The sequence below is a fragment of the Streptomyces sp. NPDC059875 genome, from assembly GCF_042731085.1.
In the GTDB taxonomy this organism is placed as follows: Bacteria; Actinomycetota; Actinomycetes; order Streptomycetales; family Streptomycetaceae; genus Streptomyces.
Genome location: NZ_JBHWJZ010000018.1, coordinates 109,889 through 165,658 on the forward strand (window position 1 = coordinate 109,889; position 55,770 = coordinate 165,658).

The window sequence follows — 55,770 nt, forward strand, 5'->3', positions numbered from 1 at the left end:
GGCTCCTCGGTCGGGCGAAGGGCCCGCAGGCGGTGTTCCTGCGGGCCCTTCCCAGCGTACAAACGGCGTGTGCCGTCGGTCGTCAGTCCTTGATCTCGCAGATCGCGGAGCCGGAGGAGATCGAGGCGCCGACCTCCGCCGACAGGCCCTTGACGGTGCCGGAGCGGTGCGCGTTGAGCGGCTGCTCCATCTTCATGGCCTCCAGGACGACGATCAGATCGCCCTCCTTGACCTCCTGGCCCTCCTCGACGGCCACCTTCACGATGGTGCCCTGCATCGGGGAGGCGAGGGTGTCGCCGGAGGCCGTCGGGCCGGACTTCTTCGCGGCGCGACGCTTCGGCTTGGCGCCGGCGGCCAGACCCGTACGGGCCAGGGTCATGCCGAGGCTGGACGGGAGCGAGACCTCGAGGCGCTTGCCGCCGACCTCGACGACGATCGTCTCGCGGCCGGACTCGTCCTCCTCGGCCTCGGCGCCCGCCGGAGCGAACGGCTTGATCTCGTTGACGAACTCGGTCTCGATCCACCGGGTGTGGACCTGGAACGGGTCCGCCGTGAAGGCGGGGTCGACGACCACGGCCTGGTGGAACGGGATGGCGGTGGCCATGCCCTCGACCTTGAACTCGGCCAGGGCGCGGGCGGCACGCTGGAGCGCCTGCTCGCGGGTGGCGCCGGTGACGATCAGCTTGGCCAGGAGCGAGTCCCAGGCCGGGCCGATGACCGAGCCGGACTCGACGCCGGCGTCCAGGCGGACACCGGGGCCGGTGGGGGCGTTGAAGGTGGTGACGGTGCCGGGGGCGGGCAGGAAGCCGCGGCCCGGGTCCTCGCCGTTGATACGGAACTCGAAGGAGTGACCGCGCACGGCCGGGTCGTCGTAGCCCAGCTCCTCGCCGTCGGCGATCCGGAACATCTCGCGGACCAGGTCGATGCCGGTGACCTCTTCGGTGACCGGGTGCTCGACCTGGAGACGGGTGTTGACCTCCAGGAAGGAGATCGTGCCGTCGGTGCCGACCAGGAACTCGACCGTGCCGGCGCCGACGTAGCCGGCCTCCTTCAGGATCGCCTTCGAGGCGGCGTACAGCTCGGCGTTCTGCGCCTCGGAGAGGAAGGGCGCGGGGGCCTCCTCGACGAGCTTCTGGTGGCGGCGCTGGAGCGAGCAGTCACGGGTGGAGACGACGACCACGTTGCCGTGGGAGTCGGCCAGGCACTGGGTCTCGACGTGCCGCGGCTTGTCGAGGTAGCGCTCGACGAAGCACTCGCCGCGGCCGAAGGCGGCGACGGCCTCGCGGACGGCGGAGTCGTAGAGCTCCGGGACCTCTTCGAGGGTGCGGGCGACCTTCAGACCGCGACCGCCGCCACCGAAGGCGGCCTTGATCGCGATCGGCAGCCCGTGCTCCTGGGCGAAGGCGACGACCTCGTCGGCGCCGGAGACCGGGTCGGGCGTGCCGGCGACGAGCGGGGCGCCCGCGCGCTGGGCGATGTGACGGGCCGCCACCTTGTCGCCGAGGTCACGGATGGCCTGCGGCGGCGGGCCGATCCAGGTGAGACCGGCGTCGATCACGGCCTGGGCGAAGTCGGCGTTCTCGGAAAGGAACCCGTAGCCGGGGTGGATCGCGTCCGCGCCCGAGTCCTTTGCAGCCTGCAGCACCTTGGCCATGTCCAGATAGCTGGCGGCCGGGGTGTCACCGCCCAGAGCGAACGCCTCGTCGGCCGCGCGGACGTGCAGAGCGTCCCGGTCCGGGTCGGCGTAGACGGCTACGCTGGCGATCCCGGCATCCCGGCAAGCACGGGCGACACGGACAGCGATTTCGCCACGGTTGGCGATGAGCACCTTGCGCACGATGGCTCCCTCCTTGAAACAAGCTGAGTTTAGGGACTGCCGACACGGCACTTCGACCCGTCCCCAGTGGTGAGCTTGCCCACACGGAGCGTGATACGAGGCTTGCTCGGGTCGTGAAATCCCTTGTCGTACCACGGTACGCAGGGATCCTTTACGGCACAGTAGCTCCGAGGTGTGGCACAGGTCTCTGTTCCGGCGACCAGTCGCCGATCGGGTTTCTTTGTGGAGTCCCTACGAATGGCGCAATGATTCTTTGCCGCCTCATCCGTCTGCACGGACCCTTGTCCGAAGGTTTACCCGGCAGTAGCCTTCGCGCTGTCATCCGTACTGCAGGTAACAGCCATAGCAGGCGTATACAGGGAGGCCCAGGTTGGCCCGCAGACCGATAGCTGTCGTGACGGCAGCGGTGCTCTTCCTGGAGGCACCCGGGATCGTCGCGCTCAACGCCGTCATGGCGCGCTTCGTCGAGATCCAGTCCATGTCCCTCGACGGCCTCGACCCGGACCACATGGTGACCGGCACGTGGGCGCTCGGCATCGTCTCCGGCCTGCTGCTCGCGCTGTGCGCCACCGTCGCCCTGATCGCCGGCATCCGCGACAAGCGCCCCGGGCGCGCCGGCCGGGCCCTGCTCATCGGCTGCGCCGTCGTGCACGGGGTGCTCGGCGCGGTGACGATCGGTCTGGTCGGCTGGGGCGCCTTCGTGTTCATGACCGTGGTGCTGGGCCTGATCGTGCTGACCCTGGTGGCGTACGGGAAGGAGGCCGACGCCCCGGAGGCGGCGCCGGCCGTGAACCCGGCCTGAGGTCACTCCCACGGGTGCCCGCCGGAGGGGGTCACTCCCACAGGTCGGTGATGGAGATCCCCAGCTTGCCGAGCAGGGTGCGCAGCAGGGGCAGCGACAGGCCGATCACATTGCCCGGGTCCCCGTCGATGCCGTCGATGAACGGCGCCGAGCGGCCGTCCAGCGTGAACGCGCCCGCCACGTGCAGCGGTTCGCCGCTCGCCACGTACGCGGCGATCTCGGCGTCCGTCGGCTCGCCGAAGCGGACGACGGTCGAGGCGGTCGCCGACTCGTAGCGCTTGGCCGCCGTGTCGTACACGCAGTGACCCGTCTGGAGGATGCCCACCCGGCCGCGCATGGCCTTCCAGCGCGCGGTGGCCTCCTCGGCGTCGGCCGGCTTGCCGAGGGCCTGCTTGTCGAGCTCCAGGACGGAGTCGCAGCCGATGACGAGCGCGCCGCTCGCCTCGGGGCGGGCGGCCACGTGGGCGGCCTTGGCCTCGGCGAGCGCGAGGGCGAGTTCGGCCGGGGTCGGCGCGTGCACCTTGTCCTCGTCGACGCCGCTCACGATCACCTCGGGGGCGAGTCCGGCCTGCCGAAGCAGTCCGAGACGGGCGGGCGAGGCGGAGGCGAGCACGACACGGCGGCGATCAGCAGTCATGGGGGAAGCGTAGCCAGTGCGGGGGCTTCCGGGTGTCAGTGGAGGCCGACCGCGAACATCGCCACCACCATCGCCAGGGCCAGCAGGATCGACGCGCGACGCAGCATGGCCTGCATGTCGCGCATCTCCTTCGGCGGCTCGTTCTTCGGGTCGGACCAGAGCATGTCCCGATCCTGCGGGTGGGACGGCCGGGGCGCCTGAGTACTCGTACTCAGGTACCCCGGTGCCAAAGAACTCATTACGGGGTGGTGAACACCCCGCGCTCCGCCGCCGTCAGCGCCGCCCGGACCGCACGCTCCGCGTCCTCGGGGCCGAGCGGCTCGCGCGTGATCATGAAGCGGTAGTAGAGCGGCGCCGAGACCGCGCGCAGCAGCTCCAGGCCGTCCGTCTCCGCCGGGATCTCGCCGCGCGCCGCGCCCCGCTTCACCACCGGGGCCCACTCCTCCAGACGGGCCCGGTAGAAGCCGTTCAGCGCCTCGGCGCACTCCTCGTCGCAGGCCCCCGCGGCGATGACCGCGCGGAAGACGGCGCCCATCCGGGGGTCGGTGAGGGTCTTGGTGACGAGCGCGGCGTTGGCCCGCAGGTCGCCGGCCAGGCTGCCGGTGTCGGAGGCGGGCAGGGACTGCTCCGCCATGTCGCGCAGGAGGTCGGCGACGAGGCCGACGGGGGACCCCCAGCGGCGGTAGACGGTCGTCTTGCCGACGCCCGCGCTGGCGGCGACGTGGTCCATGTTCAGCGCGTGGAAGCCCGCGTCGGCCAGGGCGTCCTCGGTCGCTTCGAGGACGGCCCGGCGCACCTTCGCGGTACGGCCCCCGGGGCGCACGGTGCCGGGCACGGCCGGCTGGCTCTCAGTCAAACGGGTCTCCTGTTCCATTAATACCTTCGAGTCTGCTACGGTACGGGACATCTTAACAGAACCAGAAACCCATTAAGGGGTCTCGCTCATGGTTGCCCTCGCCGTCCCCACCGCATCCGCCCCCGCCCGTATGGACGGACGGATGCGCCTCGTCCTCCTCGTCCTTCTCGTCGCCCAGTTCATGCTGGCCGTCGACTTCTCGATCCTGAACGTCGCGCTGCCCGTCATCGGCGAAGGACTCGGCTTCACCCTGGGCAACCTCCAGTGGATCGCCACCGCGTTCGCCCTCGCCGCCGCCGGATTCACCCTCCTCCTCGGGCGCGTCGCCGACATCATCGGACGCCGCCGCCTCTTCCTCGCCGGCATGGCGCTCCTGGGCGTCTCCTCCCTCGTCGGCGGCCTCGCCACCAGCCCCTGGATGCTGATGGCCGCCCGCGTCGCCCAGGGCCTCGCCACCGCCGCCGTCACTCCCGCGGGGCTCTCCCTGCTCACCTCCTCCTTCCCGGAGGGACCCCTGCGCGCCAAGGCCCTCGGCCTCAACGGCGCGCTCATGTCGGCCGGCTTCACCACCGGCGCCATCCTCGGCGGCGTCCTGACCGACCTGCTCTCCTGGCGCTGGGCGTTCTTCGTCAACGTGCCGGTCGCCCTCGCCGTCCTGCTCGTCGCGCCCGCCGTCCTGAAGGAGAGCCGCCCCGCCGTACGCCCCCGCCTCGACGTCCCCGGCGCGATCACCGTCACCGGCGGACTCCTCGCCCTCGTCTACGGCCTCACCACCGAGCCCCTCGCGCTCCCCGTCGGCGCCGTGCTCCTCGTCGCCTTCTGGTTCGTGGAGCGGCGGGCCGCCTCACCCCTCGTACCCGTACGGATCCTCACGCGCCGCACCGTCGTCCACGGCAACCTCGCCGGGCTCGTCGCCTTCGTCACCGAGACCTCGCTCGTCTTCCTGATGACGCTCTACCTCCAGGACGTCCTCGGCTTCTCGCCGCTCGCCGCCGGTCTGTCCTTCGGCGTCCTCGGCGCGGGCACGGTCCTCGGCGGCGTGTACGCGTCCCGGTTCATCGGCCGCCACGGCGCCCGCACCGCCCTCGTCGCCGGCGGGCTGCTCCAGGCCGCCGCCACCGCCTCCCTGTACGCCCTCGGCGACGACCGGAGTTGGCTCTGGCTGCTGCTCGCCGGCACCTTCGCCGGCGGCGTCGGCAACATGCTCGCCATCGTCGGCTTCATGGTCACCGCGACGTCCGGACTGCCCGACTCCGAGCAGGGAATGGCGACCGGGCTCGCCACCATGACCCAGCAGATCGGCATCACCATGGGCACGCCGATCATGAGCGCCGTCGTGGTCACCTCCACCACGGTCCTCGACGGCATCGGCCTCGCGGTCCTCGTCAACGCCGCGATCGTCCTCGCCGGAGCCCTCGCCGCGGGCCTCTTCCTGCGCCGCTCCTGAACCCTTCTGAAGCCCCGTCACGTACCCGATCCGTACCTGACCCCGTACTCGACCCGTACTCGACCCGTACCCGGAAGGCCACGCCATGAAGAAGCTCCTCGCCCCGCTGCTCGCCGCCGCCCTCGGCCTCACCCTCCTCTCCGGCACGCAGGCCGGCGCCACGCAGAGCGGCGCCACGCAGAGCGGCGCCACGCAGAGCGGCGCCACGCAGAGCGGCGCCACGCGGGCCGGCGCCCGTCCCGCATCCACCGCTCCGTGGCACGCCGCCTGGGGTGCCGCCCCGCAGCTCCCCTCCACCGGCTTCACCGCGAACTGGTCCCAGGAGGGCTTCTCGCGCCAGACCCTCCGGCAGGTCGTCCGCGTGACCGAGGACGGCGACCGGGTGCGGATCCGGCTCTCGAACGCCTACGGGACCTCGCCCCTGGCGGTCACCGGCGCCACCGTCGCCCGTACCGCCTCCGGCGCGGCCGTCGAACCGGGTTCCGTGCGCCACCTCACCTTCGGCGGCAAGCGCTCGGTCTCCGTCCCCGCCCACGGCGAACTGCGCAGCGACCCGGCCCGACTGGCCCTCGGGCGCCTGGAGTCGGTGACCGTCACCCTCTACCTGGCCGGCACGACCGGGCCCGCCACCTTCCACTCCCAGGCGTGGGCCGACAGCTACCGAGCCGAGGGCGACCACCGCGCCGACACCGGCGGCCACGCCTTCACCGCCCGCAGCCGGTCCTGGTACTACCTCAACGGCGTCGAGGTCAGCGGCGGGACCCCGCCCCGGAAGGGCGGAGTGGTGCTGTTCGGCGACTCCATCACCGACGGCTTCGGCTCCACCCCGAACGCGAACCGGCGCTACTCCGACGCGGTCGCCGAACGCATCGACCGCCCCGTCGTGAACTCCGGCATCGGCGGGAACCTCGTCCTCAACGACTCGGCCTGGTACGGCGAACGCTCCACCGCCCGCTTCCGCCGCGACGCCCTCGACCAGCCCGGTGTCGGCACCGTCGCCCTGCTCCAGGGGGTCAACGACATCGGCTTCAGCGAGGCCGCTCTGAAGCCCGCGCCGCAGCCCACGTACAAGCCCTCACCCGTCGTCACGTCTGCCGAACTCATCGCCGCCTACCGCCAGTTGATCGACGCCGCGCACGCCCGCGGGGTACGGGTCGTCGGCTCGACGCTGCTTCCCTTCAAGGGCACCAGCCACTGGGGCCCGACCGCCGAACGGACCAGCGCCGAGGTCAACCACTGGATCCGCACCTCGGGCGAGTTCGACGCGGTCGTGGACTTCGCGGGGCTCCTCGCCGACCCGAAGGATCCGAAGGCCCTGAACCCGGCGTACGCGGACGCGGACCGGCTGCACCCCAACGACGCCGGCTACCGGGTGATGGCCGAGGCGGTCGCCCCTCTCCTCTGACCCCGGACGCACGAAGGCCGGACCTCCCGCACAAGAGGTCCGGCCTTCGTGGTGTCCGGTGTCGGTGTCTGCCGTCCGGCGTCCGCTGTCCGGCGTCCGCTGTCCGTGCCGGCGGTTACGCGGGCCAGTAGGAGCGCGCCCAGGAGCGCGGCCCCGGCCTGCGCCGTACCTCGCGCGCGATCCGGGACGGGTCCGACCAGCCCTCGGGAACCGCCGGGCCGCCGGCGCCCGCGGACGCCGCCGCCGTCGCCGCGGCCCGGGCCTGGACCACCGCCAGTGCGGCGGCCAGCTCCTCCGGGGTCGGGTTTCCTCGTACGACCTTGATCATGTCGGTCCCCTGTGGCCTAGAGAGGGATGTTGCCGTGCTTCTTCGGAGGCAGGGATTCCCGCTTCGTGCGCAGCTGACGCAGCCCCTTCACGATCTGCGGGCGGGTGTCCGACGGCATGATGACACCGTCGATGTAGCCGCGCTCGGCCGCCGTGTACGGGTTGAGCAGGGTGTCCTCGTACTCCTGGATGAGCCGGGCCCGCTCGGCCTCCTGGTCCTCGGCCGCCGCGATCGTCCTGCGGTGCAGGATGTTCACCGCGCCCTGCGCGCCCATGACCGCGATCTGCGAGGTCGGCCAGGCGAGGTTGAGGTCGGCGCCCAGGTGCTTCGAGCCCATGACGTCGTACGCGCCGCCGAACGCCTTGCGGGTGATGACGGTGATCAGCGGGACGGTCGCCTCGGCGTACGCGTAGATCAGCTTCGCGCCGCGGCGGATGATGCCGCCGTACTCCTGGTCGACGCCCGGCAGGAAGCCCGGCACGTCGACGAAGGTGATGACCGGGATGTTGAACGCGTCGCAGGTGCGGACGAAGCGCGCGGCCTTCTCGCTCGCGTTGATGTCCAGGCAGCCGGCGAACTGCATCGGCTGGTTGGCGACGATGCCGACCGGGAAGCCCTCGACACGGCCGAAGCCGGTGAGGATGTTCGGTGCGAACAGCGCCTGGGTCTCCAGGAACTCGCCGTCGTCGAGGACGTGCTCGATGACGGTGTGCATGTCGTAGGGCTGGTTCGCGGAGTCCGGGATCAGGACGTCCAGCTCGCGGTCCTCGTCCGTGACCTCGGTGTCGGCGACCTCGGGGAACGCCGGCGGCTCGGAGAGGTTGTTCGACGGCAGGTACGACAGCAGGGACTTGACGTACTCGATCGCGTCCTTCTCGTCGCCCGCCATGTGGTGCGCGACACCGGAGGTGGTGTTGTGCGTCCGGGCGCCGCCCAGCTCCTCGAAGCCGACGTCCTCGCCGGTGACGGTCTTGATGACGTCGGGGCCGGTGATGAACATGTGCGAGGTCTGGTCCACCATCACCGTGAAGTCGGTGATCGCGGGGGAGTAGACCGCGCCGCCCGCGCAGGGGCCGACGACCAGGGAGATCTGCGGGATCACGCCGGAGGCGTGGGTGTTGCGGCGGAAGATCTCGCCGTACATGCCGAGGGCCATGACGCCCTCCTGGATGCGGGCGCCGCCGGAGTCGTTGATGCCGACGACCGGGCAGCCGGTCTTCAGCGCGAAGTCCATCACCTTCATGATCTTCTGGCCGAAGACCTCGCCCAGCGCGCCGCCGAAGACCGTGAAATCCTGCGAGAAGACGGCCACCGGGCGGCCGTCGACCGTGCCGTAGCCGGTGACGACACCGTCTCCGTACGGTCGGGTCTTCTCCAGGCCGAAGTTGGTCGACCGGTGCCGGGCCAGCTCGTCGAGCTCCACGAAGGAGCCCTCGTCGAGCAGCAGTGCGATCCGCTCGCGCGCGGTCAGCTTGCCCTTCGCGTGCTGCTTCTCCACGGCACGCTCGGAACCGGCGTGGGTCGCCTCGTCAATACGGCGCTGCAGATCCGCGATCTTGCCCGCGGTCGTGTGAATGTCGATCTCTTGCGGCTCTACCGACTCGGACATCGGGATGCGGCTCCCTGCCTGGTCACGGGGGTTCGTTGGCTACGAATGGGCTACTGCTCGGCTACTGACCCGTAGCGTATCGACGCCGATACGGTTCGGCACTGCGGTCTTTGCCACACCTAGTCTGGCTTGCATGACGTCCTCTCATGGCTCAGGAGGCCCCTGGTCCGACCTGGACCGGCCCCCGCTCAACGCCGCCGCGCTGCGCCGTGCTCTCGTACTCCCCGACGGTCTGTGGACCTCGCTCGACGTGGTCACCACCACCGGCTCCACCAACTCCGACCTGGCCGCCCGCGCCGACGAGCTGCCCGAGGGGGCGGTGCTCGTCGCCGAGGAGCAGACCTCGGGCCGCGGCCGCCTCGACCGCACCTGGACCGCGCCCGCCCGGTCCGGTCTCTTCCTCTCCGTCCTGCTCAAGCCCGACGTGCCGGTGCACCGCTGGGGATGGCTGCCGCTGCTCACCGGCGTCGCCGCGGCGAGCGGGCTCGCGAAGTCCGCCGGCGTCGACCTCTCCCTCAAGTGGCCGAACGACCTGCTGGTTTCGGTCGGGGGCGAGGAACGCAAGACCGGCGGCATCCTCGCCGAGCGGGCGGGCGAGGACGCGATCGTCGTCGGGCTCGGCATCAACGTCACCCTGCGCGAGGACGAGCTGCCGGTCCCCGCGGCGGGCTCGCTGCTCCTCGCGAACGCGATCTCGACGGACCGGGACACCCTGCTGCGGTCGGTCCTGCGGTCCCTGGAGCACTGGTACGGGGAGTGGGTGCGGGCGGACGGCAACCCCGCGGCCTCCGGCCTCCAGGAGGCGTACGCCGCGGGCTGCGCGACCCTGGGCCGCCGGGTCCGGGCGGACCTCCCGGGCGAGCGGATGCTGGAGGGCGACGCGGTGGCCCTTGACGGCGACGGCCGCCTGGTGGTGGCGACGGAGGGGGGCGGGACGGAGGCGATCGCAGCGGGCGACATCGTCCACGTCCGCGCCACGGACTGACCTGCCGGTCACCCTGAGGTGTGGGCCGCTCCCCAAATGGGCGGTGCCCACCCACCTCCATGGGCTGCAGGTGTGCCCCGACGGACGGTGCCCACTCAGCCCCCGGGGTTGTGGGCATCTGTTCCGCTGGGGCGGATGCCCACAACGGTGGTTGGGTGGGTTTCCGCCCGGTGAGGGGGCAGGCCACGACCTCGTCCGCGGACGTTACGGCGTGAGCTGGCACACACCTGTCGTATCGTGGAGCGCGATCCAGGCGACAGATCGGCAGGGCAGTGGGCAGGGAACGGGCAGGAGGCGGCCGGTGACCGTCGACGACGCGCACAACGGCGGCGAGGCCGAGCCACCGGCGTACCCGACCCCGCACCACCACGTCGACCACACGGCCGAGCCGACCGACGACCCCCTCGCGATCCGCCTCGAACAGCTCATCCTCGGCGCGGACCGCCGCTACACCCCCTTCCAGGCCGCCCGCACCGCCGGCGTCTCCATGGAGCTGGCGTCCCGCTTCTGGCGCGCGATGGGCTTCGCCGACATCGGGCAGGCCAAGGCGCTCACCGAGGCCGACGTGCTCGCCCTGCGCCGGCTCGCCGGTCTCGTCGAGGCGGGGCTGCTCAGCGAGCCGATGGCCGTGCAGGTCGCCCGGTCCACGGGACAGACGACCGCCCGGCTGGCCGAGTGGCAGATCGACTCGTTCCTGGAGGGCCTCACCGAGCCGCCCGAGCCCGGCATGACCCGTACCGAGGTCACGTACCCCCTGGTCGAGCTGCTCCTGCCCGAGCTGGAGGAGTTCCTGATCTACGTCTGGCGCCGCCAGCTCGCCGCCGCCACCGGCCGCGTCGTGCAGGCCGCCGACGACGAGGAGATGGTCGACCGGCGGCTCGCCGTCGGCTTCGCCGACCTCGTCGGCTTCACGCGGCTGACCCGCCGCCTGGAGGAGGAGGAGCTCGGCGAGCTGGTCGAGGCGTTCGAGACCACCTGCGCCGACCTGGTGGCCGCCCACGGCGGCCGGCTCATCAAGACCCTCGGCGACGAGGTCCTGTACGCGGCCGACGACGCCGGCACGGCCGCCGAGATCGCGCTGCGGCTCATCGAGACGCTCAGCCACGACGAGACGATGCCCGCCCTGCGCGTCGGCATCGCGTTCGGCACGGTGACGACCCGCATGGGTGACGTCTTCGGTACGACGGTGAACCTCGCGAGCCGGCTCACCTCGATAGCGCCCAAGGACACCGTCCTGGTCGACGGAGCGCTCGCCGAGGAGCTGACCCGGACCGGGGACGCGCCGGTCTCGGAGACGCAGGCGGCCGAGGAGGCGGCCCGCGCCGAGAAGGAGGGCGAGGAGCCCCCGACGTACCGCTTCGCGCTCCAGCCGATGTGGCAGCGCCCGGTGCGTGGCCTCGGTGTGGTGGAGCCCTGGCAGCTGAGCCGTCGCCCGACTTAGGATCCCGGTGAACAGTCGTTAACACACGTTAACCGGGAGGGTGTCGGTCATGTCCGAGCAATCCGAGCAGCGTTTTGGCGAGTTCGTCGTGGTCCGGAAGGACGGGCACGTGGCCGAGCTCGTCCTCGACCGGCCCAAGGCGATGAACGCCGTCTCCTCCGAGATGGCCCGCTCCATCGGCGCGGCCTGCGCTGCGCTCGGCGACGACGCCTCGGTACGGGTGACGGTGCTGACCTCCTCCAACGACCGGGCCTTCTGCGTCGGCGCCGACCTCAAGGAGCGCAACTCCTTCACCGACGCCGAGCTCGTCCGCCAGCGCCCGACCGCGCGCGGTGCGTACACCGGCGTCCTGGAGCTGCCGATGCCGACCGTCGCGGCCGTGCACGGCTTCGCGCTCGGCGGCGGCTTCGAGCTGGCGCTCGCCTGCGATGTGATCGTGGCCGACGCGACGGCCGTGGTCGGGCTGCCGGAGGTGTCCGTGGGCGTGATCCCCGGCGGCGGCGGTACGCAGCTGCTCCCGCGCCGGGTGGGCGCCGCCCGGGCGGCCGAGCTGGTCTTCACGGCGCGGCGCGTGGAGGCGGAGGAGGCCCGGGAGCTGGGTCTGGTCGACGTCCTGGCGGACGACGCGCGTACGGCCGCGCTGGAACTGGCCGGGCGGATCGCGGCGAACTCGCCGGTCGGACTGCGCGCCGCGAAGCGCGCGATGCGGCTCGGGCAGGGCCTCGACCTGCGGGCCGGCCTGGAGGTCGAGGACGCGGCGTGGCGGTCCGTGGCGTTCTCGGGGGACCGGGCGGAGGGCGTGGCGGCCTTCAACGAGAAGCGGAAGCCCGCGTGGCCCGGTGAGTGACCGCGCCGAGTGAGAAACAGGTGAGAAAACTCCTGGTTTCGCCGAGATGTCACTTTCTGTGACGCCTCACCAGTAAAAACGGATGAAACGTCCCTAAGCTGGAGGAATGGGAGAGGACGTGCGGCTGCGGGCCGTGGTGGCGCTGGCGCAGGCGATGGCGGCGGCGCACACCCCGCGCGAGTTCTGGCGGGCGGCGGCGCTCGGTGCCCGCGACGGGCTCGGCGGGCACTTCGCCGCACTGTCCGTCTGGGAACGGGACCACGGCCGGTTGAAGGTGCTGGTGAACGCCGGGGAGCGGGCCGTGGGGGAGGAGGAGTTCCCCGACGCGGAGACCTACCCGGTCCACCAGTTCCCCGAGATCACCGAGTTCCTGCACGCGCAGTGGGCGGGCGGCGGTGAGCCGGACGCCTGGGTGGAGACCGCGGGCGACCGGGTTTCGACGGGCCGCGTCACCGGGCTGCGCAGGCGCGGCCGCGGCTGCTGCGTGGTCGCGCCGATCGTGCTGCACGGCCGGGCCTGGGGCGAGCTGTACGTGGCGCGGCCGGCCGGGGCGCCGGTCTTCGACCGCGACGACGCCGACTTCGCGGCGGTGCTCGCGGCCGTGGTGGCGGCGGGCATCGCCCAGGCGGAGCGCCTGGAGGAGGTACGGAAGCTGGCGTTCACCGACCCGCTGACGGGCCTCGCGAACCGCCGCGCCGTCGACACCCGGCTGGACGAGGCGATCGAGCGGTACCGGACGGACGGGTCCGTGGTGAGCCTGGTGGTCTGCGACCTGAACGGCCTGAAGCGGGTGAACGACACCCACGGCCATGCCGTCGGCGACCGTCTACTGGAGCGGTTCGGTTCGGTGCTCTCGAGGTGCGGGGCGATGCTTCCGGGGGCGCTGTCGGCGCGGCTCGGAGGCGACGAGTTCTGTCTGCTGTCGGTCGGGCCGAGCGCGGACGAGGTGGTGGCGGTCGCGGACGAGCTGTGCGTACGGGCCGGGGAGCTGGAGCTCGGCGAGGGGGTCGCCTGCGGGGTCGCCTCGACGGGCGACCCGATCGGCCCGCTGAAGTCCGCGCGCCGCCTCTTCCGCCTCGCGGACGCGGCCCAGTACCAGGCGAAGGCGGCGCGCTCGGCGAAGCCGGTCGTGGCGGGCCGCGACGGCACGGTCATCGCCCTCGCCGACGCCCCACCCGGAGCCCGCGACCGCCGCCGCTTCCGCGACGCGCCGCCGGTGTAGGGGGGAGACCGCCACGGGCGACGACCGCCCAGCCGGTCTTGACGGAGAGTCACCTCCGACGGCCGGGCCCGTGCGTGGCTGGATGCGCCGGAGCGCGCGATCCGGTCGTGGGATGACGATGGCCGCTTGCGGTGGGGACGACCGAGGGGCGGTCGGGGCCGGACATCAGCTCCCGACCGCCCCTCGCGCATTCCGGGCGCTCGTGCTCCAGTCCTCATCTACCGTTGTCTGACGGCGTGTTCGTTGGCGAACGGGGTTGCGGGCGATGGCAGGGATGTCGGGCGCGGGAAAGATCGTGGTCGGGGTGGCCGTCGCCGTCTCGGTTGGGCTGATCGGGATCGCGGTACTCGTCGATCTGGATACCGGTGACCGCGTCGCAAGCATCGTCGGGGCGGTGGTCGGTCTGGCGGTGGCGGCCTATACCTTCGCGGGCTCCTCCTCCGGTACGGGCGCCGAGCTCCGGCTTCGGGTCAAGCGGGGCGGGACCGTGATCGACGGAGATGTGAGTGGCAGCGCCGTGGGCCATGGTTCCAAGGTCGTCGGGCCACGAAGGGCGCCTGCCGCAGGCACGCGACGGCGCAGGCGCCGCAGTAGCGATGTTCAAGCCGGGCGCGAGAGCAAGGTCGTACTCGGCGATGTGCAGGACAGCGCGATCGGCGACGAGAGCGAGCGGCAGTGACTCCTCTGTGGCCGCGCAAGAAGCCGCAGACTCCCGATCCCGCACGTATCGACGTCCGACGTGGCGTCGTGGCGCGGGATGCCGCCTACAGCGCGCTCGGCCCGAACAGCACCGTCATCGTCAACGAGGCGCCCGCGCAGGGGGCGGACGCCGTGGCATGGCCCCTGGAGTTGGGCGCCATGCCGACGCTGGCGTCGGCCTTCCAGCCGCGCGAGATCCTGCGGGAGCGGGTCGATGCCGCCCGTGCCGAGGGGGAAGCGGCGGTACTGACGCAGGTTCTGGCGGGTGGCGGAGGCGTGGGCAAGTCCCAACTCGCCGCGTCCTACGCCGCGCAGGCTGTTTCGGACGGCACGGATCTGGTCCTGTGGGTGACGGCGACCGAGATCCAGCAGGTCGTCACCCTCTACGCCCAGGCGGCGGTCCGGGTGGCGGCGCCAGGTGCGACCGGTGAGCGTCCCGAGAGCGATGCGAAGGCGTTTCTGTCCTGGCTGGCCACGACGCCGCGCCGGTGGCTCGTCGTCCTCGACGACATCACCGACCCGGCGGGGATGGAAGGCTGGTGGCCGACGAGCCGGACCGGCAGCGGGTGGGTGCTGGCGACGACCCGTCTGCACGACGCCGTACTGACCGGCGGTGGTCGCCGACGTATCAATATCGACGTGTACAGCGCGAGCGAGGCTGCCGCGTATCTGCGGGCCCGGCTGGCGGGGGACGATGCCGGGCGTCTTCTCGACGCCGCCGTGGACGAACTGGCCGCAGCGCTCGGGTATCTGCCCCTCGCACTTGGGCACGCCGCCGCATACATGATCAACCAGGGCTTGAGCTGCGCCGCGTACCTGGCTCGTTTCACCGACCGTACGAACCGGCTCGACCAACTCCTTCCCGCGACGGCCGACACCGAGGGCTACGGCCGGCAGATCGCCGCGACCCTCCTGCTCTCCCTGGACGCCGCCCAACGCGCCGAACCCGCAGGCCTCGCCCAGCCCGCTCTCCGCCTGGCTGCCCTTCTCGACCCCGCCGGCCACCCGAAGGCTCTGTGGGACACCCCCGCCGTACTCGACCATCTCACCGAGCGCGGACCCGTCACGCCGGAACAGGCCCACGCGGCCCTGCGTACCCTGCACCGCTACGCGCTGCTCACCTGCGACGCCGATTCCGTGCGCATCCACGCGCTTACGGCCCGCGCGGTCCGCGAAGCCACGCCGACGGAGGAGCTCTCCGCTCTGGTCACCACGGCCGCCGACGCGCTGGTGCACATCTGGCCCGACCCCGACCAGCCCCAGCGCGACCTTGCCGCCACGCTGCGTGCCAACACGGATGTTCTTGCCGCCCTCGCCGGAGACCTTCTCTGGCAATCGGAGGGCCACCTTGTCCTCTACCGCGCCGGAAGAAGCCTGCTTGATGCAGGCCTCGCGGCATCCGCCATGGATTACTGGCAGAACCTCGCTGCCGTCAGCGAGCGTGTTCTCGGGTCTGAGCACCCCGAGGCCCTTGCTGTCCGGGCCAGTCTTGCCTTCTCCTTCTGGCTGGCGGGGCGTGCGGACGAGTCCATCGTCCTGGAGGAGAGGGTGCTTGCCGTCAGTGAGCGTGTACTCGGGGCTGGGCACCCCGGCACTCTCGCCGTCCGGGCCAATCTCGCCTCCTCGTACTGGTTGGCGGGGCGCATTGACGAGGCCGTCGTCCTGCAGGAGGGGGTGCTTGCCGATCGCGAGCGTGTACTCGGGCCCGAGCACCCCGACACTCTCACCGCCCGGGCCAACCTCGCCTCCACCTACTCGCACGCGGGGCGCGTCGGCGAGGCCATCGTCCTGCAGGAGGGGGTGCTTGCCGATCGCGAGCGTGTACTCGGGCCCGAGCACCCCGACACTCTCACCGCCCGGGCCAACCTCGGCTCCTTCTACTGGCGGGTGGGGCGCGTCGGCGAGGCCGTCGTCCTGGAGCAGGGGGTGCTTGCCGATCGCGAGCGTGTACTCGGGCCTGAGCACCCCGACACTCTCACCGCCCGGGCCAACCTTTCCTACACCTACCGGCAGGCGGGGCTCACGACTGAAGCGACCGCTCTCATGGAACAGGCCCTCGCCGGTGCTGAGCGCGCTCTCGGGTCCGATCATCCCGACACGGTCGACTACCGAGCGGCGTTGCTGGAATTCCAACGCAAGCCCCGTCGTCTCCGTCGTCTCCGTCGCCTCTGGCGCCGCAACCGCCCCCGCTGACCCGATTCGCCCAGTCGTGCGCAGGTAAGGGGCCTTGGGGCAATCGACTAGTGACATGTTGGTCTTCAGTCCGTAGGCTGCTGAATATGGATATGCACACTGTCGTCCTTGGCACGTCCGGAACCACCCCCCAGGACGTCATCGACGTCGCCCGGCACGGTGCCCGCGTCGAGCTCTCGACCGAGGCCGTGCAGGCGCTCGCCGACGCTCGCGCCGTCGTCGACGCGCTCGCCGCGAAGCCCGAGCCCGTGTACGGCGTCTCGACCGGGTTCGGCGCGCTCGCCACCCGGCACATCAGTCCGGAGCTCCGGGCCCAGCTGCAGCGCAACATCGTCCGCTCGCACGCCGCCGGCATGGGCCCGCGCGTCGAGCGCGAGGTCGTGCGCGCGCTGATGTTCCTGCGGCTCAAGACCGTCGCCTCCGGGCACACCGGCGTCCGGCCCGAGGTCGCGCAGACCATGGCCGACGTCCTCAACGCCGGCATCACGCCGGTCGTGCACGAGTACGGTTCCCTCGGCTGCTCCGGCGACCTCGCGCCGCTCTCGCACTGCGCTCTCGCGCTGATGGGCGAGGGTGACGCGGAAGGTCCCGACGGCGCCGTGAAGCCCGCCGGCGAGCTGCTCGCCGCCGCCGGCATCCGGCCCGTCGAGCTCCGCGAGAAGGAGGGCCTCGCCCTCCTCAACGGCACCGACGGCATGCTCGGCATGCTGATCATGGCCCTCGCCGACCTCGACACTCTCTACAAGTCCGCCGACGTCACCGCGGCCCTCTCCCTCGAAGCCCTCCTCGGCACCGAGAAGGTCCTCGAGCCCGAGCTGCACGCCATCCGCCCCCACCCGGGCCAGGGCGCCTCCGCGGCCAACATGCTCGCCGTGCTCAAGGGCTCCGGGCTCACCGGCCACTTCCAGGAGGAGGAGGCCCCGCGGGTCCAGGACGCGTACTCCGTGCGCTGCGCCCCGCAGGTCGCCGGCGCCGGCCGCGACACCATGGCCCACGCCCGCCTGGTCGCCGAGCGCGAGCTCGCCTCGGCCGTGGACAACCCCGTGGTCCTCGCCGACGGCCAGGTCCGCTCCAACGGCAACTTCCACGGCGCCCCCGTCGCGTACGTCCTGGACTTCCTCGCCATCGCCGCCGCCGACCTCGGCTCCATCGCCGAGCGCCGCACCGACCGGCTCCTCGACAAGAACCGGTCCCACGGCCTGCCGCCCTTCCTCGCCGACGACGCCGGCGTCGACTCGGGCCTGATGATCGCCCAGTACACCCAGGCCGCCCTGGTCAGCGAGATGAAGCGGCTGGCCGTCCCGGCCTCCGCCGACTCCATCCCGTCCTCCGCGATGCAGGAGGACCACGTCTCGATGGGCTGGTCCGCCGCCCGCAAGCTGCGCACCGCGATCGGCAACCTCAACCGGATCATCGCCGTCGAGCTCTACGCCGCCACCCGCGGCATCGAGCTCCGCCGCGGCCTGACCCCCGCCCCCGCCTCGCAGGCCGCCATCGACGCCCTGCGCGCCGCCGGGGTCGAGGGTCCGGGACCGGACCGCTTCCTCGCGCCCGACCTGGCGGCCGCCGACACCTTCGTACGCGAGGGGAAGCTCGTCGCGGCCGTGGAGCCGGTCACCGGACCGCTCGCGTAACGAACGCGAACAGCGAAAAAGGGCCGCCTCCCCGCGCACGGGGAGGCGGCCCTCTTCGTCGTACAGCTCAGTGGATCCGGCCGCCGCGTCTCATCGCCAGCGTCACGAAACCCGCTCCAACAGCGAGGAATCCCGTCCCGCCGATCACATACGGCGTCGTGTCCGGGCCACCGGTCTCCGCGAGGCGGCTCTGGCCGGCCTCGCGCTCCTGCTGTGTCGAGGTGACCCGATTCTCATCGGTGGCGTTCGCGGACGGAACGAACCACAGGGCGAACAGCAGCGTCCCGGCCGCCGTGGCGGTCAGCAGCGGGCGTCGAGCGACGGACACGGAGATTCGATCCCCCTTGCGGAAACCGCGAATTGGTAGGTGCGCCGATGCTAATGAACACAGCGGGTCGCAGGAAAGTCGGGAGCCGGTGGAGCCTACGCTCCCTCGTATGAGCACTTCCGAGACATCACGTTATGTACGGCTTCGGGTGGAAGTCGTCCTGGAGATCGACGGCCCCGCCGAGCTGACCGAGGCGGCCGTCGGCCGGATCGACACCGACGAGTTCATGCCGGAGGACGAGCGCGTGCACGCCCGCTCCGCCGTCCGCGAGGACAGCGCGGAGGCTCTGGCGTACCTCATCGAGCCCTTCGACCTCGTCAGCCAGGTCCCCGGGATCGAGCTCGTCCAGGCCTCCTGGAGCAGCGAGGAGATCGACTACGACCCCGATGCCCAGGAGTGGGAGCTCGACGAGGAAGATGAGGTGGACGCAGACGACGAGGAACGGGTCTAGCAGGGGCGTGGCGCCCCCTGGGAGCCCCGGTACGGCCGTCCCGTGCCGGGGCTTCCCGCTGTACGGGAACCGGAAGCTCCGCGGCGACGTGTCGATCAGTGGTGTTCCCCACAAACCCTCCGGTTCCGGAACCGCGCAGGGTCTCATGGATGTTCTGACGAGTGTTGGCAGGGATTCGGCGACGATGGAGAAGCGTGTGATGACGGACAGCAAGCGCCGTAGGAGCATCGCGGCGGCGGCCGTGGTGCTCAGCGGCGTATTGGTGCTCTCGGCGTGCAGCGACGGCGACAAGGGTGGCGCCGCCGACAGTTCCTCGTCGCCCCAGTCACAGGCTCAGGTCGACGAGGCCGCGGCGCAGAAGACGTCGAAGGCCCAGATATCCATCGCGCCGAAGAACGGCGCGGACAACGTGTCGATCAACAACGGCACCGAGGTCAAGGTCACCGAGGGCACGCTCTCCCAGGTCACCATGACCACCGAGGACGGCGCGAGCGTCGAGGGCGAGATGTCCGCCGACAAGCTGAGCTGGAAGCCCAGCGAGCAGCTGAAGCGCGCCACCGTCTACAAGATCGCCGCGACGGCCAAGGACGCGGACGGCCTGGAGGCGCACGAGAACGCCTCCTTCACCACCGTCTCCCAGGCCAACAGCTTCATCGGCAGCTTCACCCCCGAGGACGGCTCCACCGTCGGCGTCGGCATGCCGGTCTCGATCAACTTCAACAAGGCGATCACCGACAAGAAGGCCGTCCAGGGCGGCATCACGGTGACCTCCAGCAGCGGCCAGGAGGTCGTCGGGCACTGGTTCAACTCCCAGCGCCTGGACTTCCGCCCCGACGACTACTGGACCGAGGGCTCGACCGTCACGCTGAAGCTGGAGCTCGACGGCGTCGAGGGCGCCGAGGGCATCTACGGCGTCCAGCAGAAGACCGTCACCTTCAAGATCGGCCGCAACCAGGTCTCCACCGTCGACGTCGCCACCAAGACCATGACGGTCAAGCAGGACGGCAAGACGATCAAGACCATCCCGATCTCGGCCGGCTCCTCGGAGAACCCCACCTACAACGGTGAGATGGTGATCTCCGAGAAGTTCAAGGAGACCCGGATGAACGGCGCCACCGTCGGCTTCACCGACGACGACGGCAAGGGCGAGTACGACATCAAGGACGTGCCGCACGCCATGCGCCTGTCCACCTCGGGCACGTTCATCCACGGCAACTACTGGGGCGCGGACTCGATCTTCGGCTCCGCCAACACCAGCCACGGCTGCGTGGGCCTGAACGACGTCAAGGGCGCCGGCGACCCGAACCAGATGGCGGCGTGGCTCTACGACCACTCCATCGTCGGCGACGTGGTCATCGTCAAGAACTCCAAGGACAAGACGATCGCGCCCGACAACGGCCTCAACGGCTGGAACATGAGCTGGTCGGCGTGGAAGGCCGGCTCGGCGGTCTGACCGCCCCGTACGTACGCAGACGGCGGCTCCCTCGACGCGAGGGGGCCGCCGTTCTCGTCACCGTACGACGTTCTCGGAGTCCACACCCCACTGCGCGAGCAGCCGCAGCGCGTCCGCCGACGGGGTCCCCGGTTCCGCCTGGTACGTCACGAGGACGAGGTCGGGGTCCGCTCCCGCCACCTTCAGGCTCTCGTACGCCAGCGTCATCTCGCCCACCAGCGGATGCCGCAGCCGCTTGCTGCCGTGTCCCTTGTCCGCGACCGTGTGCGCCGCCCACAGTGAGCGGAACTCGTCGCTCTTGACCGACAGCTCGCCGACCAGCGCGAGCAGCGCCGGATCGTCCGGGTAGCAGCCCGCGTACAGCCGCAGCACGCTCACCACCTCGGTCGCCTTGCACTCCCAGTCCAGGTAGAGATCGCGCGCGTTGGGCCCGAGGAAGACCAGCCGGGCCATGTTGCGCTCCGCCGGCTCCATCGCCGCGAAATCGCCGAGCAGCGCCCGCGCCATCCGGTTCCAGGCCAGGATGTCCAGCCGACGACCCAGCAGGAGCGCCGGGACCCCGTCCATCGAGTCCAGCAGATGCTGCAGTCCGGGCCGCACCTGCTGGGGCCGGGTGATCGCCGCCCGGTGCTTCTTCTTCGTCGCCGTGGGCTTCGCCAGATGCGTCAGATGGGCGCGCTCGGAGTCGGTCAGCCGCAGCGCCCGCGCGATCGAGTCCAGTACCTCCATGGACACATTGCGGCCGTTGCCCTGCTCGAGCCGGGTGTAGTACGCGACGGACACCCCGGCCAGCTGCGCCAGCTCCTCGCGGCGCAGTCCCGGAACGCGGCGATGACGCCCGAACTCCGGCAGGCCCACGTCCTCCGGCTTCAGCCGGGCCCGGCGTGAGCGCAGGAATTCGCTGAGTTCGGCACTGGGATCCATGCAGCCCGATTATCCCAGGTCGTGCGCCCGGACGGACGGGTGTTCCTGTCCCTGTCAGTGGTAGGCACGCTGGACGTAGGCAGAACAGAGGCCTGGGTACGTTCTCCGCGCTCCCGCAGGCTGGTCGACATGACCACGAACGCCACGACCGACGCCACGACCGACGCCACCACTGTTCCCGCTTACGCCGCGCCCGCCGCCAACGCCCCGCTGGAGCGCACCACCGTGCCGCGCCGCGCGGTCGGCGAGCACGACGTGCTCATCGGGATCAAGTACGCCGGCATCTGCCACTCCGACATCCACCAGGCCCGTGACGGCTGGCACGAGGGCATCTACCCGATGGTGCCCGGTCACGAGATCGCCGGCGTCGTCACCGCGGTCGGCGCCGGGGTCACCAGGCACAAGGTCGGCGACCGCGTGGGCGTCGGCTGCTTCGTCGACTCCTGCCGGGAGTGCGAGTACTGCCTCCAGGGCCTGGAGCAGTACTGCACCAGCGGTGGCACCGGCACGTACAACGCCCTCGACAAGAACGGCGAGCCGACCTACGGCGGCTACTCCACCCACATCGTCGTCGACGAGAACTACACCCTGCGCATCCCGGACGGCATCGCCCTCGACGAGGCCGCCCCGCTGCTCTGCGCCGGCATCACCCTCTACTCGCCGCTCGCCCACTGGAAGGCCGGCCCGGGCAAGAAGGTCGCGATCGTCGGTCTCGGCGGCCTCGGCCACATGGGCGTCAAGATCGCCCACGCGCTCGGCGCCGAGGTGACCGTGCTCAGCCAGTCGCTGAAGAAGCAGGAGGACGGCCTCAAGCTCGGCGCCGACCACTACTACGCCACCAGCGACCCGGAGACCTTCACGAAGCTCGCCGGCTCCTTCGACCTGATCATCTCCACCGTCTCCGCCCCGCTGGACTTCGGCGCCTACCTGAGCCTGGTCAAGACGGACGGCGCCCTGGTGAACGTGGGCGCCCCCGAGGAGCCGATCGCGCTCAACCTCTTCTCGCTGATCGGCGGCCGCAAGACGCTCGCCGGCTCGATGATCGGCGGCATCGCCGAGACGCAGGAGATGCTCGACTTCTGCGCGGAGCACGGCCTGGGCGCCGAGATCGAGCTCATCCGCGCCGACCAGATCAACGAGGCGTACGAGCGGGTGCTGGCGAGCGATGTGCGCTACCGCTTCGTGATCGACACGTCGACGATCTGAGCGGTCCGGGGCGGTGACACCGGCCGGTGACGGGCCGTGGGAGGCGTCGGCTCCGTCATCCGTCATCCGTCATCCGCCGTCCGTCCGTACGTGCGGTGCGTGCCGGGGCATGACCTGTGGGGTAATCGACCCCGCGGGCCGTGCCCCGGCATTGTTCTGCCATGACCGCATACGCCATGGCGAACCTGAGTCCCCTGACCGCCGTCCACGACGAGGTCCTCGACTACATCGACCGCATGCAGTCCACGCTCGACCCGTTCGGCGGACGGTTCCTCGTCCACGGCGCCCCCGAGCGCGAGGTCCTCGAAGGCGCGTGGCCCGGCGATGTCGTCGTCCTCGCGTTCCCCTCGCTCGACCACGCCCGGGGGTGGTACGACTCGGCCGCCTACCAGGAGATCAAGCCGCTGCGCACCCGGCATCTGTCGGGCGACCTGCTCCTGATCGACGGCGTCCCCGACGGGTACGACGCCTCGGCCACCGCGGCGCGGTGGCGGGCCGCGTCGGCGTCAGGCGGCGGCCCGGCCTGAGCGGAGTTCCAGCCGGGTGCCGCCGAAGCCGGAGCGGAAGCGGTGGTCGTGGGAGACCGCGACCACCGCGCCCTCGAAGGCGGCCAGGGCCGTCTCCAGGTCCTCCACCAGCGAGAGCGCCACGTGGTTGGTCGGCTCGTCCAGGACGAGCAGATCGGCCGGCCGGGTCACCAGCCGGGCCAGCTCGAGCCGCCGTCGCTGCCCCACCGACAGCGCGGCCACCGACACGGTCAGGTCCTCCTCCCGGAAGAGCCCGAGGCCGAGCAGCTCGTCCGCGTGCTCCTCGGGCAGGCCGGGGCGGCCCGCCGCGTACGCCGTGAGCAGCGGCTCACGGGACGGTACGGCGGGCAGCTCCTGGGCCAGGTAACCGACCCGGGCCGGACGGACGACGGTGCCGCCGTCGGGCCGCAGATCGCCTGCGAGGACCCGCAACAGGGTCGTCTTCCCGGCCCCGTTGGGCCCGGAGACGAGGAGCCGGTCGCCCGCCTCGACCCGCAGCTCGTCCAGCCGCAGCCGATCGCCGACCACGATGTCGGTCAGCTCCGCGAGCAGCGCGGGGCCGCGGCAGGCGCGGTGCGCCGTCGCGTCGGCCCGTGCGGGCCGGTCGCGCAGCGACACACCGCCCACTACCTCGACTACCTCGACTACGTCGACGCGAGGCGCGACGCCCGTCGAGCCGTCGCCGGCCGCGTCCTCGTCGGCCGTGCCGCGGGCGGCGGCCACGCCGGGCCCGGTCGTCGCGAAGGCGGCCGTGAACCGCAGGGGCTCCGGCGGGGCCGCAACCGGCTCTCGGCGGAGCTGTTCCAGCCGCACGCGGGCGGACCTGACCTGCCCGGACAGCTTGTTCTCGTGCGAGCGGCGGTGCTTGCCGAAGCCCTGGCGCGGGTCCTTGCCGGACACCGCGAGCCGTTGCCCGGCCGCGGCCACCAGCTCCTCCGTACGGGCCAGTTCCTCCCGCCACTCCTCGTGCTCCCGCACCCGGCGGCGGCGGTCGGCGGCCTTCGCCGCGCGGTAGCCGGACCAGCCGTCGCCGTACCGGGTCACCGCGCGCGTGTCCCGGTCGACCTCCAGGATCGCCGTCGCCATCCCCTCCAGGAACGCCCGGTCGTGGGTGACCGCCACGACCGTGCCGCGGTGGGCCCGCAGCCGCTCCTCCAGCCAGCCGGCGGCCGCCCGGTCGAGATGGTTCGTCGGCTCGTCGAGGAGCAGCAGCTCGGCGCCCGAGGCGAGGACGCAGGCGAGGGCGAGCCGGGACTGTTCGCCGCCGGACAGCGTTCCGACGCGGCGTTCGTACCGGACCCCGCCGAGGCCGAGGCCGTGCAGCGCGGCGGCGATCCGGGCGTCGGCCTCGTACCCGCCGCGCTCCTCGTACCGGGCCGCCAGCTCGCCGTACGCGGCGAGTTCCTCGGCCGTCGCGGAGCCGAGCGACTCCTCGGCGGCCCGCATCCGCCGTTCCATCGAACGGAGTTCGGCGAGCGCCGCGTCCACGGTGTCCCGCACGGTGTGCTCGGGGCCGATGCCGAAGGTCTCGGCGAGGGTCTGGGCGAGGTGGGCGGTGCCGCCGGGGAAGCGGACGGTGACCTCCCCGGCGTCGGGGGCCTCCACCCCGGCGAGCAGCCGCAGCAGCGTGGACTTGCCGGAGCCGTTCTCACCGATCACGGCGGCCTTCTCGCCGGGGCGTACGGAGAACGAGATCTGATCGAGGACGGAGCGGTCCCCGTACGCCTTGGAGACGTCTTTCACGGTCATCTGGGCGCGGTCGCGCATGGGTTCTGTTCCCTGAGAGGTGGGGTTCGTTCGGGCCGGAAGAACGGGACACCGGACCGCCACTGCCGCGCCCCAGGGGCGCCGGATCAGCGGGTCACGCCGTGTCCACGGCCGGAATCAGAGAAAGAAGTAGTACGAACCCATGCGACCGAGTCTAGCCGCCCAGGCGTCACCGGGCCGGTGGATTTACCGGCCCTGAGGGTCCGGGCGGTGCTCGACGTACTCGACGACCGTGCCGTCCGCGCGCCGGGCGGTGAGCCCGGCGCCGGTCGGCACGGCGTGCAGCGGTTCGAGCACCTCGCCGCCCTCGGCGGTGAGCCGCTCCAGGTGCGCGGCCGCTACTCGGCCTTCGCCACGCCGATCGGGCAGGAGACGCCCGTGCCGCCGATGCCGCAGTAACCGGCCGGGTTCTTGTCCAGGTACTGCTGGTGGTAGCCCTCCGCCGGGTAGAACGTGCGGCCCTCGGCCGGGAGGATCTCGGTGGTGATCGTGGCGTAGCCGGAGCCCGTCAGGACCTTCTGGTACGCGGCGCGGGAGGCTTCGGCCGTCGTGGCCTGGGCGGGGGAGTGGGTGTAGACCGCCGAGCGGTACTGGGTGCCGACGTCGTTGCCCTGGCGGAAGCCCTGGGTCGGGTCGTGGGACTCCCAGAAGAGCTTCAGCAGCTCCTCGTACGAGACCTTCCGCGGGTCGAAGACGACCCGGACGGCCTCGGTGTGGCCCGTGAGGCCGGAGCAGACCTCCTCGTAGACCGGGTGCGGCGTGTGACCGCCCTGGTAGCCGACGAGGGTCGTCCAGACGCCCTCGGTCTGCCAGAACTTGCGCTCGGCGCCCCAGAAGCAGCCGAGGCCGAAGTCGGCGACCTCAAGGCCCTCGGGGTACGGGCCGAGCAGCGGGTTGCCGAGGACGGTGTGGCGCTCGGGCACGGCGAACTCGGGCTCCGGGCGACCCTTCAGCGCCTGCTCGGGCGTGGGGAGGACAGGGTTGCGTGACAGGAACATGCGGCATCTCCTCGACGTGGGCGTTACGCACAACGCCCGGGGGCCGGGAGGGATTCCCCTCCCGGCCCCCGGGCGCGTCCGGCCCGCCGTGCGTCAGCGCCCCGCCTTGCGGACCGCCCGCTCGCGCGCCTTCACGTACGCCTTCGCCGGGTCGCCGTAGTAGTTCCACGGGAAGGCGCCGATGTATCCGTCCACCAGCCGGAACTGCTCCAGTGCCTCCGCGTGGCGGTCCAGCTCCACCAGGTACCAGGCGAGGAGCAGCCGGGCCTCGTTCAGCCGCAGATGCTCGGCGGGGGCCGCCGACACGTCGGCCGCCAGGGCGTCGACCAGGGCCGGCAGCTCCGGTGCGGCGTAGCCCCGGTCGGTGTGGCCGAAGGACTCGTGCTCGTACCAGCTGATCAGCGGGAGGGCCGTGAGCAGGCTGCCGGGCGGCGCGGTGGCGACGGCGTGGTCGGTGAACTCTTGCGCCAGCTCCACCGATCCGCGCCACTTCTGGCACCAGTACTGAAGCGCCGAGTAGTGCGCCGAGTAGTGGTGCGGGGCGCGCTCCGTGATGCCCTCCCACAGGGCGCGCATGTCGTCGTGGGGGTATCCCAGCGCGAGCGCGACCCAGATCTCGCCGATGAGCGGGGTCGGGTCGGCGGGGTTCAGTTCGGCGGCGCGGGCGATCTCGCCGCGGGCCTGGCGCATCATGCGGTGGAAGCCGTCGAACTGCTCCTGCGTCGTGTTCTTGGCCGTCGCGCTGCCGCGGAGGTTCCCCGCGACGGTCACCGTGCTGTCGGCGCGTACGACGGCCGCGTCCGGGCTGTCGGGCTGTGCGGTCTCCCACGCGGTCAGCCAGGAGTCGTCCTCGGCGGCCAGTCTGCCGAGCCGGACGGTCTGGAAGGAGCGGGTCTCCCAGTCGGGACCGGCCGTGGTGGCCGCGAGCAGCTCCGCCGCCGGCTTCCAGTCGCCGTCGCGTGCGGCGTCGAGCGCCGCCGTCAGCGCCGGATCCTCGGGACGGAACCGCTTGGTGTCGAGCTGCGCGGCCGGCAGGAAGCCGAGCGTTGCCGAGCGCGCGGACAGCGCGGGCGGTGCGCTCGCCTCGGGGCGGATGCCGGCGGCCTTCCGCTCCTTGCGGGCTTTGAGCCAGAAGTAGATCGCCACCGCGATCACGATCATCGGTATGAGACGGGGCATGTGCGGATCTTCCTCACGAGACAGGGGGCGGAGGGGTCAGGGGGTTCGGGGCGTGAGCAGCTTTCGCAGCGGCTCCGTGTCCGCGCGGTCCGCGACCGCCGCGTCCAGGGCCGCCGGGAGGTCGTCCGCGTAGCCCGGCGGCAGCCGCAGGCGCGCCGGGGATGACCAGGAGAATTCCCAGCGTGCCCGGCCGTCCTCGGTGAGCGCGCCCGTCACCAGCCCGGACAGCCCCCGCCGCAGTATCGGGCGGGCGAACTCGCGGGCGGCGCGGCCGGTCGCGGCGGCGGCCTGTTCGGACTTGGGGAGCCGGTCGGCGATCTCCCAGGCCTTTCCGGCGTCGATGGCGTCCAGGAGCGCGTCGAGCGGGCTGTCCAGGGCCCCGGTCACCTCGGCCGTCGCGCGCCGCACCGGCTCGGCCTCGGCCACGGAACGCGCGCTCATCGACTCGTGGACCAGGTCCGCCCACTCCACCCGGCGCATCCGCAGCGCGTCCGCCGTGAGCGCGACGTCCTCCACCGCGGCGAGTGAGCGTTCGGGCGAGCCGAGTAGGGACAGCGAGGGGTGCGACGGCCGCGCGCCGAGGCCGTCGTCGGGGAGGGCTTCGAGGAGGGCGACGCGCTCGGCCATCGGCGGGTGGGAATCGTAGGGGGAGGCGGGGTGCGTCGGCAGGTCGTGCCGCAGGTCGTCCAGCTCCTCCTCGCGCGCGGCGAGCAGATGCCGTACGCCGCCGATGACCTCGCCGTGCGGGGGCAGCAGCCCGAACTCGGCGCCCAGCGTCGCGTAGCGGTCGAGGAAGAAACCGTTGGCCGCCTCCACGACGGCGATCTCGCGCAGCGCGGACGCGGTCGCGTCCCGGCCGGCGATCCGGGCCGCCGCGCGGTCGGCGGCGAGCTCCTGGCGGCGCGAGTCGGCCTGGGTGGCCCGCAGGGTGAACCGCCCGTAGGCGGTGTAGACCCTCGCCATCGTGCGGAAGGTGAAGCCCACACCGGTCGTGTCGATCTCATGGGCCGTCTTGCCCTTGGCGATCCGCTTCGCGGCCTTCTTCTCCTGCCGCGCCCGCTCCTTGGCGACCTTGCCGCCGGCCTTCTCCGCGAAGTGCGCGACGGTCCGCTCGACCTGGACGCGGCTGCGGGCGGTGATGCCGGAGAGGCGGGTGTCGGCGTGGGTGAAGTGCCCGAACTCATGGGCGAGGACGGCCCGCAGCTGTGCGTCGGAGAGCCCGGCCATGAGCGGAAGGCCCAGATAGAGGCGGCGCCGGCCGCCCAGCAGGCCGAGGAGCCGGGAGTCCTCGCTGACGGCGGCGTTGACCTCGCCGGTCAGCCGGATCTCGTCCGGCGCCCGGGTACCGACCTGCGCGGCCAGCTCCCGTACGGTCCGCCACAGCCGTGGCTCGTCCGCCTCGGTGACGAGGACGCCCGTGGTGATCTCGTCCCTGGGGGTCCGCAGCATGAGCATGCCGCGGACGACGGGGACCGCGAGGACGGCGGTGACGACGTAGAACTTGAGGGCCCAGGGACCGGGGGCCCAGAGCGTGGCGGCCCAGTCGACGAGACCGAGCACGGCCAGCACGGCGAAGCCGAGGAGATAGAAGCCGGCAAGCAGCATGAGGGCGCGCAGCGCGCGCAGAGAAGCGCCCATCGGGCAGAGTTCCCCCACGGAGAAAAGGTGAGCGGGCGAGCTGTGGGGGGAAGCGGAGTATCACCCATCGACGCGTGTGCCGTCCACCGGAAAAGCCCGCCCGACCTGGGCTCTTGGACGAAAAAGGGGTCCGTTCGGGACGGACCCCTCTCGTACCGACGGCTACCCGACGGCGACGCACCCGACGGCGACGCCACCCGGCGGCGACGCGTCGGCTACCCGACAACGACCCGATGGCTACCCGACAACGACCCGACGGCTACCGCGGCAGCGTCGCCGGGCTCCCGCCGTTCGCCTCGTACCCGGCCACCGCCAGGTTCCGGAACACCGTGTACTCCGCGGCCGGGTCGGTGCTCAGCGTCCACGGCAGCGCGCCGACGTGGCCGTCCACGTGCACGAGTTGGTGCATCGCCTCGGACCAGCGCTCGCCGCGGACCAGGAAGAGCACGAGCAGATGACGGACGTGGGCGAGCATCGGGTCGTCCTGGCGGGCCGAGTGGACCGCGTACAGCGCGCCCTCCATCGCCTTCGCGACCACCTCGGTCCGGAAGAAGTCCTGGACGAGGACGATCTCGGGCAGGTGCTCGTACACCGCGAACAGCGGCAGCGCGGCGAGCAGCGAACCCTGCGGGGCGCGGGCCGCGGCCGCCGTCGCGAAGCGGTCGGCGTCCTCGCGCGAGCCGTGCCACTTCTCGCACCAGTAGTGCAGGGCGGCCAGGTGCGCCCCCATGTGCTGCGGGGCGCGGTCGATGATCTTCGCCCAGACCTGGTCGAACTCCTCGTGGCTGTAGCCGAGTCCGCGGGCGACGGCGAGCTGCACGATGTACGGGACGGGGTCGCCGGGCGCGAGCAGCGCCGCCTCCTCGGCGACCTTCTTCGCCTCTTCGAGGATGATCCGGAAGTCGTCGGTGCCGGCCGCGGAGGAGCGCCAGGCCTGCTGCACCAGGAACTCGGCGTGCACGGCGGCACCGCCCGGGTCCTTGGGCGAGTCGGCACGCCAGGCGCGCAGCCACGCCCCTCCGACGCCGGGCTTCTGCTGGAGTTCCAGGGAGGCGGCGCCCGCGAACGCCTGGACGCGCTGCCAGCGGACCTCGCCCTCCTTCTCGGTGCCGGAGAGGAGCTGCGACGCCGCCCGCCAGTCCTGGGTCGCCTGGACCACGTCGAGGACGTCGAGCAGGTCGCGGTCCGGTCCCGGCATCCGTACGTCCTGCTGCTCCTGGCGTACGAAGCCGTACGCCTCGGGGTCCGCGGCGTCCGGCGAGCCGGGTGCCACCTGCCGGATACCGACACCGGACCGGCGGCGCCGCAGATACGGAGCGAGGACCGCGAACAGCAGCCCCATCGCGAGCAGGAACCAGAGAATCTCCATGCGTCCATTGTCCAGGACACCCGATGAACCCCCGTGCGGCCCGTGAGCCACCGGGTGCGCCACGGGATGAGACACCCGATGAGACGGTGGGCGGCGCGGGGCCGTGCTCAGGACTACGCTCCTGCCTCATGAGCGACGAGCACACGCACCAGAGCTTCGAGACCCGCGCCATCCACGCGGGCAACACGGCCGACCCGCTGACCGGCGCGGTCGTCCCGCCCATCTACCAGGTGTCCACCTACAAGCAGGACGGCGTCGGTGGGCTGCGCGGCGGTTACGAGTACAGCCGCAGCGCCAACCCCACCCGTACGGCCCTCGAGGAGAACCTCGCGGCTCTGGAGGGCGGCCGGCGCGGTCTCGCCTTCGCCTCCGGTCTCGCCGCCGAGGACTGCCTGCTGCGGACGCTGCTGGCCCCCGGCGACCACGTGGTCATCCCCAACGACGCCTACGGCGGCACCTTCCGGCTCTTCGCCAAGGTCGTCCAGCGCTGGGGCGTGGACTTCTCGGTGGCCGACACCTCCGACGTCGAGTCCGTGCGCGACGCGGTCAACGACCGTACGAAGGTGATCTGGGTCGAGACCCCGTCGAACCCGCTGCTCGGCATCACCGACATCGCGGCGGTCGCGGACGTGGCCCGTACGGCGGGCGCCAAGCTGGTCGTCGACAACACCTTCGCCTCGCCCTACCTCCAGCAGCCGCTGTCGCTCGGCGCGGACGTCGTCGTGCACTCGCTGACGAAGTACATGGGCGGCCACTCGGACGTCGTCGGCGGCGCGCTCGTGACGGCCGACGAGGCGCTCGGCGAGGAACTGGCGTACCACCAGAACGCGATGGGCGCGGTCGCCGGTCCGTTCGACTCGTGGATCGTGCTGCGCGGCATCAAGACGCTCGCCGTCCGTATGGACCGGCACAGCGAGAACGCGGGCAAGGTCGCCGAGATGCTGACCCAGCACCCGAAGGTCACCCAGGTCCTGTACCCGGGTCTGCCGGAACACCCGGGGCACGAGATCGCCGCCAAGCAGATGAAGGCGTTCGGCGGGATGATCTCCTTCCGTGTCGTGGGCGGCGAGGAGGCGGCCGTCGAGGTCTGCAACCGCGCGAAGCTGTTCACGCTGGGTGAGTCTCTGGGCGGTGTGGAGTCGCTGATCGAGCACCCGGGCCGGATGACGCACGCGAGCGTGGCGGGCTCGGCCCTGGAGGTCCCGGCGGACCTGGTCCGTCTCTCGGTGGGCATCGAGAACGTGGACGACCTGCTGGCCGACCTGCGCCAGGCGCTGGGCTAGCCACTACCGCTACCGCCGCCGGGCGCTCCTCACCGGGGCGCCCGGCCGGCGCTGCGCAGCTCGGCGCAACGCGACTCGGGCTACTAGGACCGTCGTCACCAGCCTTCGAGCGGTGGCGTGGTCTTCGCCGGAGGGACGTGCCAGGGCTCGGCCACCGACGCCCACACCACGAAGGCGAGCACGGCCGCGGCGAGCAGCGCCCACAGGGCCCGGCGCAGCGCACGGTCGCGGTGCAGGAGCCGGGTCCCGCGCTCGACGGCCCGCGCGGCCAGGTCGCCGGGGACCTGTGGGTGCGGGCTCTCGAGCATCCGCCGGACCTCGTCCTCCTTGCGCTCGTGGCGGGTCATGAGGCGACCCTCCCCGGAGGGTCCCGCCGGTCTCTTCGGTCCCGCAGGGCGGCGACGGAGCGGGCGCAGATGGCACGGACCCGTTCCTCCGGCAGCCCGAGCAGGGCCGCGGTCTGCTCCTCGGCCACCCCCTCGTACAGCCGGAGCACCACGACGAGACGTTCCTGCGGGGTGAGCGCGGCGAGGACACCGCCCCGGCCGCGGTGGTGCCGCCAGGAGGTGCGGGCGAAGCGGGCGGCGAGGTCGGCGCGGGTGCGGTCGTAGGGATCCTCGCCGCGCAGCCGGTCCCAGTGCGCGTAGGTGTGGGCGAGGGAGGCGGTCAGCAGCGCCTGGGCGCGCGGGTTGCGGGCGCGGGTCTCGGCGGTGAGCAGCGTCGCGGCATGCATCAGCCGCCCCGCCGCCCCCGCCACGAACGCCTCGAACTGCGGGGTGCGGTGGCGCTGTTCGCCTCCCTGACCGTCTCGTCGGTCTCGCACGTCCTCATATGAGGACAGGGCGCGGCCGGGGTCAAGAGGTCGGCGTCAGCCGGATGCGGACTCCGTGTCGGCGGCCGGCGGCAGGCCCGACTGGCGCGCCGACAAGGCCGAGTTGAAGCGGGTGAGCAGCGTGCAGAACGACTCGCGCTCGGCCGCCGTCCAGCCGTCCGTCACCTGGGCCATCAGCTCGCGGCGGGAGGCCCGGACCTCCTCCAGGCGGGCAAGGCCGCGCGGGGAGAGCTGGAGCACGACGGCGCGCCCGTCCTCGGGGTGCGAGGTGCGCTTGACGAGGCCGGTGTCGACGAGCGGGGCGACCTGGCGGGTGACGGTGGACGAGTCGATGCCCATGCCCGCCGCGAGCGCCTTGACCCCCATCGGACCCTCCTGGTCGAGCCGGTTCAGAAGGAGATAAGCCGCTCGGTCCATCGAGTTGCGGAGCTGACCGGTGCCGCCGAGACGGGTCTGTTCGGCCCGGCGGGCGAAGACGGCCACCTGGTGCTGGAGGGCATCGAGGAGACCGGGGTCAAGCTCAGTCGTCATGTCCTGAGATGTGGGCATGGCTGTGGGGGCTCTCTCGTGCGGTGGTCGGTTGGTGGGGGACAGAGTACGCGGACCTGTGGGGGTCCGTACCGGCGCTGCGCAAACCCGCTGCGACGCCCACCGCCCGGGCGGCCACGGGGCCCGTGAGCTGCGAGACTTGCTGTCATGAGCTTCCGTAGGCCAGACCCCTTGCACCATCTGATCCTCGACGATGTGCGCGGTGCGCAGAAGATGCTCTCCGGGGTGGCCAGAGTGACGGCGTTGGAGGGCAGCCGGTATCTGTCCTCGCTGGTGGGGGCCCCGGTCCACCTCAAGTGCGAGAACCTTCAACGAACGGGTTCGTTCAAGCTGCGCGGCGCGTACGTACGGATCTCCGGGCTGCGGCCCGAGCAGCGGGCGGCCGGCGTCGTGGCCGCCTCGGCTGGGAACCACGCGCAGGGGGTCGCGCTCGCCTCCGCGCTCCTCGGGGTGCACTCCACGGTCTTCATGCCGGTCGGCGCCCCGCTGCCGAAGGTCGCGGCGACCCGGGAGTACGGCGCCGATGTTCGGCTGCACGGCCATGTCGTGGACGAGACGCTGGCGGCGGCGGAGGAGTACGCGGCGGAGACCGGCGCGGTGTTCATCCACCCCTTCGACCACCCGGACATCATCGCCGGACAGGGCACCGTCGGCCTGGAGATCCTGGAGCAGTGCCCGGAGGTCCGCACGATCCTCGTCGGCGTCGGCGGCGGCGGTCTCGTGGCCGGCATCGGGCTCGCGGTGAAGTCGGTCCGGCCGGACGTGAAGGTGATCGGGGTGCAGGCGGAGGGCGCGGCCGCCTACCCGCCGTCGCTGGCCGCCGGGCACCCGGTCGCGATCGGGTCGCCGGTGACGATGGCGGACGGGATCAAGGTGGGGCGCCCGGGCGACGTGCCCTTCGCGATCGTCCAGGAGTTCGTCGACGAGATCCGCACGGTCTCCGAGGACGCGCTCTCCTCGGCGCTGCTGCTCTGCCTGGAGCGGGCGAAGCTGGTGGTCGAGCCGGCCGGCGCGAGCCCGGTGGCGGCTCTCCTGAGCGACCCGAAGGCGTTCGCGGGCCCGGTCGTCGCGGTGCTGTCCGGCGGGAACGTGGATCCGCTGCTGATGCAGCGGATCCTGCGCCACGGCATGGCGGCCGGGGGCCGCTATCTGAGCCTGCGGCTGCGGGTGACGGACCGGCCGGGCGTGCTGGCGAACCTGCTCCGGGTGCTGTCGGAGGTCGACGCGAACGTCCTCGACGTGGGTCATGTACGGACCGATCCGCGGCTCGGCCTCACGGAGGTGGAGGTGGAGCTGCACCTGGAGACCAAGGGGCCGGAGCACTGCGAGGAGGTCGAGGCGGCGCTGCGGGACGCGGGGTACGTGGTGATGGCGTAGCGGCAGCCTTGTGGGTCGCGATGTATCGCGTCAGCGTGTGGACCAGGTCACAAATTCAGTGGGCGGCGACCGCCGTTCAAACCTAAACTTGGGTGGAAAATCGCCCAATTCCCTGGGAGAACCCACATGCCAGGCGCGATCTACGCCGAAGGTCTGGTGAAGACCTTCGGCGACGTACGAGCTCTGGACGGCGTGGACCTCGACGTACCCGAGGGCACGGTCCTGGGCCTGCTCGGCCCGAACGGCGCGGGGAAGACCACCGCGGTACGCGTGCTGACGACGCTCCTCCAGCCGGACAGCGGAAAGGCCGTCGTCGCGGGAATCGACGTCCTGAAGCACCCCAACGAGGTCCGGCGCTCGATCGGACTGTCCGGCCAGTTCGCCGCCGTCGACGAGTACCTGACGGGGCGCGAGAACCTCCAGATGGTGGGTCAGCTCTACCAGTTGAACGCCAAGCGGGCCAAGGCCCGGGCGGACGAGCTGCTCGAACGGTTCAACCTCGCCGACGCGGCCGACCGCACCGCCAAGACGTACTCCGGCGGCATGCGCCGCCGCCTCGACCTCGCCGCCGCGCTGGTGGTCTCGCCCCCCGTGATGTTCATGGACGAGCCGACGACCGGCCTCGATCCCCGCAACAGGCAGGCGCTCTGGGAGGTCATCCAGGAGCTCGTCGCGGGCGGTACGACCCTGCTCCTGACGACCCAGTATCTGGAGGAGGCCGACCACCTGGCCCACGACATCTGCGTCATCGACCACGGCAAGGTCATCGCCCGCGGCACCTCGGACGAGCTCAAGGCCCAGACGGGCGGCGAGCGCGTCGAGGTCGTCGTCCACGAGCCGGAGATGATCCCCCCGGCCCGTGAGGTCCTCGCGCGCTACGGCCTGGCGGGCATCGGCCACGGCGAGGTCTCCGTCGAGAACCACACCCGCAAGCTCACCGTCCCGGTCACCGGCGGCGCCAAGCTGCTCGCCGAGGTCATCCGCGACCTGGACACCGTCGGCGTCGAGATCGACGACATCGGTCTGCGCCGCCCCACCCTCGACGACGTCTTCATCTCGCTGACCGGCCACGCGGCCGAGGCCGCCGAGGAGGAGAACGGCGACCCCGGTGCCGGAGAGCACCGTACGGGCAGAAAGGAGGCGGCCAAGTGACCGCAGTGACCGACGCCGTCGCGCCCCCGAAACCGCGCGGCGGAATCACCCAGTCCATCAGCGACTCCCTCGTCGTCGCCAAGCGCAACCTGATCCGGATGACGCGGATCCCGGAGATGATCATCTTCGGGCTCATCCAGCCGATCATGTTCGTGGTGCTCTTCAGCTTCGTCTTCGGCGGCTCCATGACCATCGGCGGCACGACGGACCCCGTCGTCTACCGCGAGTTCCTGATGGCCGGCATCTTCGCCCAGACGGTCACCTTCGCCACGGCCGGCGCGGGCGCGGGCATCGCCGACGACATGCACAAGGGCCTCATCGACCGCTTCCGCTCCCTGCCGATGGCCCGCGGCGCGGTCCTCACCGGCCGCACCCTGGCCGACCTGGTGCAGACCGCGCTCACGGTCGTGGTCCTCGCGATCGTCGCGCTGCTGGTCGGCTGGCGCATCCACGAGGGTGTCCCGAAGGCGCTGGGTGCCTTCGCCCTGCTGCTCCTCCTCGGTTACGCCTTCTCCTGGATCGGAGCCCTCATCGGCCTCTCCGTCCGCACCCCGGAGGCGGCGACCTCGGGCGGCCTGATCTGGCTCTTCCCGGTCACGTTCATCTCCATCGCGTTCGTGGACTCCAGCCAGATGGCGTCCTGGCTGCAGCCCATCGCCGAATGGAACCCGTTCAGCGCGACCGTCCAGGCGTGCCGCGTCCTGTTCGGCAACCCGGGCGTCTCGACGTCCGACGCATGGCCGATGGTGCACCCGGTGTGGGCCTCGATCATCTGGTCGGTGCTGATCATCGTGGTGTTCCGGACGCTGTCGGTACGGAAGTACCGCTCGGCGACGGCGTGATGGTTGCATGTGCATGCAATGAACAAGGGCCGGGCCCCCGAGGGGGTCCGGCCCTTGTGCGGAAGGTTCGGGCTCAGCCGGTGTACGGCTTGGCGCTGAGGATCTTCACCGTGGCCTTCTTGCCGTTCGGCAGCTCGTACTCGGCGTCCTCGCCGGCCTTCTTGCCGTTGACGCCGACCCCGAGCGGGGACTGCGGCGAGTACGTCTCGATGGTGTCGCTCGCGTACTCGCGCGAGGCGAGCAGGAAGGTCATCGTGTCGTTCTCGTCGCCGTCGAAGGCGATCGTCACGACCATGCCGGGCTCGACGATGCCGTCGTCCGCCGGCGCCTCGCCGACCTTGGCGTGCTCGAGCAGCTGGGTCAGCTGGCGGACCCGGAGCTCCTGCTTGCCCTGCTCCTCCTTGGCCGCGTGGTACCCGCCGTTCTCGCGCAGGTCGCCCTCCTCGCGCGCCGCGGCGATCTTGGCGGCGATCTCGGTTCGCGCGGGACCAGACAGGTACTCCAGCTCGGCCCTGAGCTGGTTGTACGCCTCCTGGGTGAGCCAGGTGACGTTGTCGCTGGTCTGGGTCACAGGTGCTCCTCGTAGGTACTGGGAATACAAAGCATCGCCCTACCCAGAAGGATTGTCCTTCCTGGGCGGGCGAAACCACGAGCCTAACAATTAGTGGCGAAAAGGGGGAGGACATAAACCATCAAGATGGCGTCACCCCAGGTCAGCGTGGGAAGCGGAGTTCGACACACCACCCCGTCCCTACCCACCGCTACTGCGCGGTACACCCCACGAGCTCGGCGCTGGTCGCCCGCGCGGTGGTCCGGATCGTCCAGACCTGGTCCACGCGGTCGGCGGCCTCGTCGACGCGGACGTCCTTGCGGCCGACTTCGGCACCGTCCTCGGACCGCGAGCGCAGCGTGCAGACGCCCGTGACGTCGACGTCCTTGCGCACCTCCAGGTGCACCTGCACCTCGGTGTCGCTCACCACGTCGAACTTGATCATCTCGGCGCTGATCCTGCTGTCGATCACGTAGTGCCAGCCGAACCAGCCCATCACGCCGAGGAACAGCACGCCGAGCACGGCGCCGGCGACCTTGAGCTTGCGGTCGGCGCGCTCGTCCGCGGAGCCGCCGTAGCGCCCCTCGGGCAGCTGCTCTCGCACCGCGCTCATGACCGTTCCTCTCGCCGCCGGGGGCACCCGGAATTTTCCGCCCCCCGGTTCCGTCACTATAGAGACCTGCCTCCGCGACGAATCACTGAGGATCGAGTCTTGACTGAGCAGCTGCGACTGATGGCCGTTCACGCCCACCCCGACGACGAGTCGAGCAAGGGCGCGGCAACGATGGCCAAGTATGTGTCCGAGGGGGTGGACGTGCTCGTGGTCACGTGCACGGGCGGCGAGCGCGGCTCCATCCTCAACCCCAAGCTCCAGGGTGACGCCTACATCGAGGCGAACATCCACGAGGTGCGCCGCAAGGAGATGGACGAGGCCCGCGAGATCCTCGGCGTCGAGCAGGAGTGGCTGGGCTTCGTCGACTCCGGCCTGCCGGAGGGCGACCCGCTGCCGCCGCTGCCCGAGGGCTGCTTCGCCCTGGAGGACGTCGACACGGCCGCCGGCGAGCTGGTCCGCAAGATCCGCTCGTTCCGTCCGCAGGTCATCACGACCTACGACGAGAACGGCGGCTACCCGCACCCCGACCACATCATGACCCACAAGATCACGATGGTGGCCTTCGACGGCGCCGCGGACACCGAGAAGTACCCGGAGGCCGAGTTCGGCCCGGCGTTCCAGCCGCAGAAGCTCTACTACAACCAGGGCTTCAACCGTCCCCGCACCGAGGCCCTGCACCAGGCGCTCCTCGACCGGGGCATGGAGTCGCCGTACGGCGACTGGCTGAAGCGCTGGGACGAGTTCGAGCGCACGGAGCGGATCCTGACCACGCACGTCCCGTGCGCGGAGTTCTACGAGATCCGCGACAAGGCGCTGATCGCCCACCGTACGCAGATCGACCCGGACGGTGGCTGGTTCCGCGTGCCCATGGAGATCCAGAAGGAGGTCTGGCCGACGGAGGAGTACGAGCTCAGCAAGTCGCTGGTGCCGACCTCCCTCCCCGAGGACGACCTCTTCGCGGGCATCCGCGACAATGCCTGACATGAGCGCACACCTGGCACTGACCCAGCTTGTCCCCTTCGCCGCCGAAGAGCTGGACAAGAACAAGGTGACCCCCGGCGTACTCGGTTTCGTCGTCTTCGCCGTGATGGCCGTGGCCGTCTGGATGCTGATGAAGTCGATGAACCGCCACATGGGCAAGGTCTCCTTCGAGGAGACCGAGGCCCCGAAGGCACCGACGAAGGCCGCGAAGCCGGCCTCGCAGGAGTAGCCGGCCCGCCGCCGCGCGCGGGCTCTCCCGAAAGGCGAGAGCCCGCGCCGCGGCGTCCCCCCGCCCGGTCTGTGGCGTCCCCGCGCACGCGCTGCGGCGTCCCCGCGCCCGCGGTGTGGCGTCCCCCGCCCGGTCTGCGGCGTCCCGCGGCTGCGGCGCCGGGCCGTCAGCGCGGCTGCACGGCGTTCCCGGGGCCGGCGCCGCCCCGGCGCTACCCGCGCCGGGCTCCGCCGGCCGCCTCCGGCCAGCGCGGCCCCCGCGCCGGCCGTGCCCGGCTCACCCCACCTCCACCGGGACGCCCATCACCTCGCGGGCGTGGCGGTTCGGGACCATGCCCAGGTCCCAGGCCTGCCAGCCCGCGTCGAGCTGGACGCCCCGTTCCAGGACCAGGGCGTACGCCTCCGCGCAGTCCTCCAGCTTTCCGTCCCGCGTCGGGTGGCGGTCCTCGATCAGCCGGCTCAGCTCCTCCTGGGCGACGACCGTGCCCACCTCCGCCCCGCCCGGCGAGGCGTACGGGAGCAGCGTGCAGCGCAGGAAGCCGGCCCAGTCGGCGCCCCGCCGGTCGTCGTACGACAGGAAGAGCCCGGCCGCCTCCCCGCACAGCTCCAGGGCCTGCGCGACCTTGCCGTTCCCGGCGTCGACGATCGCCAGCTCCAGACAGGTCCAGGCCTCACCGTGGGCCACGCCGATCCGGTGGAAGTCCGCCCGGGCGTCGACCAGGAGCTGCCGGGCGAAGCCGGAATTGCGGAGGTTCCCGGTCTGGGCCGCGCGCTGGTCGCGGGTGACCCGGCCCGAGTGGTGCCGGGCGCACGCGAGCCCGTACACGTCCCGCATCCGGGAGAACATCGTGCGCGCCCGCTCCAGCTCCCGTACTGCCTGATCCAGGTCGCCGCGCTCCTCGAGCGCGTGCCCCAGGTAGTACAGCGTCCAGGCCTCGCCCCGCGCGTCCTCCTGGTCGCGATGGCGGGAGAGCGCCTGCCGCAGGCCGTCGACCGCCGGCCCCACCTCGCCCTCGACGAGCCGGGCGCGGGCCAGCTGCGTCAGCGCCCACGCCTCGCCGCGCCCGTCGCGGGTCCGGCCGTACTGGTCGAGGGCCGCGCGCAGCTCGGCGTCGGCCCGCTCCACGTCGCCCATGCGCAGGCACACCTGGCCCAGCTGGAAGTGCGCCCAGGCTTCGCCGTGCAGGGACTCGTTCTCCCGGTGCAGCTCCAGGGCCGCGTGCAGCATGGCCAGCGCCTCGGCCAGGTTCGCCCGGTCCCGCTCCACGGCCGCCAGGGCGTGCAGGGTCCAGCCCCGGTCGGCGGCCAGCGACTCCGGCTCCTGGAGCACCAGCGCCTCCCGCAGCTTCGCCGACGCCTCCGTCAGATTGCCCTGGTGGTGCAGCGTGATCCCGAGCGAGCAGAGCGCGAGCGCGGCCCCCGCGTCCTGGTGTGCCTCCTGGTAGAGCGAGACCACCGAGGTCAGCGTGGTGCGCGCCTTGTCGAGCTCGCCGAGCTGGCGGGCCGCGATACCGGTCCGCCACTGCACGGACCGGGACAGCAGCCCCTGCCCGACCGCGTCGGTCAGCTCGTTGATCTCGCCCAGTCGGTACAGGTCGCCGCGCAGCAGGCAGTAGTCGCAGAGCGCGCCGAGCAGATTCAGTACGGTCTGCTGGTCGACGCCCTCGGCGTGCCGCAGCGCCGCCGTGATGAAGCTCGACTCGTCGTCCAGCCAGCGCAGGGCCGCGTCCAGGGACCCGAACCCGTGCCCGCCGAACCGGTCCGCGCGGGTCGACATCTTGCCGTCGACCATCCGGATCACCGCGTCCGCGAGCTCCGCGTAGTTCTGGATCAGTCGCTCCTGTGCCGCCGCGATCTCCGCCGCGTCCTCCTCGTCCTGGAGCCGGGCCGCCGCGAAGCCGCGCACGGAGTCGTGCAGCCGGTAGCGCTCCCCCCTGACGTGGTCGAGGAGACCGGCCCGGGACAGCTCCGGCAGCAGCCGGGCCCCGTCCTGACCGTTCCCGCCGAGCAGCGCACCGGCCGCCGCCGCGCCCAGCGAGGCCCGCCCGGCGAGCGCGAGCCGGCGCAGCAGCCGCCTGCCGTCCTCGTCGAGATCGGTGAAGTACCGTACGGAAAGCGCCCGTTCGAGGGGAGACGGCCCCCAGTCCGGGCGGCCGAGCAGCTGCGCGAGGTCGGTCATCGAGCGGCGGCCCAGCGAGGAACCGGCGACCCGCAGCGCCAGCGGCAGCCCGCCGCACAGCTCCCGGATCCGGTCGAAGGCCTCGGAGTCGTACGGGCCGGGGTCCGGCTCCTCAGCCGCCTCCCGCAGCAGCTCCTCCGCCCCCGCCGCGTCCAGCGCCGCCACCGGCAGCCGGTGCACGGACGCGGGCGCCTCGGCCCCCAGGTCCAGCGGCTCCCGGCAGGTGACCAGGACCAGGCTGTCCGAACGCTCGGGCAGCAGCGTACGGATCTGCTCCGCCTCCACCGCGTCGTCGAGGATCACCGTCACCGGCAGCCCGGTCAGATGCTGGTGGTACAACTCCGCCAGCCGGCGCACCTGTTGATCCGCCGACGACCGCTCGCGGAACAGCAGCTGCTCGCGCGGCGCGCCCAGCCGGTTCAGCAGATGCAGCAGCGCCTCCCGGGTCGACAGCGGCTTCTCGCCGCGCGTCCCGCCGCCGCGCAGGTCCACCACGCACGCCCCGCGGAACTGGTCCCGCAGCGCGTGCGCCGCCCGTACGGCCAGTGTCGTGCGGCCCGAGCCCGGCTCCCCGTGCAGCATCACGACCGTCGGCCGGGTCTGCGTCGACGCCCGGCCCGCCTGCACCCACTGGGTGATCTGGGCCAGCTCGGCGCGCCTCCCCGCGAACGGCCCTCCGGGGTCCGGCAGATGGCCGAAGGACTGCTCCAGTACGGTCCGCCGGCGGGCCGCCGCGCTGCGGTCCGCGCCGCGCAGTTGCGCCACGACCTTCTGCGGCGGCTTCTGCGTGCTCGCGAGCAGGACGCGCTGCTGGTCGAGGAACGGTCGCACGCCCCGTACCTCCAGCGCCGTCAGCCACTGCAGCCGCAGCTGTTCGGGCCCGCCCGGCTGGCCGAGCGCGCCCGCGCGGCGGTGCGCGGCGGGCCAGTGCGCGGCGGTCACCTTCAGGACGGTCGCCGCCGCGCCCGCCACCGCCACCACGGCCCCGGCGCCCAGGGCCGTCCCGGCGGCCGTGCCGAGCGCCAGGTCCGCGCCGAAGGCCGCGGCGGCGGCGACGGCCGTGACCAGGGCGGGAGTTCCCACGGCCTGTCTGCTGAACCGATCCGCCAGGGACTTCTGCCCCGCCTCCGACTCCTCCAGCGCCCGCAGATAGGCCGTGTACTCCTCGCCCGCACCCGCCGCCATGGTGTCCAGCGCGGCCCGGCCGCGCGCCAGCAGCGCCGTGGCGTCGGAGCGGCCCCCGGAGCGCCGCACCTCCTCCTCCACGGCGCGTGCCAACAGCCGCTCGGCGTCGGCCCGGTGGCTGTCCCGCATGTGCGTCCCCCTCCGAGAGCTTCGCTTCCGGGCACAAGTGTCCTGCGTGACGCGCGTCGGCGCGAGGGAGCGGGGCGATCGACGTACCGAACGCCTGCCCCTCGACACGGCGTCCGATGGCGTTCATCTGCTGAATACCGCGTCCGGGTGACGACCCGGAACCAATCCTTTTTCGGGCAGTTGATCAGCGTGCTTCGGCTAACGGAGCGTTCCAGGGCCCTCGAGCTCAAGAAGGAAGACTCGTGATCAAGAAGGTTCTTGCTACGGCAGCGGTTGCGGCCACGGTCGCCGGTATGTCCGCGACGACGGCGATGGCGGCCGGCAACGACGGCGGCAGCGCCAACATCATCGGCAACCAGTCGAAGCAGTCGATCGGCAGCAACTCCACCGGTGGCCACCTGAGCCCGAACTTCGGCCTCATCAACGGTGGCGTCCTGCACTGCTTCGACATCCAGAAGATCCAGGCGCAGGTCCCGGTCGGCGTCATCGCCGTCCCGGTCGCCGTCCAGGACGTCCTCGGCAACCCGATGTCGAACCAGACCTGCACCCAGAACTCCGTGCAGCAGAAGGGCGACGACGCCCTGTCGCACATCCTGGGCGAGGTCCTCTCCCAGAACGGGAACGTCGGCGGCTGACGCCACCTGTTCCGCTGAGGCGGCCCCGTTCCTCGCAGAGCCAGTGCGAGGAACGGGGCCGTTTCCCGTATCCCTGCCCCGATCGTGGGCCGCCGACCCGTGGCGTACGGGCGGTGTTTCCCCGTGTGCGCGAGGATGGCCCCGGGAACGCTTCATCTCCTATCCCGACGCCGTTGTCGCTGGCCAGGGCCTGCTCCTCGGCTGGTCCGGCTGGAACGAGGCAGACCGTGTGCGCGTCCTGCTGGAGTTGGCCCGCGCGCACCACCAGCAGCCTTATCCGAGCGCATACCGGATCACCCCCTCCTGATCGGCATCCAGGAACTGATCCCCTGGATCCAGCAGTGGGAGGCTCGCCCAGGATCCGGGCTGAGGCCCGGCCAAGCGGACCAATTCCAATACGAGTTCGAGCAACTACGCAGCGCGTACGGGCTCACCACGCACGACTTGACCTCTTGGCGGGCGCGGAAGGATGCCCCCTGATCGGGGTGGCCGTCGCCAGAAAGGGGAGAGCCACGCCGCGTACCTGGATGAGTTCGACGACCGCAGACCTGTCAAGCAAGAGATGCGGCAGCACGAGGCCGCGTCCGTGATCAGGGCGGCGGCGTATGCAGTCAACATCGACCATGGCTGTTCCGGTGCGGCCCACCCTGATGAGCTGCCCGACCGTTGCGCCTCCGGGGCCGACGCCAGCCCGCTGGCGTACGTTCCGACCCTGGCCGGAGTGAAGTCCCTCGCGGCAATCGTCGAGCGAGAGCTGAGCGCAGCGGTCTGCTCGTCCAGTTCCCTGCCGAGCGCGCTCGGCAGGGAACTGGAGAAGCGAGTAGGGGGGGCAAATCGGATAGTCATCGTGCGTTGAGTGCAAATTGGGCACATAGAGGAAGGGGCCTGAGCGTGGTCGCCCGGGCTGAAGATCAACGGGCCGATTCGATCGAGTGGCACCCGACCGGTATGTCGACGTTCTCCAGAGCTCTGGTCAGCCCGCTGCACGTGGGAGTGTCCGATGAGGGAGGACGCCCAGCGGCAGGGGAAACCCTATGGCTTTGAGGTCGTGCTGCTGATTGCCAAGGCGGTGTTGGTCTCCTGCGCGCAAGGGCTAGGACGACTGCACTGCGAAGTATGGCCGCTACGTTGGTGTTGGCCCCGTACGCCGGGGAGGTTGTCGCCCACACCCAGCCCACCGGCTCCGGCTGCATCGCGGCCCACACGCCCAAGTACGGCTCGGCCAAGCTGCCCGTCAAACTGGCCGACGGACGGACCTAGACCCCTGACCTGGACGAACCTCCCGGGCCCGAGCCGGACGCTCGCTGACTGTACGGCGGAGTTCGGCTCGCCCCCCGCGGCCGGAGATGTCGTACGCGTGCCTGGCGAGGGCCTGGTGTTACCGCTCCGTACGGCGCAGGAACTGCCATGCTAGTACGGCAAGGGCGAGCGTCTGCCCGAGAGAAGCGAGCACGAGCAGGGGCTGAACGACGGGAGAGCACCAGAACGCGGTCGTGCAGACCATGGGCAGGACCAGGTACGTGAACAGGTCCACCGCAGTCTGAAGCCGCTTGCGCATGGTGCGGCCCGCGACGTTGCAGTGGTAGATCTCCCAGCCGAACACTGCGCCGTGGGCGGAGGTAAGTTCCCCCAGGCGCGGTCCCAGCCGGTCGCGGACGTAGCAGCCGATCGCCGAGATCTTCTCGTCGTTGACAAGGTAGGTCCAGCCCAGGATCAGACAGATCGCGGGGACGGATAGCAGCAGTCGGGACTGTCCGCTCTGGGCGGTGATCGCCACGACCGCAGTGGCTGCGGCGAGCGTGAAGTAGAGCAGGTTGTCGCGGAACCCTATGCGGGTCTTCTGTTCCTCCTTGAGGCGGTCGTACTCGGCCAGCAGGATCTTGCTCTCGGTGACGTCATCCGTGGAGGTCACAGGCACTCCTCTGCTCGAGTTCAGGATCAGCCGGCGATCTGGAAGGGCGCCAGGCTGTCGGGGCCGTGCCGTTCGATCCAGCTCTTCCCGTCCGCCGCTATCCCCTCCAGGAGGCGGAAGGTGTGGGTGGAGCCAGCTGCGCTGAGGTTGATCTCGGAGATTTCCTGGGAATTCTCGGTCGGCGCCAGTTGATGGGCGTCGGCGTCCTTGACGCGGATCTTCCTGGCCTGTCCGTTGGCGAGGACGAGCTCCAGGTCGTAACCGACGTCGGCGTTCTCCGTCACCTGCACGGAGGTCAGCGCGTCGAACCGGTAGTTGCTCCGCTGCTCGTTCCTGCGCGTTGCGTCGGAGAAGTTGAACTCGGAGCTGATCTCGCGGATGCCGTCCTGGGTGAAAAGGAACAGGCGGAACACGTAGTGCGAGTACCGCCATGGGCCGCCTCGGACCCGGCCACGTTTGTAGGAAGGACCCGGGGCCACCAGGATGGTGTGGGTGATCAGGTCGCGCCAGGTGAGCCGGTGGTGCCGGAGCGCCTCATCGACGAACGAAGTCTTGTCGCAGGTGAGCCAGGTCTCCATCTCCAGTTCGCTGGGGCGCGTCTCGTCCAGGAACGACTGCCAGCGCTGGTAGGCGATCTGTCGTGCGGTCAGCTGTTCGAGGTACTCCTGAGTCTCCCGGTCCAGCCGGCCCTCTTCACGCCGGACCTCCAGCCATCGGGAAGCGGTCGCGTGCCCGGACCAGGCCGCACCGAGCACGGCCAGGAACGCCCACAGAGGCCGCGGTTGGGCGGCACCGGTGACCGCAGTGCCGAACGCGGCCAGAGCCGCGACGCCGAGAACGGCGAGGGCTGCCACGGCCAGGGCCTTCGTCCTGCCCGAAGTCTGGTCCTGGCGGTGCCGATCGAACAGGGTGCCGTTGTTGTGGCGATTTCGGGCGTCCTCGGCGAGGTACCGGATCAGCCAGTCGACCCGCTCCACACCGATTCGGCTCTCCCGGTAGAGGTCTGCGATCTCGGCGGCGAGGCTGCTGCGGATCTGAACCGTGTGGGCGAGCCAGGCATCCGAGGTGAACCCGTGGGGCCTGCGGACGCTGAAGTAGTGATCGAACGAATGACGGACGCGCTTGGTGAACCCGTCCTCGGCGAAGGCGGGATCGCGCGGGTACGGGACGTGGGCCTCGGCCGTGAGGCCCGGCCTGGGCTCCCGGCCCCACCACCGGACGCCGAAGCGGGCCGCGGTCAGGCCCGCGCCGAGCGCCACCGGTAACTCGACGATCGCCTGGGCCGGATCCGCGATCAGTGCCAGGGCCCAGAGGAGCGCACTACTGATGACGAACAGGACCGCCCGGACAGGGAGGGCCGCCTTGGCGGCGGCAGCGGTGCTCGGGCGGGGCCGAACGGCTCGCGCCCCGATGGGGGCGGGTGCGAAGTAGGCCCAGACCCGCTGGACCCGGTCGTTGCCGAAGCGGTCCACCCTGGCCCGTCCGACGGTCTCCGCCCACAGGTCGTCCTTCAGCCCTCCGGTGAGTATGACGTCGAGGTGGCGGAGGATCGCGTCGTGCTGGCGGAGCGGCAGGTCCTGCAGCTGCTTCAGCACGGGGCCGGTCTCGCTGCCGGTGGTGCTGAGTACCGCCAACAGGTCGAAAGTGACGCGCAGGGCTTCCTTCCACTCGTCCTCGGCGTAGGTCCGCACGAGCCTGGAGGCGTAGCGCAGCCGCTCGACCTCTTCGGTGCTCAGGTCGTGGTGGGTGCGTGCGCTGAGCATGGCGAGCACCCAGTGGAAACGAACCTCCGTGCCGTCGTGCCCGTGGACGATCGCATCAGTGATCATTTCGCGGGCCCGGCTGGGGACGCCGTCCTCCAGGAGCTGTACGCCGACCCGGTACTTCTCCTGCGGCGAGGCGTCCGGGTGGACGAAGTAGATGGTGGAGTCGTGTACGGTCTCGGCCTGGATCCCGATTGTGGAGTTGTACGCGGCCGAGCTGTACGCGGCACCGTCGTTGTGGCTCATGCCAGGCCACCGGCCGCAGCAACCATGGGAGCCAACGTGGCCACCAGCGCGGGGCACTCCGCGACCAGTCCGCGCAGCCTCTTGAGCGTCATGACCGTCCGCTTCGACGATTCAGGGGTGCGCTCCCCTGCCGACCGGAGGGCGGAGTCCAGATCGGTCAGGGCTTCCCGGTAGCTGTCCTCGTCGAGGACGCCCTCGGTGCGGTGCCACCCCAGCTGATCGCGGAAACCGTTCAGTTCCGTGATCAGGTCCGTCGGGCCGGATGCCTTCGAGACCGCGTTCATGTGGACACTGCTGCCCGTGACTGAGCTGGCCATGATGCCGACGGTGCTGTTGTGGACGGTGTTGCTGACGCGCCGGTCGAACCGGTCGAACCGGTCGGCCGAACGGGCCCTGTCGTCCCGGGGCATTGCGGCCTCCTCCTGCTCGCCCACCAGTTCCACTGCCAACCGGATGGCGAACGCCGCCGCGTTCGCCGCGGCCCGCGGCTGCCAGTTGCGGTCCTCCGAACTGTTCTTCGTGCCGTCCGCCCGGTCGCTGATCCCCCGGACGATGGCCACTGGCGCTCCGCTGAGATGGCCGGCCTGGGCCACACCGGCCGCCTCCATCTCGATGGCGAGCGCGTCGTTGTAGTGCTGTCGGATCCACTTCGCCTCGGCCGAGATTCTCGAGTTCTGGACGATCTCGCCGGCGGCGATCGCCCCGAAACGCACCTGCGGTCCGTCCTCGTGACCGGGTGTGGGGTCCGCCCAGTCGTTCAAACGGGCCAGGTGCGAGGCGAGCTGGCTGATGCCGTGCGGCGCTTCCCACACCCGGGGACGGGCTTTGAGCCCGTCGTCCTCGCTGGTCCCGCCGTGATAGGCGTACACGTGTGACGCCATCACCACGTCACCCAGCCTGGTGGCGTCCCACAGGGCGCCGGCGACCCCGACGAACAGCACGGCCACCGGCGAGAACTCCTGGATCGCACGTTCGGCGATCACCGCGGCGGAATGGTTCCCCTTGTTCGTCAGGCCGAGCGCGACGCGGCACGATGTGCCCCGTACGGTTCCCACCTCGAACCGGGTACCGCGCTCATGGCGATGCACCAGAAGATCCGCCAGCCTCTGGCGCACGGACTGATATTCAAGATTGAGGGCGGTGAGAATCACCACTGGGCCCTTCGGCATTTACTCCTCTTCCCCTCTCGTGTTCTCTTCCGTCGCAGATGGCGCGGGTCGGATCAGCGGTGGGAACAGCACGGTTATCGGGCCGGCCCGGTACAGTCGTGCGGGCCGTCCTCCCGTGGTCCTGCGGTCCGTGCCGACAGGGACGATGAATCCCTTCGCGGCTTGGACCTTCCGGTAGAAATTGCGGGTGTCGAGTGTGGTGCCCCAGACGGCCTCGTACACCTGCTGCAGCTCTGCGATGGTGAAGCTCTCCCCGCAGAACGCGGTGGCCAGTGCCGAGAATTCGATCTTTGTGCGCGCGCGTTCGATCCCGTCCGCGGCGATTCGATGGTGGTCGAAGGCGAGGGTCGCCTCGCCGGACAGGACGGCTTCTGCGGGAATCCACGCGGCATCGGTGGCATCCGTCCCCGCGACAGGGTCGGGCAGCCCCGGTGCGATCGCCAGGTGAGCGACGGAGACGATTCGGCCCCGCGGGTCGCGGCCCGATCTTCCGTACACGGCCAGCTGTTCAAGGTGTACCCAGCCGGAGGTCAGGGCTGTTTCCTCACTCAGTTCGCGGTGAGCGGCGTCCAGGATCTCCTCGCCATCGTGGCTCAGGAATCCTCCGGGCAGCGCGAGCATGCCCCGGAAGGGATCTTCGCCCCGCTCCACCAGGAGGACGTGCAGACGACTCTCACGCAGCGTCAGGATCACGAGATCGACCGTCAGTAGGACAGAAGGTGGTGACCATGCGTCATCTTGCATAGCCCGCAAGGTACTTCAGTTACTGTCACTTGCACAAGAAGTAGGGTGTTGGGATCGACGCACCGCTCGACCTCATGGCCGTGGCGCGCATGGATGGTCAGCTGGTGGTCGAGCATGTCAGCTCGTACCTGCCTGCAGTGCCACGGTTTTCCAGCTCGCGACTGGCGCGCTCGTGGCGTCGATGGCAAAGCGGCAGTCGTGGCCCGTTCGCGTCGATGAGCCGCAACCGGATGCCGAGACCTGGGTCAGTTTCGTAGGTGGCTGACCTGGTTGGTGCGATCTTCCGTCAACGTGACCTTGATCAGTTCCTGACCGGGCACGGCTAAGCGATCGCTTACGAGCTGGCATGGCATCCGCAGGTGGTGCATCCGGCCCGGAGGTGGGGAATGTTCCGATCAGTCCGCGAACAACGACTATCCGGGCGCTACCGGTCAGCTGTCGAAAGCGGGGAGACCTCTCCGTCCTTACATGACCCCAAGATCGACCGTGATGGAGAAGGGTGCGGTGGCCTTCACTGTGCCGGTGAACATCTCGCCGTCCCTGTAAGCCTTGGTGGCGGGGTCGAGGACGTAGGTGTAGACGATCGGGACACCGGTGGCGGCCTGCTCGACTCGCCAGTAGAAGGGGATGCCGGCCTTGGCGTACTGGTCCACTTTCACGATCCGGTCGGTGGTCTCCGAACCGGGCGACACGACCTCGACGACCAGGAGTACGTGCTCGGGGCGGGTGGGCGTGAGGTCGATGGTCTCCGCCCGGTAGACGATGACGTCCGGGCGCCGGTTGGTGAGCGGAACGTCCTGCAGGCGGACGTCGAAGTCCGTGTCGGCGTTCCAGTCCGGGCCCGCGGCGGCGTCCAGGGCATTGGCCAGGATGCGGGCCAGCCGGTTGTGCCGCTTCGAGGCGCTCGGGCTCACGACGACCATCCCGTCCACGATCTCGATGCCGGCGCACTGCTCCTCGGACCAGGAGTCGTACTGCTCCGCGCTGATCTGCGAATGCATCCACGCGGGCGCCACCATCTCGGCGGTCATGGTGTACCTCCTTCGAGGAGCCTCGGCAGGTCCGGCGCTGCTGCGCTCAGCCTACTGTTCCGAGGTGTCGGGCCGCCCGGGCCGGGGAACGTCGGGAAGAGTTTGACGCTGACTCGGAGGAGAAGGTGCTGCCCACCACGTGATGGCCCACAAGTGCAATTCAGCCAGGCGGGGCGGGCTCGTGAGGGTTTCGTCGGTCGCGCGAGGCGCTGTGAGAGGCTGGGGCGTATGAACCGGTTGGCTGGTATGACCTCGCCTTATCTGCTTCAGCACGCCGACAATCCGGTCGACTGGTGGCCGTGGGGACCGGAGGCGTTCGAGGAAGCGAAACGGCGTGATGTACCCGTTCTGCTGTCGGTCGGCTACTCTGCGTGTCACTGGTGCCATGTGATGGCCCACGAGTCCTTCGAGGACGACACCACCGCCGCCTACGTCAACGAACACTTCGTCGCCGTCAAGGTCGACCGCGAGGAGCGCCCGGACGTCGACGCCGTCTACATGGAGGCGGTCCAGGCGGCCACCGGCCAGGGCGGCTGGCCGATGACGGTCTTCCTCACCCCGGACGCCGAGCCGTTCTACTTCGGTACGTACTTCCCGCCCGAGTCCCGGCACGGCATGCCGTCCTTCGGCGACGTCCTCGACGGCGTCTCCCGCGCCTGGACCGAGCGCCGCGACGAGGTCGGCGAGGTCGCCGGGAAGATCGTCAAGGATCTCTCCGCCCGCTCCCTCGCGTTCGGCGGCGACGGCGTGCCCGGTGAGGAGGAGCTCGCCCAGGCACTGCTCGGTCTGACCAGGGACTACGACGTGACACGCGGCGGCTTCGGCGGTGCGCCCAAGTTCCCGCCGTCGATGGTGATCGAGTTCCTGCTGCGCCACTACGCCCGTACGGGAGCCGAGGGCGCGCTGCAGATGGCCGCCGACACCTGCGAGGCGATGGCCCGCGGCGGGATCTACGACCAGCTCGGCGGCGGCTTCGCCCGCTACTCCGTGGACCGGGACTGGGTCGTCCCGCACTTCGAGAAGATGCTGTACGACAACGCCCTGCTGTGCCGCGTGTACGCGCACCTGTGGCGGGCCACCGGCAGCGACCTGGCACGCCGGGTCGCCCTGGAGACCGCCGACTTCCTGGTCCGCGAACTGCGCACCCCCGAGGGCGGCTTCGCCTCCGCGCTCGACGCCGACTCCGACGACGGCACGGGCCGGCACGTCGAGGGGGCGTACTACGTCTGGACGCCGGAGCAGCTGAGCGCAGTACTCGGCGAGGAGGACGCCCGGTACGCGGCCCAGCACTACGGGGTGACGCCGGAAGGCACCTTCGAGGAGGGCGCCTCCGTCCTCCAGCTCCAGCAGGACGCGGGTGTCGCCGACGCCGACCGGGTCGCCTCCATTGCGCAGCGGCTGCTCGCCGCCCGCGAGGAGCGCGAGCGCCCCGGCCGCGACGACAAGATCGTCGCCGCCTGGAACGGTCTCGCGATCGCCGCGCTCGCCGAGACCGGCGCGTTCTTCGACCGCCCCGACCTGGTCGAGCGCGCGACGGAGGCCGCCGATCTGCTCGTACGGCTGCACATGGGAACGGACGCCCGACTGGCCCGTACGTCCAAGGACGGCCATGTCGGCGCCAACGCCGGGGTCCTGGAGGACTACGCCGATGTCGCCGAGGGCTTCCTGGCGCTCGCCGGGGTCACGGGGGAGGGCGTCTGGCTGGAGTTCGCGGGGTTCCTCCTGGACATCGTCCTGGACCAGTTCGTCGCCGAGGGCGGGGCGCTGTACGACACCGCGCACGACGCCGAGGCGCTGATCCGCCGGCCCCAGGACCCCACGGACAACGCAGCCCCGTCCGGCTGGACGGCCGCCGCCGGCGCGCTGCTCTCCTACGCCGCGCACACCGGCTCCGAAGCCCACCGCACCGCGGCCGAGGGCGCCCTCGGGGTGGTCAAGGCGCTGGGCCCGCGCGCGCCCCGCTTCATCGGCTGGGGGCTGGCCGCCGCCGAGGCCCTGCTCGACGGGCCCCGCGAGATCGCGGTGGTCGGCGCCGCCGGCGACGACACCGCCCAGGCCCTGCGCCGCACCGCCCTGCTGGCCCCCGCCCCCGGCGCGGTCGTCGCCTTCGGCGCCCCGGACAGCGAGGAGTTCCCGCTGCTCAAGGACCGTCCGCTGGTGGACGGGGGAGCGGCCGCGTACGTCTGCCGGCACTTCGCCTGCGACGCGCCGACGACGGACCCGGCCGAACTGGCCCGCACGCTCTCCCGCTGAGCGTCGGACTACGGACAGACGAGCGAGGCACCGCCCCTCGGCCGGTACTCGCCGAGGCCCTGCGGGATCTTGCTCGTCTGTGTCGGCCGGGGTTCCGGCAGCGGCTCGTCGGCGCGCAGCGCCGCGAAGATCTCCGACGCCTCCTCCTTGTCCCAGGCGACACTGGACCCCACCCCCACGATGGTGGGGTTGAAGGCGTGGATCGGTACGGTCGCGAACTCCGTACGCTCGGGGGTGAGATCCCTCAGGCGCGCGACGAGCGTCAGCAACTCCCGCAAGGACAGCGCATGCTCGCTCTGCGCGGTGCCGCGCAGCGTCGCGGCCAGCAGCCGCAGCCGTGTGGGATCGTGCAGCAGGCCCTCACGGATCGTCTGCAGCGTGTTGACCGCGAACTTCTGCTGCTTCCGCATCCGCCCGAAGTCCATCTTGCCGTCGCGTCGCGAACGGACGTACTGCAGCGCCTCGCCGCCTCGGACCTTCCTCGTTCCCGGCGCCAAGTCGATCCCGGTGACCAGGTCCTTGAGCGGCGCCACGGTGCAGATCGGCACCCCGCCGTCGATCTGGTCCACGCCGTCCATGAACCGCCGGAAGTCGATCTCGAGGTAGCGGTGGACGGGGGTGTTCGTCATCCGTTCGACGGCCTCGACGGTGAACTCCGCTCCGCCCTCCGTGTGAGCGGCGTTGAGCTTCGCCCGGTGCGAGCCGTGCAGCGCGCCGGTCCGCTGGTCGACGTGGCCGGCGGGGAACTCGGTGAGCGAGTCGCGGGGCAGACTCACCACGCTGACGCGGTCGTTCCGCGCGGAGACGTGCACCAGCATCATCACGTCCGTGCAGTCGCAGCCCTTGCCGCCGGCGCGGAAGCGTTTCATCTCCTCGGACGTGAGGCCCGCGCGGCTGTCGACCCCGAGCACCAGGATGTTGAGCCCGCCGTACGGCGCGGGCAGGGCGGTCGGGGCCGCGGCGAACGCCGCGGTGCCGAGGGCGACGAGCGCCGCCGCGGCGAGCGCCAGCCGTCGCGGGCGCGGGAATTTCCTCACGGACACGGCAGACTCCACGGGTCGGAATCAATAACGCCCGCACCGTACGCCGAGGTCTGTCGCACACAGGTTCGCGACGCGACGTGGGCCGGTCGAATCACTCTCCTGCGGGGTCTGTGGAATGATGCGGGAACCACTGTGGATGGGAGGGAAGATGGCGGCCGATCCCGGGAAATGGGAGCGGATGGCCTTCATTCCGAAGAGCCGTTATGTGGCGGACCCGCCGCCACCTGCCGACCGGGGACCGTTCCCCGTCTACTCCTCGCTGGTCCAGCAATGGGCCCTGGCCGGGCGCACGGTGCCGGGGATGCCGGACCGCGAGTGGGAGCGTCTGATGACGACACCGGTCTGGCCGCGCTGACGATGGGCGCAATGGAGTGAATACCGCTCGACCGACGATAAGCCGGTTTCCTTTTCGGGGCATGGTCGTTGTGATGTGTGCGGCGGAGGTCGGGGGCTGCAATGCACCGGCGATTCGCGAAATCCGTGAAATTCCGTCCGCCGCGGAAAGGACTCAGACGAAATGAAGTGCAAGAAGGCTGCGGTCGTCGTCGCCGGTCTGTTCATGGCTCTGGGCGCGGCCGCGCCCGCGATGGCGGACGCCGACGCGTACGGTGTGGCATACCATTCGCCGGGTGTGCTGTCCGGCAACGTGGTCCAGGTTCCGATCCACATTCCGATCAACGTCTGCGGCAACTCCATCAACATCATCGGCCTCCTCAACCCCGCGTACGGCAACACCTGCGTCAACTACTGACGTACGACTCGGGCCGGTCCCGCAGGACGTCCTCGACGTTCCGCGGGACCGGCTTCGTCATGCCCGCGCCGCCGGCGTCCGCTCGTCACCGGTACGGGGACGGCCGACCGCGCCACGCGACGTCGCCCGCAGCCGCTGCCGCACGCCTCGCACGAGCCGCCCCGCCGTGTAGTCGGCGCCGAACACGAACCGCATCGACGGGCCGTACGACGGTGCCGTCAGCAGCCCCGCGAGGAACAGGCCCGGCCGCGAGGACTCGAACAGCGCCCCCACCTCCGGCGCCCCGCCCGCGCCGACCGTCCGCAGCGACGCGCGCAGCTCGGGCGTCAGCACCTCCGCCCGCCCCAGGCTCGGTGCGAACCCGGTCGCCGCGATGACATGGTCGGTCTCCAGGACGGTGGTTCCGTCCGGGCCGGCCACGTCGAGCCGGAGCCGGTCGTCCCCGGTGGGGGTGGCAGAGGTGATGTGCCGTCCCAGCCGTACGTCGGTGACGGCCGCGAACCGTTCGCGCAGCCACCACGCGCCCGCCGGGCCGAGCGCCGAGTCGAAGATCCGCTCGCGGGTGGGGGCGGGCAGCCGCCGGAAGAGCCCGGGGGTGTCCGCGTAGAGCCGGTTGTGCCAGCCGCAACCCAGGCCCGTGTGCGGCGCGCGCAGCGACCGCCACAGGCCGCGGTCGAGGGCGGGCGGGAGCGTGTTCCACTTCAGCCGGTCCGAGCGGGCGAGGATCCGGACGGTCGCCCCCTGTTCGGTCAGGAGCGCGGCCGTCTCCAGGGCCGCCTGGCCGGCGCCGACCACCGTGACGTCGCGGCCCGCGAAGCCGTCGAGCTCCCCGTGGTGGCTGCTGTGGGTGACGTACCGGCGCGGAAGCCCGCGCAGGGGCCCGGGGATCTCCATGAACGGCAGGACGCCGACGGCCAGGGCCACCGTCCGCGTACGGAAGGTCTCGCCGTCCTCCGTGACCACCTCGTACCCTTCGGCGCGCGGGGCGACGGAGGTGATCAGGCGCTGGTCGAGCCCGGGGACCGCCTGGCGGGCGAACCAGTCGCCGTACGCGGCGAAGAAGCCGACGGGCAGCGGGACTCCGTGCTCGGCGCGGGCGCCCCGGGTGGCCGCGTAGGCGTCGAGCCCGTACGCGCCGGCCGGATCGGAGAGATGCGAGGCCCAGGGCTCGGACTTCAGGAACATGCCCGAGGGCATGGCGTGCCAGGACTCCATGGGGCGGCCGAAGGTCCGGAGGTTCAGTCCGTGGGCCGCCGCGTGGGCGGCCACGGACAGTCCGTAGGGTCCGGCTCCCACAGTGACCAGGTCGTACATCGTGCCTTCCGTCCTCATCGTCGGTTCAGCTGGCTGGAGGGGGTACGGGCCGCCGGCGGCGACACGGTGGTCCCGCCGCGCGGGCGACCGGACCGGAGAAGTCGACGGATCGTCACCAGGGCTTTGCGCAGGGCGTGGACGAGCCAGGCCCGGGCCATCGCGAGTGCGGGAGCGGGATCGTCGGCGGCGAACCAGGCCGTTTCCGTACCGGCCCGCGGGCCGTCGGGCTCCGCGATGCACCGGCGGCGGGGAGAGGCGAGCACGGACAGGGCCGCGTAGTTCTCGACGACGAAGCGGCGCCCGTACGTGGGGGTGTGCGCCGGGACCGGACGTCCGGTCAGGTCCAGGTGCAGCGCGCGGACGACATCGAGCCCGTCCCGGTCCGTGAAGAGCCCGAACTGGGCGCCGGGGCGGGGGTTGAAGTCGAGCAGGTGGTACGCGCCGGTGGCGCGGTCGAGCCGGAAGTCCAGGTCGAACACGCCCCGATAGCCGAGGGCGGCGAGCAGTTCGCCGGCCATCCGCTCGACCACCGGGTTCGCCGCCCAGCGGCCGACGGCCGTGAGGCCCGCCCCGTCCGGCCACGACCGCTCCTTGCGCCCGGTGGCCCGGACCGCGCAGCGGCCGGCGGAGTCCGCGTACCCGTGGCAGAACCAGTCCAGATCGCGCCCGGGCGGCAGGAGCCGCTGGAGCAGCAGCCTGCTTCCGGCCTGCGGGGTACGGGCGTACAGCTCGCGCACCTCGGAGAGCGAACGCGCGATCGAGGTGCTGCGCAGCCCGGTGCCGGCCGGGAGCAGCCAGGGGCGGCTCCACTTGGCGACGACCGGCAGCCCGAGCGACCAGGCCATGGCGGCCGCCTCGTCGGCGCTCCCGGGGAGTTCGGTACGGGGGTGGGGGAGGGACAGCGCGCGGCAGGTCTCGGCGAGTGCGGCCTTGTCGGCCACGCGGACGAGCTGCTCGGCGGACTGGTCGGGCAGGAGGTACCGGTCCGTCAGTTCGGCGCGGTGCTCGGCGAGCGCGAGGGCGCTGACGTCGTCCAGGGGGACGAGGAGCGCGGGTGCGGGCACCTCGTCGTCCGGGAGCCGCTGGAGGAGGCGGGCGAGGGCGTCGGGCGACGCGGTGGCGGGGCGGAGACGGACGCCGTGGACGTACCGGGAACGGGCCGCGGGGCTGGTGAGAGATTCGAGGACCGCGTGGACCGGGATTCCGGCTCTTCCCAGCGAGCGGGCG

The 55,770-nt window shown here is 71.3% G+C and carries 52 protein-coding genes (1 of these 52 running past the window's edge); 25 read left to right on the top strand and 27 right to left on the bottom strand.

Features of this window, described 5'->3' with window-relative positions:
- Positions 1-82: 82 nt before the first annotated feature.
- A complete protein-coding gene (locus tag ACFV9D_RS22580; protein WP_385148947.1) occupies positions 83-1,837 on the bottom strand; it encodes an acetyl/propionyl/methylcrotonyl-CoA carboxylase subunit alpha in 1,755 nt (584 codons plus the stop codon).
- A 394-nt stretch (positions 1,838-2,231) separates the two neighbouring features.
- Between ACFV9D_RS22580 and ACFV9D_RS22585 the strand changes: the two genes are divergently transcribed.
- Positions 2,232-2,639 carry a hypothetical protein gene (locus ACFV9D_RS22585; protein WP_385148949.1) on the top strand — a complete coding sequence of 136 codons (408 nt, stop codon included), beginning with the start codon at positions 2,232-2,234 and terminating at the stop codon, positions 2,637-2,639.
- A gap of 31 nt (positions 2,640-2,670) precedes the next feature.
- Here the strand turns inward: ACFV9D_RS22585 and ACFV9D_RS22590 are convergent, their stop codons facing one another.
- The 3 genes from ACFV9D_RS22590 to ACFV9D_RS22600 form a co-directional block, all read right to left on the bottom strand.
- Positions 2,671-3,276, bottom strand: a complete 606-nt coding sequence (locus ACFV9D_RS22590) for a nucleoside triphosphate pyrophosphatase (RefSeq protein ID WP_385148952.1) — start codon at positions 3,274-3,276, stop codon at positions 2,671-2,673.
- A 35-nt stretch (positions 3,277-3,311) separates the two neighbouring features.
- Entirely contained in the window at positions 3,312-3,440 is a 129-nt protein-coding gene (gene mmpB, locus ACFV9D_RS22595; RefSeq protein WP_385148955.1) for a morphogenic membrane protein MmpB, read from the bottom strand.
- 74 nt (positions 3,441-3,514) lie between these two features.
- Positions 3,515-4,183 (bottom strand): TetR/AcrR family transcriptional regulator, encoded by a 669-nt coding sequence (locus tag ACFV9D_RS22600; protein ID WP_385148957.1) that lies wholly within the window; start codon positions 4,181-4,183, stop codon positions 3,515-3,517.
- A gap of 37 nt (positions 4,184-4,220) precedes the next feature.
- Here ACFV9D_RS22600 and ACFV9D_RS22605 point away from each other — a divergent pair, with 37 nt between their 5' ends.
- Together ACFV9D_RS22605 and ACFV9D_RS22610 are read left to right on the top strand one after the other, a co-directional pair.
- Positions 4,221-5,579: an MFS transporter gene (locus tag ACFV9D_RS22605; protein WP_385148960.1), complete on the top strand. Its 1,359-nt coding sequence runs from the start codon at positions 4,221-4,223 to the stop codon at positions 5,577-5,579.
- 85 nt (positions 5,580-5,664) lie between these two features.
- Entirely contained in the window at positions 5,665-6,984 is a 1,320-nt protein-coding gene (locus tag ACFV9D_RS22610) for an SGNH/GDSL hydrolase family protein (RefSeq protein WP_385148963.1), read from the top strand.
- A gap of 115 nt (positions 6,985-7,099) precedes the next feature.
- On the opposite strand, the gene ACFV9D_RS22615 is transcribed toward ACFV9D_RS22610, so the two are convergent.
- A complete protein-coding gene (locus ACFV9D_RS22615; protein ID WP_385148966.1) occupies positions 7,100-7,312 on the bottom strand; it encodes an acyl-CoA carboxylase epsilon subunit in 213 nt (70 codons plus the stop codon).
- Positions 7,313-7,328: 16 nt separating this feature from the next.
- Positions 7,329-8,921, bottom strand: a complete 1,593-nt coding sequence (locus tag ACFV9D_RS22620) for an acyl-CoA carboxylase subunit beta (RefSeq protein WP_385148969.1) — start codon at positions 8,919-8,921, stop codon at positions 7,329-7,331.
- A 133-nt stretch (positions 8,922-9,054) separates the two neighbouring features.
- On the opposite strand from ACFV9D_RS22620, the gene ACFV9D_RS22625 reads away from it, so the two are divergent.
- From ACFV9D_RS22625 to hutH, 7 genes are all read left to right on the top strand, one after another.
- On the top strand, positions 9,055-9,906 hold the full coding sequence (locus tag ACFV9D_RS22625; RefSeq protein WP_385148972.1) for a biotin--[acetyl-CoA-carboxylase] ligase: 852 nt from the start codon (positions 9,055-9,057) through the stop codon (positions 9,904-9,906).
- A 301-nt stretch (positions 9,907-10,207) separates the two neighbouring features.
- On the top strand, positions 10,208-11,347 hold the full coding sequence (locus tag ACFV9D_RS22630) for an adenylate/guanylate cyclase domain-containing protein (protein WP_385148973.1): 1,140 nt from the start codon (positions 10,208-10,210) through the stop codon (positions 11,345-11,347).
- A gap of 49 nt (positions 11,348-11,396) precedes the next feature.
- Positions 11,397-12,194, top strand: a complete 798-nt coding sequence (locus ACFV9D_RS22635) for an enoyl-CoA hydratase/isomerase family protein (RefSeq protein ID WP_385148976.1) — start codon at positions 11,397-11,399, stop codon at positions 12,192-12,194.
- 106 nt (positions 12,195-12,300) lie between these two features.
- The gene (locus ACFV9D_RS22640) at positions 12,301-13,416 is read left to right on the top strand and encodes a diguanylate cyclase domain-containing protein (RefSeq protein WP_385148979.1); all 1,116 of its coding nucleotides are present in this window, start codon (positions 12,301-12,303) and stop codon (positions 13,414-13,416) included.
- Positions 13,417-13,681: 265 nt separating this feature from the next.
- Complete coding sequence (locus ACFV9D_RS22645; protein WP_385148981.1) at positions 13,682-14,095, top strand: hypothetical protein; 414 nt, start codon at positions 13,682-13,684, stop codon at positions 14,093-14,095.
- Positions 14,092-16,308 carry a tetratricopeptide repeat protein gene (locus ACFV9D_RS22650; protein ID WP_385148984.1) on the top strand — a complete coding sequence of 739 codons (2,217 nt, stop codon included), beginning with the start codon at positions 14,092-14,094 and terminating at the stop codon, positions 16,306-16,308. Before ACFV9D_RS22645 ends, ACFV9D_RS22650 begins: the two co-directional genes overlap by 4 nt.
- A 92-nt stretch (positions 16,309-16,400) precedes the next feature.
- Positions 16,401-17,942, top strand: coding sequence for a histidine ammonia-lyase (gene hutH / locus ACFV9D_RS22655; RefSeq protein ID WP_385149113.1), 1,542 nt, complete (start codon positions 16,401-16,403; stop codon positions 17,940-17,942).
- 67 nt (positions 17,943-18,009) lie between these two features.
- Here hutH and ACFV9D_RS22660 read toward each other — a convergent pair whose 3' ends face one another.
- Positions 18,010-18,270 carry a hypothetical protein gene (locus tag ACFV9D_RS22660; RefSeq protein ID WP_385148987.1) on the bottom strand — a complete coding sequence of 87 codons (261 nt, stop codon included), beginning with the start codon at positions 18,268-18,270 and terminating at the stop codon, positions 18,010-18,012.
- Between the two features lie 109 nt (positions 18,271-18,379).
- Here ACFV9D_RS22660 and ACFV9D_RS22665 point away from each other — a divergent pair, with 109 nt between their 5' ends.
- On the top strand, positions 18,380-18,721 hold the full coding sequence (locus ACFV9D_RS22665) for a hypothetical protein (protein ID WP_385148990.1): 342 nt from the start codon (positions 18,380-18,382) through the stop codon (positions 18,719-18,721).
- Positions 18,722-18,905: 184 nt separating this feature from the next.
- Positions 18,906-20,174: an Ig-like domain-containing protein gene (locus tag ACFV9D_RS22670; protein ID WP_385148992.1), complete on the top strand. Its 1,269-nt coding sequence runs from the start codon at positions 18,906-18,908 to the stop codon at positions 20,172-20,174.
- 57 nt (positions 20,175-20,231) lie between these two features.
- On the opposite strand, the gene ACFV9D_RS22675 is transcribed toward ACFV9D_RS22670, so the two are convergent.
- A complete protein-coding gene (locus ACFV9D_RS22675) occupies positions 20,232-21,098 on the bottom strand; it encodes a helix-turn-helix domain-containing protein (protein ID WP_385148996.1) in 867 nt (288 codons plus the stop codon).
- A gap of 129 nt (positions 21,099-21,227) precedes the next feature.
- Here ACFV9D_RS22675 and ACFV9D_RS22680 point away from each other — a divergent pair, with 129 nt between their 5' ends.
- Complete coding sequence (locus ACFV9D_RS22680; protein WP_385148999.1) at positions 21,228-22,304, top strand: NAD(P)-dependent alcohol dehydrogenase; 1,077 nt, start codon at positions 21,228-21,230, stop codon at positions 22,302-22,304.
- Positions 22,305-22,465: 161 nt separating this feature from the next.
- On the top strand, positions 22,466-22,831 hold the full coding sequence (locus tag ACFV9D_RS22685) for a DUF1330 domain-containing protein (RefSeq protein ID WP_385149002.1): 366 nt from the start codon (positions 22,466-22,468) through the stop codon (positions 22,829-22,831).
- Here the strand turns inward: ACFV9D_RS22685 and ACFV9D_RS22690 are convergent.
- The 5 genes from ACFV9D_RS22690 to ACFV9D_RS22710 form a co-directional block, all read right to left on the bottom strand.
- Positions 22,811-24,598 carry an ABC-F family ATP-binding cassette domain-containing protein gene (locus ACFV9D_RS22690; RefSeq protein ID WP_385149005.1) on the bottom strand — a complete coding sequence of 596 codons (1,788 nt, stop codon included), beginning with the start codon at positions 24,596-24,598 and terminating at the stop codon, positions 22,811-22,813. The two genes, ACFV9D_RS22685 and ACFV9D_RS22690, sit on opposite strands and share 21 nt — an antisense overlap.
- Positions 24,599-24,936: 338 nt before the next feature.
- Positions 24,937-25,596, bottom strand: a complete 660-nt coding sequence (msrA, locus tag ACFV9D_RS22695) for a peptide-methionine (S)-S-oxide reductase MsrA (RefSeq protein WP_385149008.1) — start codon at positions 25,594-25,596, stop codon at positions 24,937-24,939.
- 93 nt (positions 25,597-25,689) lie between these two features.
- The gene (locus tag ACFV9D_RS22700; protein ID WP_385149011.1) at positions 25,690-26,775 is read right to left on the bottom strand and encodes a hypothetical protein; all 1,086 of its coding nucleotides are present in this window, start codon (positions 26,773-26,775) and stop codon (positions 25,690-25,692) included.
- Positions 26,776-26,811: 36 nt separating this feature from the next.
- Entirely contained in the window at positions 26,812-28,413 is a 1,602-nt protein-coding gene (locus ACFV9D_RS22705) for a M48 family metallopeptidase (RefSeq protein ID WP_385149014.1), read from the bottom strand.
- 259 nt (positions 28,414-28,672) lie between these two features.
- Positions 28,673-29,782, bottom strand: coding sequence for a hypothetical protein (locus ACFV9D_RS22710; protein WP_385149017.1), 1,110 nt, complete (start codon positions 29,780-29,782; stop codon positions 28,673-28,675).
- A gap of 128 nt (positions 29,783-29,910) precedes the next feature.
- Here ACFV9D_RS22710 and ACFV9D_RS22715 point away from each other — a divergent pair, with 128 nt between their 5' ends.
- Positions 29,911-31,065, top strand: coding sequence for a cystathionine gamma-synthase (locus tag ACFV9D_RS22715; RefSeq protein WP_385149020.1), 1,155 nt, complete (start codon positions 29,911-29,913; stop codon positions 31,063-31,065).
- 95 nt (positions 31,066-31,160) lie between these two features.
- On the opposite strand, the gene ACFV9D_RS22720 is transcribed toward ACFV9D_RS22715, so the two are convergent.
- The 3 genes from ACFV9D_RS22720 to ACFV9D_RS22730 are packed head-to-tail and all read right to left on the bottom strand — an operon-like array spanning position 31,161 to position 32,446.
- The gene (locus ACFV9D_RS22720; protein ID WP_385149023.1) at positions 31,161-31,412 is read right to left on the bottom strand and encodes a hypothetical protein; all 252 of its coding nucleotides are present in this window, start codon (positions 31,410-31,412) and stop codon (positions 31,161-31,163) included.
- Positions 31,409-31,888, bottom strand: coding sequence for a sigma factor-like helix-turn-helix DNA-binding protein (locus tag ACFV9D_RS22725; RefSeq protein ID WP_385149026.1), 480 nt, complete (start codon positions 31,886-31,888; stop codon positions 31,409-31,411). Before ACFV9D_RS22725 ends, ACFV9D_RS22720 begins: the two co-directional genes overlap by 4 nt.
- Before the next feature lie 45 nt (positions 31,889-31,933).
- A complete protein-coding gene (locus ACFV9D_RS22730) occupies positions 31,934-32,446 on the bottom strand; it encodes a MarR family winged helix-turn-helix transcriptional regulator (RefSeq protein ID WP_385149028.1) in 513 nt (170 codons plus the stop codon).
- A gap of 147 nt (positions 32,447-32,593) precedes the next feature.
- Here ACFV9D_RS22730 and ilvA point away from each other — a divergent pair, with 147 nt between their 5' ends.
- From ilvA to ACFV9D_RS22745, 3 genes are all read left to right on the top strand, one after another.
- A complete protein-coding gene (gene ilvA / locus ACFV9D_RS22735; RefSeq protein WP_385149031.1) occupies positions 32,594-33,823 on the top strand; it encodes a threonine ammonia-lyase in 1,230 nt (409 codons plus the stop codon).
- 126 nt (positions 33,824-33,949) lie between these two features.
- Positions 33,950-34,975: an ATP-binding cassette domain-containing protein gene (locus tag ACFV9D_RS22740; RefSeq protein ID WP_385149034.1), complete on the top strand. Its 1,026-nt coding sequence runs from the start codon at positions 33,950-33,952 to the stop codon at positions 34,973-34,975.
- A complete protein-coding gene (locus tag ACFV9D_RS22745; RefSeq protein WP_385149037.1) occupies positions 34,972-35,817 on the top strand; it encodes an ABC transporter permease in 846 nt (281 codons plus the stop codon). The genes ACFV9D_RS22740 and ACFV9D_RS22745 overlap by 4 nt, the downstream gene beginning before the upstream one ends.
- A 73-nt stretch (positions 35,818-35,890) precedes the next feature.
- Here the strand turns inward: ACFV9D_RS22745 and greA are convergent, their stop codons facing one another.
- Both greA and ACFV9D_RS22755 read right to left on the bottom strand, forming a co-directional pair.
- On the bottom strand, positions 35,891-36,388 hold the full coding sequence (gene greA / locus ACFV9D_RS22750) for a transcription elongation factor GreA (RefSeq protein WP_385149040.1): 498 nt from the start codon (positions 36,386-36,388) through the stop codon (positions 35,891-35,893).
- Between the two features lie 190 nt (positions 36,389-36,578).
- Positions 36,579-36,980, bottom strand: coding sequence for a DUF4307 domain-containing protein (locus tag ACFV9D_RS22755; RefSeq protein WP_385149043.1), 402 nt, complete (start codon positions 36,978-36,980; stop codon positions 36,579-36,581).
- A gap of 99 nt (positions 36,981-37,079) precedes the next feature.
- On the opposite strand from ACFV9D_RS22755, the gene mca reads away from it, so the two are divergent.
- Both mca and ACFV9D_RS22765 read left to right on the top strand, forming a co-directional pair.
- Positions 37,080-37,961 (top strand): mycothiol conjugate amidase Mca, encoded by an 882-nt coding sequence (gene mca / locus ACFV9D_RS22760; protein WP_385149047.1) that lies wholly within the window; start codon positions 37,080-37,082, stop codon positions 37,959-37,961.
- Positions 37,954-38,190 carry a hypothetical protein gene (locus ACFV9D_RS22765; RefSeq protein WP_385149050.1) on the top strand — a complete coding sequence of 79 codons (237 nt, stop codon included), beginning with the start codon at positions 37,954-37,956 and terminating at the stop codon, positions 38,188-38,190. Before mca ends, ACFV9D_RS22765 begins: the two co-directional genes overlap by 8 nt.
- 276 nt (positions 38,191-38,466) lie before the next feature.
- Here ACFV9D_RS22765 and ACFV9D_RS22770 read toward each other — a convergent pair whose 3' ends face one another.
- Positions 38,467-41,682 carry a tetratricopeptide repeat protein gene (locus tag ACFV9D_RS22770; protein ID WP_385149053.1) on the bottom strand — a complete coding sequence of 1,072 codons (3,216 nt, stop codon included), beginning with the start codon at positions 41,680-41,682 and terminating at the stop codon, positions 38,467-38,469.
- A 242-nt stretch (positions 41,683-41,924) separates the two neighbouring features.
- On the opposite strand from ACFV9D_RS22770, the gene ACFV9D_RS22775 reads away from it, so the two are divergent.
- Positions 41,925-42,317, top strand: coding sequence for a rodlin (locus ACFV9D_RS22775; protein ID WP_385149056.1), 393 nt, complete (start codon positions 41,925-41,927; stop codon positions 42,315-42,317).
- 1,116 nt (positions 42,318-43,433) lie between these two features.
- Positions 43,434-43,577: a hypothetical protein gene (locus ACFV9D_RS22780; protein WP_385149059.1), complete on the top strand. Its 144-nt coding sequence runs from the start codon at positions 43,434-43,436 to the stop codon at positions 43,575-43,577.
- 118 nt (positions 43,578-43,695) lie between these two features.
- Here the strand turns inward: ACFV9D_RS22780 and ACFV9D_RS22785 are convergent, their stop codons facing one another.
- The 5 genes from ACFV9D_RS22785 to ACFV9D_RS22805 all read right to left on the bottom strand — a co-directional run bounded on the left by ACFV9D_RS22785 (position 43,696) and on the right by ACFV9D_RS22805 (position 49,182).
- On the bottom strand, positions 43,696-44,229 hold the full coding sequence (locus ACFV9D_RS22785) for a hypothetical protein (protein ID WP_385149062.1): 534 nt from the start codon (positions 44,227-44,229) through the stop codon (positions 43,696-43,698).
- A gap of 26 nt (positions 44,230-44,255) precedes the next feature.
- The gene (locus ACFV9D_RS22790; RefSeq protein WP_385149065.1) at positions 44,256-46,238 is read right to left on the bottom strand and encodes a hypothetical protein; all 1,983 of its coding nucleotides are present in this window, start codon (positions 46,236-46,238) and stop codon (positions 44,256-44,258) included.
- Entirely contained in the window at positions 46,235-47,407 is a 1,173-nt protein-coding gene (locus ACFV9D_RS22795) for a purine phosphorylase (RefSeq protein WP_385149068.1), read from the bottom strand. The genes ACFV9D_RS22790 and ACFV9D_RS22795 overlap by 4 nt, the downstream gene beginning before the upstream one ends.
- Positions 47,408-48,151: an NUDIX domain-containing protein gene (locus ACFV9D_RS22800; protein WP_385149071.1), complete on the bottom strand. Its 744-nt coding sequence runs from the start codon at positions 48,149-48,151 to the stop codon at positions 47,408-47,410. It lies immediately after the preceding gene.
- Positions 48,152-48,615: 464 nt separating this feature from the next.
- The gene (locus ACFV9D_RS22805; protein WP_385149074.1) at positions 48,616-49,182 is read right to left on the bottom strand and encodes a Uma2 family endonuclease; all 567 of its coding nucleotides are present in this window, start codon (positions 49,180-49,182) and stop codon (positions 48,616-48,618) included.
- A gap of 228 nt (positions 49,183-49,410) precedes the next feature.
- On the opposite strand from ACFV9D_RS22805, the gene ACFV9D_RS22810 reads away from it, so the two are divergent.
- Entirely contained in the window at positions 49,411-51,435 is a 2,025-nt protein-coding gene (locus ACFV9D_RS22810; protein WP_385149078.1) for a thioredoxin domain-containing protein, read from the top strand.
- A gap of 8 nt (positions 51,436-51,443) precedes the next feature.
- Here the strand turns inward: ACFV9D_RS22810 and ACFV9D_RS22815 are convergent, their stop codons facing one another.
- Positions 51,444-52,478, bottom strand: a complete 1,035-nt coding sequence (locus tag ACFV9D_RS22815; RefSeq protein WP_385149081.1) for an LCP family protein — start codon at positions 52,476-52,478, stop codon at positions 51,444-51,446.
- Positions 52,479-52,626: 148 nt separating this feature from the next.
- On the opposite strand from ACFV9D_RS22815, the gene ACFV9D_RS22820 reads away from it, so the two are divergent.
- Together ACFV9D_RS22820 and ACFV9D_RS22825 are read left to right on the top strand one after the other, a co-directional pair.
- A complete protein-coding gene (locus ACFV9D_RS22820) occupies positions 52,627-52,833 on the top strand; it encodes a hypothetical protein (protein ID WP_385149084.1) in 207 nt (68 codons plus the stop codon).
- 162 nt (positions 52,834-52,995) lie between these two features.
- On the top strand, positions 52,996-53,229 hold the full coding sequence (locus ACFV9D_RS22825) for a chaplin (RefSeq protein ID WP_385149087.1): 234 nt from the start codon (positions 52,996-52,998) through the stop codon (positions 53,227-53,229).
- A 57-nt stretch (positions 53,230-53,286) separates the two neighbouring features.
- Here ACFV9D_RS22825 and ACFV9D_RS22830 read toward each other — a convergent pair whose 3' ends face one another.
- Both ACFV9D_RS22830 and ACFV9D_RS22835 read right to left on the bottom strand, forming a co-directional pair.
- The gene (locus ACFV9D_RS22830) at positions 53,287-54,543 is read right to left on the bottom strand and encodes an NAD(P)-binding domain-containing protein (protein ID WP_385149116.1); all 1,257 of its coding nucleotides are present in this window, start codon (positions 54,541-54,543) and stop codon (positions 53,287-53,289) included.
- A gap of 14 nt (positions 54,544-54,557) precedes the next feature.
- Positions 54,558-55,770, bottom strand: the 3' portion of a protein-coding gene (locus tag ACFV9D_RS22835; protein WP_385149090.1) for an ATP-grasp domain-containing protein. The gene runs 80 nt beyond the window's last position; 1,213 of the gene's 1,293 nt are visible here — the last part of the coding sequence; the start codon falls outside the window, past its right edge; its stop codon occupies positions 54,558-54,560.

Bases quoted from the DNA above. Each gene is read 5' to 3' on its own strand.
- ACFV9D_RS22780 (WP_385149059.1), top strand. From the start codon at position 43,434: ATGGCCGCTACGTTGGTGTTGGCCCCGTACGCCGGGGAGGTTGTCGCC.
- ACFV9D_RS22610 (WP_385148963.1), top strand. From the start codon at position 5,665: ATGAAGAAGCTCCTCGCCCCGCTGCTCGCCGCCGCCCTCGGCCTCACC.
- ACFV9D_RS22685 (WP_385149002.1), top strand. From the start codon at position 22,466: ATGACCGCATACGCCATGGCGAACCTGAGTCCCCTGACCGCCGTCCAC.
- ACFV9D_RS22625 (WP_385148972.1), top strand. From the start codon at position 9,055: ATGACGTCCTCTCATGGCTCAGGAGGCCCCTGGTCCGACCTGGACCGG.
- ACFV9D_RS22800 (WP_385149071.1), bottom strand. From the start codon at position 48,151: ATGCAAGATGACGCATGGTCACCACCTTCTGTCCTACTGACGGTCGAT.
- ACFV9D_RS22715 (WP_385149020.1), top strand. From the start codon at position 29,911: ATGAGCGACGAGCACACGCACCAGAGCTTCGAGACCCGCGCCATCCAC.
- ACFV9D_RS22705 (WP_385149014.1), bottom strand. From the start codon at position 28,413: ATGGGCGCTTCTCTGCGCGCGCTGCGCGCCCTCATGCTGCTTGCCGGC.
- ACFV9D_RS22765 (WP_385149050.1), top strand. From the start codon at position 37,954: ATGCCTGACATGAGCGCACACCTGGCACTGACCCAGCTTGTCCCCTTC.
- ACFV9D_RS22740 (WP_385149034.1), top strand. From the start codon at position 33,950: ATGCCAGGCGCGATCTACGCCGAAGGTCTGGTGAAGACCTTCGGCGAC.
- ACFV9D_RS22665 (WP_385148990.1), top strand. From the start codon at position 18,380: ATGAGCACTTCCGAGACATCACGTTATGTACGGCTTCGGGTGGAAGTC.
- ACFV9D_RS22795 (WP_385149068.1), bottom strand. From the start codon at position 47,407: ATGCCGAAGGGCCCAGTGGTGATTCTCACCGCCCTCAATCTTGAATAT.
- ACFV9D_RS22605 (WP_385148960.1), top strand. From the start codon at position 4,221: ATGGTTGCCCTCGCCGTCCCCACCGCATCCGCCCCCGCCCGTATGGAC.
- ilvA (WP_385149031.1), top strand. From the start codon at position 32,594: ATGAGCTTCCGTAGGCCAGACCCCTTGCACCATCTGATCCTCGACGAT.
- ACFV9D_RS22805 (WP_385149074.1), bottom strand. From the start codon at position 49,182: ATGACCGCCGAGATGGTGGCGCCCGCGTGGATGCATTCGCAGATCAGC.
- ACFV9D_RS22680 (WP_385148999.1), top strand. From the start codon at position 21,228: ATGACCACGAACGCCACGACCGACGCCACGACCGACGCCACCACTGTT.
- ACFV9D_RS22675 (WP_385148996.1), bottom strand. From the start codon at position 21,098: ATGGATCCCAGTGCCGAACTCAGCGAATTCCTGCGCTCACGCCGGGCC.
- ACFV9D_RS22730 (WP_385149028.1), bottom strand. From the start codon at position 32,446: ATGCCCACATCTCAGGACATGACGACTGAGCTTGACCCCGGTCTCCTC.
- ACFV9D_RS22640 (WP_385148979.1), top strand. From the start codon at position 12,301: ATGGGAGAGGACGTGCGGCTGCGGGCCGTGGTGGCGCTGGCGCAGGCG.
- ACFV9D_RS22620 (WP_385148969.1), bottom strand. From the start codon at position 8,921: ATGTCCGAGTCGGTAGAGCCGCAAGAGATCGACATTCACACGACCGCG.
- ACFV9D_RS22600 (WP_385148957.1), bottom strand. From the start codon at position 4,183: ATGTCCCGTACCGTAGCAGACTCGAAGGTATTAATGGAACAGGAGACC.
- ACFV9D_RS22635 (WP_385148976.1), top strand. From the start codon at position 11,397: ATGTCCGAGCAATCCGAGCAGCGTTTTGGCGAGTTCGTCGTGGTCCGG.
- ACFV9D_RS22755 (WP_385149043.1), bottom strand. From the start codon at position 36,980: ATGAGCGCGGTGCGAGAGCAGCTGCCCGAGGGGCGCTACGGCGGCTCC.
- ACFV9D_RS22710 (WP_385149017.1), bottom strand. From the start codon at position 29,782: ATGGAGATTCTCTGGTTCCTGCTCGCGATGGGGCTGCTGTTCGCGGTC.
- ACFV9D_RS22670 (WP_385148992.1), top strand. From the start codon at position 18,906: ATGGAGAAGCGTGTGATGACGGACAGCAAGCGCCGTAGGAGCATCGCG.
- hutH (WP_385149113.1), top strand. From the start codon at position 16,401: ATGCACACTGTCGTCCTTGGCACGTCCGGAACCACCCCCCAGGACGTC.
- ACFV9D_RS22810 (WP_385149078.1), top strand. From the start codon at position 49,411: ATGAACCGGTTGGCTGGTATGACCTCGCCTTATCTGCTTCAGCACGCC.
- msrA (WP_385149008.1), bottom strand. From the start codon at position 25,596: ATGTTCCTGTCACGCAACCCTGTCCTCCCCACGCCCGAGCAGGCGCTG.
- ACFV9D_RS22690 (WP_385149005.1), bottom strand. From the start codon at position 24,598: ATGCGCGACCGCGCCCAGATGACCGTGAAAGACGTCTCCAAGGCGTAC.
- ACFV9D_RS22615 (WP_385148966.1), bottom strand. From the start codon at position 7,312: ATGATCAAGGTCGTACGAGGAAACCCGACCCCGGAGGAGCTGGCCGCC.
- ACFV9D_RS22790 (WP_385149065.1), bottom strand. From the start codon at position 46,238: ATGAGCCACAACGACGGTGCCGCGTACAGCTCGGCCGCGTACAACTCC.
- ACFV9D_RS22770 (WP_385149053.1), bottom strand. From the start codon at position 41,682: ATGCGGGACAGCCACCGGGCCGACGCCGAGCGGCTGTTGGCACGCGCC.
- ACFV9D_RS22820 (WP_385149084.1), top strand. From the start codon at position 52,627: ATGGCGGCCGATCCCGGGAAATGGGAGCGGATGGCCTTCATTCCGAAG.
- ACFV9D_RS22590 (WP_385148952.1), bottom strand. From the start codon at position 3,276: ATGACTGCTGATCGCCGCCGTGTCGTGCTCGCCTCCGCCTCGCCCGCC.
- ACFV9D_RS22825 (WP_385149087.1), top strand. From the start codon at position 52,996: ATGAAGTGCAAGAAGGCTGCGGTCGTCGTCGCCGGTCTGTTCATGGCT.
- ACFV9D_RS22830 (WP_385149116.1), bottom strand. From the start codon at position 54,543: ATGTACGACCTGGTCACTGTGGGAGCCGGACCCTACGGACTGTCCGTG.
- ACFV9D_RS22700 (WP_385149011.1), bottom strand. From the start codon at position 26,775: ATGCCCCGTCTCATACCGATGATCGTGATCGCGGTGGCGATCTACTTC.
- mmpB (WP_385148955.1), bottom strand. From the start codon at position 3,440: ATGCTCTGGTCCGACCCGAAGAACGAGCCGCCGAAGGAGATGCGCGAC.
- ACFV9D_RS22645 (WP_385148981.1), top strand. From the start codon at position 13,682: ATGGCAGGGATGTCGGGCGCGGGAAAGATCGTGGTCGGGGTGGCCGTC.
- ACFV9D_RS22720 (WP_385149023.1), bottom strand. From the start codon at position 31,412: ATGACCCGCCACGAGCGCAAGGAGGACGAGGTCCGGCGGATGCTCGAG.